This is a genomic window from Paenibacillus sp. FSL R5-0928, from assembly GCF_037970385.1.
In the GTDB taxonomy this organism is placed as follows: domain Bacteria; phylum Bacillota; class Bacilli; order Paenibacillales; family Paenibacillaceae; genus Paenibacillus_AQ; species Paenibacillus_AQ odorifer.
Genome location: NZ_CP150225.1, coordinates 5,937,371 through 5,995,041 on the forward strand (window position 1 = coordinate 5,937,371; position 57,671 = coordinate 5,995,041).

General features: G+C 46.9%; 44 protein-coding genes and 1 riboswitch (2 of these 45 running past the window's edge). Of the genes, 13 read left to right on the top strand and 31 right to left on the bottom strand.

Annotated features, from left to right (window positions below):
- Positions 1-134, top strand: partial view of a GNAT family N-acetyltransferase gene (locus MKZ16_RS26825; protein WP_256715424.1) — the end only. The gene continues 382 nt to the left of window position 1, outside the view; 134 of the gene's 516 nt are visible here — the last part of the coding sequence; the start codon falls outside the window, past its left edge; the stop codon is at positions 132-134.
- 65 nt (positions 135-199) lie between these two features.
- On the opposite strand, the gene MKZ16_RS26830 is transcribed toward MKZ16_RS26825, so the two are convergent.
- The 5 genes from MKZ16_RS26830 to MKZ16_RS26850 all read right to left on the bottom strand — a co-directional run bounded on the left by MKZ16_RS26830 (position 200) and on the right by MKZ16_RS26850 (position 8,792).
- Positions 200-931 carry a sugar phosphate nucleotidyltransferase gene (locus MKZ16_RS26830; protein ID WP_038573158.1) on the bottom strand — a complete coding sequence of 244 codons (732 nt, stop codon included), beginning with the start codon at positions 929-931 and terminating at the stop codon, positions 200-202.
- 47 nt (positions 932-978) lie between these two features.
- Positions 979-1,716: a glycosyltransferase family 2 protein gene (locus tag MKZ16_RS26835; protein ID WP_036679731.1), complete on the bottom strand. Its 738-nt coding sequence runs from the start codon at positions 1,714-1,716 to the stop codon at positions 979-981.
- Positions 1,713-2,633, bottom strand: a complete 921-nt coding sequence (locus tag MKZ16_RS26840; protein WP_094903705.1) for a glycosyltransferase — start codon at positions 2,631-2,633, stop codon at positions 1,713-1,715. The genes MKZ16_RS26835 and MKZ16_RS26840 overlap by 4 nt, the downstream gene beginning before the upstream one ends.
- Positions 2,630-3,472, bottom strand: a complete 843-nt coding sequence (locus MKZ16_RS26845) for a glycosyltransferase (RefSeq protein ID WP_305953534.1) — start codon at positions 3,470-3,472, stop codon at positions 2,630-2,632. Before MKZ16_RS26845 ends, MKZ16_RS26840 begins: the two co-directional genes overlap by 4 nt.
- Positions 3,473-4,103: 631 nt before the next feature.
- The gene (locus MKZ16_RS26850; protein ID WP_076103712.1) at positions 4,104-8,792 is read right to left on the bottom strand and encodes a WIAG-tail domain; all 4,689 of its coding nucleotides are present in this window, start codon (positions 8,790-8,792) and stop codon (positions 4,104-4,106) included.
- 217 nt (positions 8,793-9,009) lie between these two features.
- Here MKZ16_RS26850 and MKZ16_RS26855 point away from each other — a divergent pair, with 217 nt between their 5' ends.
- Both MKZ16_RS26855 and asd read left to right on the top strand, forming a co-directional pair.
- Positions 9,010-10,104: a YheC/YheD family protein gene (locus MKZ16_RS26855; RefSeq protein ID WP_036679737.1), complete on the top strand. Its 1,095-nt coding sequence runs from the start codon at positions 9,010-9,012 to the stop codon at positions 10,102-10,104.
- 86 nt (positions 10,105-10,190) lie between these two features.
- Positions 10,191-10,982, top strand: coding sequence for an archaetidylserine decarboxylase (asd, locus tag MKZ16_RS26860; RefSeq protein ID WP_038573164.1), 792 nt, complete (start codon positions 10,191-10,193; stop codon positions 10,980-10,982).
- A gap of 793 nt (positions 10,983-11,775) precedes the next feature.
- On the opposite strand, the gene gpmA is transcribed toward asd, so the two are convergent.
- The 3 genes from gpmA to MKZ16_RS26875 form a co-directional block, all read right to left on the bottom strand.
- Positions 11,776-12,519, bottom strand: a complete 744-nt coding sequence (gene gpmA / locus MKZ16_RS26865) for a 2,3-diphosphoglycerate-dependent phosphoglycerate mutase (RefSeq protein ID WP_036679780.1) — start codon at positions 12,517-12,519, stop codon at positions 11,776-11,778.
- A 781-nt stretch (positions 12,520-13,300) separates the two neighbouring features.
- The gene (locus MKZ16_RS26870; RefSeq protein WP_076101041.1) at positions 13,301-14,086 is read right to left on the bottom strand and encodes an AraC family transcriptional regulator; all 786 of its coding nucleotides are present in this window, start codon (positions 14,084-14,086) and stop codon (positions 13,301-13,303) included.
- 335 nt (positions 14,087-14,421) lie between these two features.
- Positions 14,422-15,927, bottom strand: a complete 1,506-nt coding sequence (locus tag MKZ16_RS26875; protein ID WP_036679783.1) for a PLP-dependent aminotransferase family protein — start codon at positions 15,925-15,927, stop codon at positions 14,422-14,424.
- 143 nt (positions 15,928-16,070) lie between these two features.
- Between MKZ16_RS26875 and MKZ16_RS26880 the strand changes: the two genes are divergently transcribed.
- The 3 genes from MKZ16_RS26880 (at position 16,071) to MKZ16_RS26890 (ending at position 18,371) form a co-directional block, all read left to right on the top strand.
- Positions 16,071-16,688, top strand: coding sequence for a pyridoxamine 5'-phosphate oxidase family protein (locus MKZ16_RS26880; RefSeq protein ID WP_076103714.1), 618 nt, complete (start codon positions 16,071-16,073; stop codon positions 16,686-16,688).
- Between the two features lie 111 nt (positions 16,689-16,799).
- Positions 16,800-18,101 carry an aminotransferase class I/II-fold pyridoxal phosphate-dependent enzyme gene (locus tag MKZ16_RS26885; protein WP_036679816.1) on the top strand — a complete coding sequence of 434 codons (1,302 nt, stop codon included), beginning with the start codon at positions 16,800-16,802 and terminating at the stop codon, positions 18,099-18,101.
- Positions 18,102-18,251: 150 nt separating this feature from the next.
- A complete protein-coding gene (locus MKZ16_RS26890; RefSeq protein ID WP_212592220.1) occupies positions 18,252-18,371 on the top strand; it encodes a YjcZ family sporulation protein in 120 nt (39 codons plus the stop codon).
- 559 nt (positions 18,372-18,930) lie between these two features.
- On the opposite strand, the gene MKZ16_RS26895 is transcribed toward MKZ16_RS26890, so the two are convergent.
- The 6 genes from MKZ16_RS26895 to MKZ16_RS26920 all read right to left on the bottom strand — a co-directional run bounded on the left by MKZ16_RS26895 (position 18,931) and on the right by MKZ16_RS26920 (position 31,873).
- Positions 18,931-26,778 carry a glycoside hydrolase family 3 N-terminal domain-containing protein gene (locus MKZ16_RS26895; protein WP_256715425.1) on the bottom strand — a complete coding sequence of 2,616 codons (7,848 nt, stop codon included), beginning with the start codon at positions 26,776-26,778 and terminating at the stop codon, positions 18,931-18,933.
- Between the two features lie 263 nt (positions 26,779-27,041).
- Positions 27,042-28,262 (bottom strand): ABC transporter permease, encoded by a 1,221-nt coding sequence (locus tag MKZ16_RS26900; protein WP_076103716.1) that lies wholly within the window; start codon positions 28,260-28,262, stop codon positions 27,042-27,044.
- Position 28,263: 1 nt separating this feature from the next.
- Positions 28,264-29,010, bottom strand: coding sequence for an ABC transporter ATP-binding protein (locus MKZ16_RS26905; protein WP_076103718.1), 747 nt, complete (start codon positions 29,008-29,010; stop codon positions 28,264-28,266).
- A complete protein-coding gene (locus tag MKZ16_RS26910) occupies positions 29,007-30,515 on the bottom strand; it encodes a DEAD/DEAH box helicase (protein WP_076103720.1) in 1,509 nt (502 codons plus the stop codon). The genes MKZ16_RS26905 and MKZ16_RS26910 overlap by 4 nt, the downstream gene beginning before the upstream one ends.
- Before the next feature lie 97 nt (positions 30,516-30,612).
- On the bottom strand, positions 30,613-31,389 hold the full coding sequence (locus MKZ16_RS26915) for an SDR family oxidoreductase (protein ID WP_036679791.1): 777 nt from the start codon (positions 31,387-31,389) through the stop codon (positions 30,613-30,615).
- Positions 31,390-31,417: 28 nt separating this feature from the next.
- Positions 31,418-31,873, bottom strand: a complete 456-nt coding sequence (locus MKZ16_RS26920) for a chemotaxis protein CheX (RefSeq protein ID WP_076103721.1) — start codon at positions 31,871-31,873, stop codon at positions 31,418-31,420.
- A gap of 254 nt (positions 31,874-32,127) precedes the next feature.
- Between MKZ16_RS26920 and MKZ16_RS26925 the strand changes: the two genes are divergently transcribed.
- Both MKZ16_RS26925 and MKZ16_RS26930 read left to right on the top strand, forming a co-directional pair.
- Positions 32,128-33,030 (top strand): LysR family transcriptional regulator, encoded by a 903-nt coding sequence (locus MKZ16_RS26925; protein ID WP_038573173.1) that lies wholly within the window; start codon positions 32,128-32,130, stop codon positions 33,028-33,030.
- A 71-nt stretch (positions 33,031-33,101) separates the two neighbouring features.
- Positions 33,102-33,911 carry a histidinol-phosphatase gene (locus tag MKZ16_RS26930; protein ID WP_076103723.1) on the top strand — a complete coding sequence of 270 codons (810 nt, stop codon included), beginning with the start codon at positions 33,102-33,104 and terminating at the stop codon, positions 33,909-33,911.
- A 142-nt stretch (positions 33,912-34,053) separates the two neighbouring features.
- Here the strand turns inward: MKZ16_RS26930 and MKZ16_RS26935 are convergent, their stop codons facing one another.
- The 7 genes from MKZ16_RS26935 to MKZ16_RS26965 form a co-directional block, all read right to left on the bottom strand.
- Entirely contained in the window at positions 34,054-34,785 is a 732-nt protein-coding gene (locus tag MKZ16_RS26935) for an NADPH-dependent oxidoreductase (protein WP_254924580.1), read from the bottom strand.
- Between the two features lie 210 nt (positions 34,786-34,995).
- Positions 34,996-35,538 (bottom strand): GNAT family N-acetyltransferase, encoded by a 543-nt coding sequence (locus tag MKZ16_RS26940; protein ID WP_051491088.1) that lies wholly within the window; start codon positions 35,536-35,538, stop codon positions 34,996-34,998.
- Between the two features lie 38 nt (positions 35,539-35,576).
- Entirely contained in the window at positions 35,577-36,506 is a 930-nt protein-coding gene (locus MKZ16_RS26945; protein WP_081382462.1) for a metallophosphoesterase, read from the bottom strand.
- A gap of 57 nt (positions 36,507-36,563) precedes the next feature.
- On the bottom strand, positions 36,564-37,355 hold the full coding sequence (locus MKZ16_RS26950; RefSeq protein WP_051491089.1) for a DUF3891 family protein: 792 nt from the start codon (positions 37,353-37,355) through the stop codon (positions 36,564-36,566).
- Positions 37,356-37,565: 210 nt separating this feature from the next.
- Positions 37,566-38,330, bottom strand: a complete 765-nt coding sequence (gene sdhB, locus MKZ16_RS26955) for a succinate dehydrogenase iron-sulfur subunit (RefSeq protein WP_036679800.1) — start codon at positions 38,328-38,330, stop codon at positions 37,566-37,568.
- A gap of 75 nt (positions 38,331-38,405) precedes the next feature.
- The gene (gene sdhA / locus MKZ16_RS26960; protein ID WP_036679802.1) at positions 38,406-40,148 is read right to left on the bottom strand and encodes a succinate dehydrogenase flavoprotein subunit; all 1,743 of its coding nucleotides are present in this window, start codon (positions 40,146-40,148) and stop codon (positions 38,406-38,408) included.
- Positions 40,149-40,193: 45 nt separating this feature from the next.
- Positions 40,194-40,859 (bottom strand): succinate dehydrogenase cytochrome b558 subunit, encoded by a 666-nt coding sequence (locus tag MKZ16_RS26965; RefSeq protein WP_036679804.1) that lies wholly within the window; start codon positions 40,857-40,859, stop codon positions 40,194-40,196.
- 404 nt (positions 40,860-41,263) lie between these two features.
- On the opposite strand from MKZ16_RS26965, the gene MKZ16_RS26970 reads away from it, so the two are divergent.
- Positions 41,264-42,166 (top strand): LysR family transcriptional regulator, encoded by a 903-nt coding sequence (locus MKZ16_RS26970; protein WP_036679806.1) that lies wholly within the window; start codon positions 41,264-41,266, stop codon positions 42,164-42,166.
- 523 nt (positions 42,167-42,689) lie between these two features.
- On the opposite strand, the gene MKZ16_RS26975 is transcribed toward MKZ16_RS26970, so the two are convergent.
- Both MKZ16_RS26975 and MKZ16_RS26980 read right to left on the bottom strand, forming a co-directional pair.
- Positions 42,690-43,361 carry a TrkA family potassium uptake protein gene (locus tag MKZ16_RS26975; RefSeq protein WP_036679808.1) on the bottom strand — a complete coding sequence of 224 codons (672 nt, stop codon included), beginning with the start codon at positions 43,359-43,361 and terminating at the stop codon, positions 42,690-42,692.
- 13 nt (positions 43,362-43,374) lie between these two features.
- On the bottom strand, positions 43,375-44,733 hold the full coding sequence (locus tag MKZ16_RS26980) for a TrkH family potassium uptake protein (protein ID WP_244886391.1): 1,359 nt from the start codon (positions 44,731-44,733) through the stop codon (positions 43,375-43,377).
- Positions 44,734-44,797: 64 nt separating this feature from the next.
- A riboswitch (cyclic di-AMP (ydaO/yuaA leader) is annotated at positions 44,798-44,973 on the bottom strand.
- A 320-nt stretch (positions 44,974-45,293) separates the two neighbouring features.
- Between MKZ16_RS26980 and MKZ16_RS26985 the strand changes: the two genes are divergently transcribed.
- Positions 45,294-46,970: a CPBP family intramembrane glutamic endopeptidase gene (locus MKZ16_RS26985; RefSeq protein WP_038573180.1), complete on the top strand. Its 1,677-nt coding sequence runs from the start codon at positions 45,294-45,296 to the stop codon at positions 46,968-46,970.
- Positions 46,971-47,068: 98 nt separating this feature from the next.
- Here MKZ16_RS26985 and uvrC read toward each other — a convergent pair whose 3' ends face one another.
- Together uvrC and trxA are read right to left on the bottom strand one after the other, a co-directional pair.
- Positions 47,069-49,021 (bottom strand): excinuclease ABC subunit UvrC, encoded by a 1,953-nt coding sequence (gene uvrC, locus MKZ16_RS26990; RefSeq protein ID WP_305953722.1) that lies wholly within the window; start codon positions 49,019-49,021, stop codon positions 47,069-47,071.
- Between the two features lie 121 nt (positions 49,022-49,142).
- Positions 49,143-49,460: a thioredoxin gene (gene trxA / locus MKZ16_RS26995; protein WP_036679814.1), complete on the bottom strand. Its 318-nt coding sequence runs from the start codon at positions 49,458-49,460 to the stop codon at positions 49,143-49,145.
- Positions 49,461-49,813: 353 nt separating this feature from the next.
- Here trxA and MKZ16_RS27000 point away from each other — a divergent pair, with 353 nt between their 5' ends.
- A complete protein-coding gene (locus MKZ16_RS27000) occupies positions 49,814-49,972 on the top strand; it encodes a YqzM family protein (RefSeq protein WP_094902239.1) in 159 nt (52 codons plus the stop codon).
- 474 nt (positions 49,973-50,446) lie between these two features.
- Here MKZ16_RS27000 and dnaI read toward each other — a convergent pair whose 3' ends face one another.
- The 3 genes from dnaI to MKZ16_RS27015 all read right to left on the bottom strand — a co-directional run bounded on the left by dnaI (position 50,447) and on the right by MKZ16_RS27015 (position 53,497).
- Positions 50,447-51,403, bottom strand: coding sequence for a primosomal protein DnaI (gene dnaI / locus MKZ16_RS27005; protein ID WP_036685219.1), 957 nt, complete (start codon positions 51,401-51,403; stop codon positions 50,447-50,449).
- 18 nt (positions 51,404-51,421) lie between these two features.
- Positions 51,422-52,960 carry a DnaD domain protein gene (locus tag MKZ16_RS27010; protein ID WP_036685221.1) on the bottom strand — a complete coding sequence of 513 codons (1,539 nt, stop codon included), beginning with the start codon at positions 52,958-52,960 and terminating at the stop codon, positions 51,422-51,424.
- Positions 52,961-53,200: 240 nt separating this feature from the next.
- The gene (locus MKZ16_RS27015; protein WP_036685224.1) at positions 53,201-53,497 is read right to left on the bottom strand and encodes a YuiB family protein; all 297 of its coding nucleotides are present in this window, start codon (positions 53,495-53,497) and stop codon (positions 53,201-53,203) included.
- Positions 53,498-53,804: 307 nt separating this feature from the next.
- On the opposite strand from MKZ16_RS27015, the gene hemQ reads away from it, so the two are divergent.
- Positions 53,805-54,563: a hydrogen peroxide-dependent heme synthase gene (gene hemQ, locus MKZ16_RS27020; RefSeq protein WP_036685226.1), complete on the top strand. Its 759-nt coding sequence runs from the start codon at positions 53,805-53,807 to the stop codon at positions 54,561-54,563.
- Between the two features lie 65 nt (positions 54,564-54,628).
- On the opposite strand, the gene MKZ16_RS27025 is transcribed toward hemQ, so the two are convergent.
- Together MKZ16_RS27025 and MKZ16_RS27030 are read right to left on the bottom strand one after the other, a co-directional pair.
- Positions 54,629-54,907: a hypothetical protein gene (locus tag MKZ16_RS27025; RefSeq protein WP_076103726.1), complete on the bottom strand. Its 279-nt coding sequence runs from the start codon at positions 54,905-54,907 to the stop codon at positions 54,629-54,631.
- 1 nt (position 54,908) lies between these two features.
- Positions 54,909-56,102 (bottom strand): NAD(P)/FAD-dependent oxidoreductase, encoded by a 1,194-nt coding sequence (locus tag MKZ16_RS27030; protein WP_036685230.1) that lies wholly within the window; start codon positions 56,100-56,102, stop codon positions 54,909-54,911.
- Between the two features lie 331 nt (positions 56,103-56,433).
- Here MKZ16_RS27030 and MKZ16_RS27035 point away from each other — a divergent pair, with 331 nt between their 5' ends.
- Positions 56,434-57,408: an NAD(P)/FAD-dependent oxidoreductase gene (locus MKZ16_RS27035; RefSeq protein WP_036685581.1), complete on the top strand. Its 975-nt coding sequence runs from the start codon at positions 56,434-56,436 to the stop codon at positions 57,406-57,408.
- 132 nt (positions 57,409-57,540) lie between these two features.
- Here MKZ16_RS27035 and sda read toward each other — a convergent pair whose 3' ends face one another.
- A protein-coding gene (gene sda / locus MKZ16_RS27040) for a sporulation histidine kinase inhibitor Sda (protein WP_036685584.1) crosses the window boundary here: on the bottom strand, positions 57,541-57,671 show its 3' portion. It continues 13 nt past the right edge of the window; only the last 131 of its 144 coding nucleotides appear in the window; the start codon falls outside the window, past its right edge; it ends in the stop codon at positions 57,541-57,543.

Genomic DNA, 57,671 nt, shown 5'->3' on the forward strand with positions numbered 1-57,671 from the left:
CTGTCTATGTAATCGCTGACACTGAAAAAGATAATACAGCCTCCCACAAAGTATTGGAGCGTCTAGGCTCTGAGAGATACAAAGAAACTGAGGATTTAATCTGGTGGAGGATTTCCAACCCCCGAGCCCTCTGAGTAACGCGTGATTTCAAAGCCCTTGCGGCTATCTATAGCAAGATTACAACAAAAAAAGCACTGCCTTATGGCAGTGCATCCTTTAACTTTTCCCCCGCCTCGTGCAAAGACTGGAACGTCCCCGCATCACTCCACCAATCTTTAAGCACATCATAACTAAGTCTGCGATCAGCGGCGTATATATTATTTACATCGGTAATCTCCAGCTCCCCCCTTTTGGAAGGTGATACCCGCCGGATGATATCAAATACAGCTTCATCGTACATATAAATACCAGTTACACAATAATTGGTCTTCGGATGCTCCGGCTTTTCTTCGATATAAGCAATCCATGCCGCATCTTGACTATCAAACACAGGTACACCGTATCTGCGCGCGTCCTCCACCGGCTTCAGCAACACCTTTGCTGTGCCCGCTGGCTGACGGAGATAACTCTCCACATAAGGCTTCAGATCATCCATAAAAAGATTATCCCCGAGCAATACAACAAATCGTTCCCCCGGGAAAATGAACCCTTCTGCTAAATCAAGCGCCTCGGCAATGCCTCCGGCAGCTTCCTGAATTTTATAGGTCAGAGATACACCAAATGCAGCACCGCTACCTAAAAAATCCGTGTACAGGCCAGCAGACTGCTTGCTTATGACCAGAAGAATGTCGGTAATTCCTGCCCGGCGAAGCCGGTCTATGCCGTAACAGACCATAGGATATTTGCCGACCGGAAGCAAATGTTTGTTCATAAGCCGGGTCAGCGGTTGAAGTCTAGATCCTGTTCCGCCCGCCAGTATGACTCCTTTCACTTACTTTCCTCCTCTTTATCTACGTCCTTTGCCTTCGGATCTGCACTTCATATGAAATTTATAGGGTCTACATTCCATTTATCTATAAAAATCTTGCGATTTCGTTCCACCAGTTCTTGCAGTCCGGTATTGTAAACTTGCTTGAAACTTGCACTTCCTTCATGGTGCACCAAGCAATCCCCGGCGATAAGCAACCGATATCCCTTTATCCTGGTACGGTAACAATAATCATCATCTTCGTAATGTCCAGGTGAGAATCTCTCATCCAGTAGACCTACGGAAGTAAGCAGCTCTCTTTTGAATAAAAAACATAATCCTACCAGCCGTCTCGTCTCCAACCATTTCTGGGGATTTGGAAGGTTCGCCCTCTCAGCAGCCTGATGAAAATCTATCAGACCTTCATAATCAGTCTTCACCTGTTGACGTCCACTAGCATAGTTTGTGACTGGCCCAACAATACCAACATCAGGAGCACTATATAGAGCTCTCTTCAGATTAGTTAACCATCCTTGAGATACCACTACATCGTTATTCAGCAGCAGTAATTCATCACCTGAAGCTAGCTGTAGCCCCATATTGCATGCAGCTGGAAAGCCGCGATTGTCAGGCAATGAAATAAACGTTATATGATTCGCACGGCAATAAGTGTCTGTTCCGTCCGTTGAAGCATTGTCCACTACGATAATCTCATAAGGCGGCGGAGTGTAGGCAAGAATAGATTCCACACAGGCCCGCAGCAAGGGCAGCGCATTGTAGGTTGGAATAATAATACTCGTCAGCGTCATATGCGATTCCTCCAAGCGGCTACCTGTCTGCGGTACTCGCGCTGAGTCTCACTACTTAGCAGACCGCCAGCTTTTCGCCGCGAAAGAACCTCATGTAGAGCCTCAGCATGATCTCCTATGATCAGTTTTTCCACAGCATTTCCAACCCCTGTATTTGCCTTGCGCAGCCGATTATGTTTAATAACATTTACCGTCCCAGCCTTCTCCACCCGTAACTTTTCTAATACAGAACGAGCTTGGGCTTTAGGTGGAACCATTAATTCACGGTAGCCTATGGTCTCAAGCGCATGCCGCGAAAGCGCATGAGGAACAGCTGTCATAGAGCTAACCCCGAGATCGTACCTATCCAGAGCATAATTCAGAAACAGTTTGCTGCGGGTGACATCATCACATAATCCAAAAGAAGGCATCAGTGAGTCTAAATCATTAAGAGCTACATCAATCCCACGATCTACAGCCGCCGTGAATGAAACGAGCTGAGAGGCCGGAATGACCATATCTCCATCCAGAAAAAGCAATATATCCCCGCGACTCAGCTTCGCACCGATAGCCCGACCCACATCATGTCCGACAGACTCTGGGCAGTGTACTACAATGGCTTGACGATGTTGTCTAGAAATAGGAAAAGAGTTATCACTGCAGCCATTAAGTACGACGATAATTTCTGCAGGTTCAAGCCGTGCAACCTGATGCAGCAGACGTGACAAGGTCTGCTCCTCATTACGCGCGGAGATAATGACTGACAAAGTCCCGCGTAACTTCGGTAACTTCAGAGTCTCCTTGCCTGCCTTCGATTGCCGAGACAGAAGCGGGCGAGTAGCAGCGTTGCCTTTTACAGAGCGATTGGCTGACCTGTGACGGATTGGGCGTTTCTTTGCCGTTCGAGCTGCTGTGCCTCGTAAAGTTGCAACCATCATCTCACCATCTCTCTGCGCCGGGCTCCGTCGCCAAAGCCCGCTCTGATCCCCCGATGTTCCAGCAACAGGGATACAGCCTCCATATGATCCGCTGTAATCAACTGCTGCAATGGATCTTTGCCGTCTTCCTTGCGCCTTACCGCATTCAATTTCCCTACAGGCACTTTGTGAGCGGCTACCACATGCAGTCCACTAAGAATTGCCTGGGCATGCGCCAGTGGAGGACGTGATAATGAATCGCTCCCTAAAATATCAAGTGCTCTGCGGCTGATTGCGTGCGGAACTGCCGTCATCGAACATCCCTTCAGATCTGGACGGCCAAGCAGAATATTCAGTGCATGTTTAGACAGCACCACCGGATGGGGGGACAGCTTCCGGACCGGACCGGAATAATCATTAAGCGCTATGTCCACTCCACCACTAACAGCAGTGACGTAAGGACGCAGCCCCGAAGCAGGTATCACCAAATCTCCATCTGTAAACAATAGGATTTCTCCCTTGGCTGCCTCAGCTCCCACACTACGGCCAGCGTCGTGTCCAAGCGGCAACTCATAGGAAATAACACGCGCACCTAGCGATTGTGCAATCCCTGCCGTTTGATCAGTGGATCCATTCACGACCACAATTACCTCGCAGCGCGGATGGACCCCTCTGGCTCCAGATATCACTCCCGCAATGGTCTGAGCTTCATTCATGGCTGGAATAATAACCGAAACATAGGGATTAGGATGGTTAACTATAGGGACTACAGCGACTTGCCGCACTGGGCGTGAAGTCCGCCGCTTCATCCGAGAGACCCGCCGTCCTGTGCGGCGGGCAGAAGTTCGTTTGGGCTTCATGCTCATCCACCTTCCTTACAGAGCCAATTCTTCAGGCTGAGGGTTACATCACAGTTTATGTACTACAACGCACAGGGTAACGGCAATTGTCTCCTGTCGTTCTGAAAACAGGACAAATGTACTCCCCACCAAACTTCCGCTTAGATACATTGCGCATAGCCAGCTGCCGCGGACACAATCTGTGGCGGTAACGAACGCAGATTGTGTCCGCGGCAGGGCGATTAGGTTAGGACAGTATCGGACAAAACCGAATCTGCAGCGGATGTTTAGACATTAGCGCTATCGGACACAATTGCTCCTATTCGCCGCATTATCACACTTTTAGATTATTAACGGACTCCGTAGCAGCTATTGGCATGAAAAGAACTCAATAATGCTCTATTTCTATACAATTGCTTCACTAGAGTCCTAAACCAGCCTCAAAAAACGACAAACCTGCAAATAACGCCATCTGGGTCCGTAAGTAGCAGCGGATGTTTAGACTACCAGGTTATCGGACAGAGCAGCAGCCACAGCGAATGATTAGAACCCGGCGATGCTGACATGTAACGTCCCCCCCAAAAAAACAGAGCAGCGATCTCCAATATGGAAACCCGCTGCTCTGCTATTTTTAAGAGGAACTGCTTAAGGTTCAATCAAATACGCGATCATCTGCTGCCGGCTTAGCTAAGGGAGCGCCTATAGCAATCCAAGAGATAACCCCATAGAAATGCGGAGTCTCGCGCAACCGTACTACTTGAATCACTGCTTCTCCATTGGCTCTGCTCTTTAAGGAAGCGTAGAAGTAAGGCTGATTGGTCATGGCAACAAGCACATAACCCGTATGCCCAAAGCTCTCATCAAACGATACGGTCACCTCTACACTCTCTGCATCCCCATTGAACATAAATGCTGTCATTCCAAACTGCTGTAGTGCTTCTCGCTTCCCAGCTGTTTGAATCGGACTGAAGGACAGATGATCTGTATTTACAGAGTTCGGTGCCAGATGAGTCCCGTTTACTGCACCTGGGGAAATATGATATTCCTGAACACTCTCTTCTTCCAGATGGCGGGCTTGAATCGCAAACGAAGAGATTTTGGATGCTACTACCGCTTCATCCTGAAGCTCTGTTGTCCCTACTGCACCTTCTGTCAGATGAGCGGACTCGATACTGCCTTCCTTCAGCTTAGCTCCGTTGATACTGCCATCCGGGAGCAGTGCTGAGCTGCGTGTTTCATCCGCAAGATGCTCTAATTTGATGATGCCAGGCTGCAAATGCCGATCTGCCACGCTCTTGTCAGCAAGATGCTCTCCGTAAACACTCCATGGTTGTAAATGTGAAGAACTCACGGAGCCTTCGGCGAGTTTTTCTTCAGTAATACTGCCATCCGGCAACAAATCCGCACTGCGTACCTCTTCTGCCAAATGCTTCAGGGTGATGCTGTCCGATCGAATATGGCGTCCATCCACCGCATCCCCGGCCAAATGACCTCCAGAGACGCTGCCTTGGGCCAAATGGAAAGACTGGATCGTTCCTACTTCAATCTTCTCACCTGTAATACTGCCTTCCGGCAACAAATCAGCGCTGCGCACTTCTTCTGCCAAATGATTCAGAGTAATGCTTCCAGCACGGATATGGCGGCTATCTACCGCATTCCCCCCTAAGTGTCCCCCATAGACACTGCCAGGAGCCAAGTGGTAGGCAGTAATAGATCCACCCTCCAACTTTTTACCGGTAATGCTGCCATCCGGCAGTAACTCGGAGCTGCGTACCTCATCCGCTAGATGTGCTAGCTTGATCTCACCTTTTCCAATATGGAGACCTTCTACTGCAGACGGACTCAGATGAGTTCTATCCACACTGCCAGGCACTAGATGAATTGCTTCTACGGAGGCTTCCGCCAGCTTCTCCCCAGTAATGCTTCCGTCTGGCAGCAGCTCGGAGCTGCGTACCTCATCCGCCAGATGCGCTAACTTGATCTCACCGTAACCAATATGGCGTCCTTCTATTGCAGACGGACTCAGATGAGTTCCCTCCACGCTTTCAGGTACAAGGTGATTTGAATTTATGGATGCTTCCGCCAGTTTCTCCCCAGTAATGCTACCGTCTGGCAGCAAATTGGAGCTGCGTGTTTCTTCGGCCAAATGAGCCAGCGTGATCTCACCGTATCGGATATGACGTCCTTCTATTGTGTCCGGACTCAAATGACTGCCATCTACGCTTCCAGGCACCAGATGATTAGAATTTACGGATTCTTCCGCCAACTTCTCCCGAGTGATGCTACCGTCTGGCAGCAAGTCAGCGCTACGTGTTTCTTCGGCCAGATGAGCTAACGTAATCTCACCTTTTCCAATATGGCGCCCTTCGACAGAACCTGAACTTAGATGAACGCCTTCCACACTGCCAGGTACTAGATGATTTGAATTTACGGAAGCATGTGCCAGCTTTACTCCAGAAATACTACCGTCTGGCAGCAATTTAGAGCTGCGTGTTTCTTTTGCCAAATGAGCCAGCGTGATCTCACCGTATCGGATATGACGGCCTTCTACTGTGTCTGGGCCTAAATGGCTGCCATCCACACTGCCAGGCACTAGGTGAATAGAACTTACGGATTCTTCCGCCAGCTTCTCTCTAGTAATGCTACCGTCTGGCAGCAGATCAGCGCTACGGGTTTCATCGGCGAGATGAGCCAGGGTAATCTCACCATTTCCAATATGACGTCCTTCGACGGAACCTGAACTCAGATGTCCGCCTTCCACACTTCCAAACACTAAATGAATAGAATCCACGGATGCTCCCGCCAGCTTCTTCCCGGTAATACTGCCTTCAGGCAGTAAGTCGGAGGTATATGCATCTGCAGCCAGATGAGCAAGCGTGACCTCACCCGGTAGGATATGTCGACCTTCGACAGAACCCGAATTCAAATGGCTTCCGTTCACACTTCCAGGCAGGAGATGGTTGGAATCTACCGATCCTTCAGCCAGCTTCTCCCCAGTTATGCAGCCGTCTGGCAGCAACTCAGAGCTACGTACCTCTTCCGCCAGATGAGCCAGCGTGATCTCACCAGGTAGGATATGACGACCTTCAATCGTATCGGTACACAAATGGCTGCCGTCTACACTACCAGGTGAAAGATGCTGAGAATCCACGGCACCTTTTACCAGCTTAGAGCTATTAATACTGCCCTCTTGGATTTGAACCGCAGAAATAGAATTCGGAAGGATATGACCATTCCCTATAGACAACGGCCGGATATGCGCCCCACTGACACTGCCGGGATTCAAATGTCTACTTTGAACGGCACTTTCGCTTATGGTTTTCGAACTTACAGCATTTACCGACAAATGCTCAGCATGAACTGCTGACGCTGCCAGTTTACTGGATTCTATGCTGCCGTCTGCAAGCTTAGCCGAAGTGACTGCTAAATCACTGATTTTATCCGTTGAGACACTTTCCGGTGAAAGCTTCAACGAGGTCACTGCATGATCGGCCAGATGATGAGGCTGCACAGCTCCTGCTGCCAGGTGAATTTCTCTCACCGCAGCGGAAGCCAGCTTATCTCCTGAAACTGAGCCCGATTGAATCGCAGCGGAAGTCACACTATTTTCACCAAGATGTCTTCGTTCCACGGCTCCCGTGGCCAAATGATCCTTATTTACCACAGCATCCTGCAATACACGGCCGCTCACACTGGCATCCGCCAGATGCTTTTCCTCCACTGTACAAAAAGCGATATGTTCACCACTGACTACTTCACGCGCAATCGTGCTCCCAATCACTGCACCTGCTGCCAGCTTAGCTGCATTTACACTTCCATCTGCCAACTTGGCAGAAGTAACGCTCTGTGCACGAAGATGCTCCCCGCCCACAGATTCTGAAGCCAGCTGTTCTCCAGTCACAGCACCGGAAGATAAATGTTGAGTCTGAATAGCTTCTTCCTTAAGCTGCTCCGAGCCGACCGCTTCCGCCGCTATATGCGAATGATTCACTGCTTCGCGTTCCAGATGAATAGAAGTTATGGCTTGCATAGCAATTTGCGGTCCGCGAATGGCGGATTTAGCAATATGTCTTGTGGTCACTGCTTCGTCTGCCAGCTTATGTGGGAGAATGCTTTGGTCAGCAATTTTGGACGAGGTTACCGCTTGCTCCACTAACTGTGCAGTTCCTACTGCACCCTCAGCCAGCTTTAAAAAAGAGATGCTGCGGTCAGCCAAATGCCGACTCGATATTTCGCCATCACCGATATGATTACCATTCACACTTTCTGGGCTTAAATGGACGCTTCTCACGACATCTGCACCAAGTTGCTTAGAGCCTATAGCTCCATCAGCTAAATGCCCGCCTTCGATAATACCCGACTGCAGCTGTTCCTTACCGATCAATTTGCTGGCAAGCTGATCAGAACCAATCGCTCCCGGGGCCAGATGTCTGGCGGTTATCAAAGCGTCGCTAAGATGGCGGCCTTCAATAACAGCATCCGCTAGCTTTGAACTGCTGATTTCACCATCAGCAATTTTATCGCCAGATACCGCTGCATCGGCCAGCTTGGAACGGTCAACACTGCCGTTAGCTAGGTGGCGACTTGTGATGCTGCTGCTTCCTATTTTGTCACTAGTAACAGCTCCATCTTCCAGTAAATCCGCAGTAATAATCAAATCGCTTAAATGGCGGCTCTCAATGGCTTTATCTGCAATTTGACCGCCGCCTATAATCCGATCAGCCAGCTTCTCTGGACTAATACTGCCATTTTTCAGCTTCTCTCCACTAATCGAATGATCCAGCAGCTTACCGCCACTAACGCTTCCTTCTGCTAAATGCTCGCCCACAATCGATTCTGGTGCGATTTTTGCAGAAGTGACTGCCTTGTCCGCGATATTGATACTCTGTACAGCGTAATCTTGCAGCCAAGGTGTACCAATAATGCCGAACTTTAGCTTAGAACCGTCAATGGTACGTGGAGCGATTTTGGCTCCGGTCACCGCTGCATCCGAAAGATCATCTGTATAAACGGGCTGAAAACGTTCTTTCTCTGGAGGAGCGAACCATACGGTTTCAGGAAGATTATCCGCCTGTTTCTGAAGCTGCGCTTCCTCTATAAGCTCCGGCTCCAATTGTAGAACTGGAGCAGAAGTTGGCTCCTCTAGAACGACTTCAGCTATTGCTCCCCCACTTACCTGAACTTCCGCGATCTCTGCTTCACTGACTCCGTCACTGTTATTCCCCGAGCTTCTAGAGCTGCTTTTGGTATCCAGCATACTCAGTTCCTCTTTATTGGGATTATCTACAAAATAGAGTCGTTTCTGTGGACTGCGCGGCTGCTTTTTTTTGGAACCCCTCACAAGCAGTCTCCTCCTTCCATCTAATGTTTCTCCTAGGCATCATATGCAGCGGTATGGGCTTATGACACCCTTTTGCGATGAGGCCTTCATAAGATTATGTGTAAAAAAAGGCATCTGCCTTCGCGCATTCGTCCACCCTGACACGCGGGTACAAACATACTATGACAAGAGTAGAAAAAGCAGGGATCATGTAACCGATGAAACAGGAGGAACAAACATGGGGCATAAGCTCGTTGGAATATTACTAAATGCCGATATGCACCGGGGCGTTCCCCGGCTAAAAACAGGACAGGAGTCTCTATCCAACTATGAAGAGGCCGCGGCGGCATACGGTTTAGTCCCTTGCTTCCTGAAGCTCGCGGACATCGATACGGACACAGGCTTTAGTGCCGCCTATATAAAGGGAGCCAACGGATATAAAAGCGTAGTTGTTCCTACGCCTGCTGTTATCCATAACCGGGCAATATACAGCAAAAACAGCCCTGGGATGCAGCGTCTGCTGAAGCACTATCCCCTGATTTTCAATACATGTAATCGATACGGCAAAGATGAGATCCATCAGCTGCTTGAAAAAAATACGGAGCTTCGCGAATATTTACCCGTAACAACGAGAGTCTCAGGCCTAAAAGAAATGATGAATCTTTATCCCGATCTCATTCTTAAACCTTGCCGTGGAAGTATAGGGAATGGGGTCATGCGGCTGGTCCGCAAGGGATCTCAGCGTTGGACCTTGAGCTACCTCTCCCCTTCGATGCAGCGCTGGAGAAATATTCCCGTAAATCAGGCGGCGTTGCCACAAGCGCTCCGCGCACGCCTAACCTCCGTGCCTTATCTTGTTCAAGAACGTATTCCCCTTGCTGAGATTGGAGGACGTCCCTTTGATCTACGCGTCACCGTTCAGCGCGGCTGGGGAGGAGATTGGCAGGTCACTGGGCTCTTCGCCAAACTGGCTGCCCCAGGGGGCTTTGTCTCCAATATAGCCCGCGGAGGAGAAGCGTTAAGCTCCTCCCTAGCGCTCGAAAAAGCCTTTTCAAGATCCACAGCGGCCCACATCCGTATGTCTGTCGAAATACTTAGCCTTGCAATCGCACGGTGTCTGGAGCAAGACCTTCCCGGACTGGCCGATATCGGACTGGATATAGGCATTACTAAGGACGGACGACTCTTCTTCATAGAATGTAACGGTCGCGACCAACGCTACGGATTTCATAAAGCCGGCCTTACGGAAATTTGGAAAGACAGCTATCGCAGACCTATGGGATACGCGCGTTTTTTAATAGAAACGAACAGTACGGTATATAACAGTTATTGATTTGTCTCCTATTCTATGTCAATATAATGCAGAGCAGAGACGACCCGTATACAACCGTACTGCTGCATTATGGAAGGGAGATGGGCATGGTAAAACAATTGCTACGGCTGATGACCGAGCTATCCTCACACCGGTGGCTTTCACGGTTAATGGGATCTTTTTCTCATAGTAGAATCAGCCGTTTTCTTATCCCGGCATTTATTAAGACTTATCAAATCCCCTCCGCTCAAGCGGAGAAAAATCCTGGAGAATATCTCACTCTTAATGAGTTTTTCAGCCGCCGGCTGAAGCCGGGCATGCGGCCTATTGCAACCGATGCTGACGCTTTGGTTAGTCCCGTAGACGCAACGATTACTGCTATGGGTGACATTACCGCCGGTACGATTATGAATGTAAAAGGGCAGGATTATAAGATCGAGGATCTCCTTAATCACTCCCCGCATCTGGAGCTGTACAAGAAGGGTTTTTTCTTCGTTCTTTATTTGAGTCCTACCGATTATCACCGGATTCACTCTCCCCTTACCGGACAAAAGGTGGAGAGCGATTATATTCGCGGACGGGCCTATCCTGTCAACGATTTCGGAATGCGACATATGAAGGGTGTCCTGAACCGCAACGAACGTCTCATTACGTATATTGCCGGGAGTTACGGGGAAACCGCGGTAGTAAAGGTAGGCGCAATGAACGTCAGCAGCATCCGTTATACGGATGCTACGGCTGCCGAGTGGCAAATAGGCGATGATCTGGCTTATTTTGAGTTTGGCTCCACCGTAGTGCTGCTCACGGAAAGCGGTACCTTTACCCCGAGACCCAAGCTTGAGGTCGACTCGAAGGTAAAAATGGGCGAACTACTGGGAACGTTGCATCGACCTTTGTAGGGAGAGTTGGGCGAATGTAAAAAATTAGAGGGTGCCTCAAAAGCCATGAAATGGCTGCTGGGTGCCCTCTTCTTTTTGAGACTTAGTGTGGAGCACAGTTGCGGACGTGAACCCTCTAGCTATCGTATACCTATCGTCTAACCATCGTGTACCTATCGTTAGCTATCGTATACCTATCGTTAGCTATCGGACCCAGCTGACCTTATACGCGGATTTTTGACACATTTGCGATTCTATCGGACTCCACCGCAGCTATTGGCACCAAAAACGCCTTATTAGAGTCGATTCTTAGGCAATAGCGGCGCTGGAGTCCGAAACTCCGCTCAAATGGCGATAAATGGGCAAATAGCGGCTGCTGAGTCCGTAAGCATTTGCTAGAGCGTTGGTCGAGGTTGGTCGAGAGTTAGTTGAGGGATGGTTGAGCATTAGTGGAGGACTAGTCGAGAGTTGGTGGAGGGATGGTCAAGAGTTAGTTGAGGATTTGAGGGCTAGTGGAGCGTTGGTCGAGGATCTACGGAGAGTTGGTCAACGGTTAACATTCAACGCTTTCGCACCCAGCTGACCTTATACGCGCCATTTTCGCACATTTGATTGGTCACAAACACACTAATAGCAAAAAGGACAGCCCCGTGGCTGTCCTTTTATCTTTTCATGTAAACCACCTAATACGCCTGTTACGCTTATTAACCTGCTACGCCCTAATGTGATTATTACGCCGCCTGTTTTGCTTATTCAACCTGCCACACCGTTATCTTAATACACCTGCTACGCCTATACGCTTATTACACGCCAATTACACATGTCCCTGCTTAGCAACATCAAGCGCCTTGGCCGCTACCTGTTCCGGATCTCCTAGATAAAAGCGACTGATAGGATTCATGTCCTCATCCAGTTTGTACACGAGCGGTACTCCGGTAGGAATATTGAGCTCCAGCAATGCCGCTTCATCAATATCCTCCATAAATTTAATCAATGCACGCAGCGTATTGCCGTGGGCTGAGATAAGCACCCGTTCTTTTTTACGCAAAAGAGGGACGATCCGGTTTCCCCAGAAATCGCCTACACGATGTACAGTGTCCTCCAGGCTCTCTCCACGCGGGATATCTTCCGGACGAACACCGCTATAGCGAATATCGTTTCTGGCATACCTAGGATCATCAAGCTCCAGCAACGGGGGTCTCACCGATAAACTCCGCCGCCAGATATGCAGCTGCTCATCTCCATATTTTAGCGCTGTCTCGCTTTTACTTAATCCCTGCAATGCCCCGTAATGGCGTTCATTCAATTTCCAAGACTTTTGCACGGGTATCCACAGCAAATCCATCTCTTCCAGTACATAGTTAAGAGTTTTAATCGAGCGTTTGAGTACCGAAGCAAAAGCCAGATCAAATGTATACCCAGCGTCCTTCAACAGCTTGCCAGCAGTCTTTGCCTCTTGGATACCCTTCTCAGTTAAATCCGGGTCACTCCAGCCTGTGAACAAATTCTGTACATTATACTGGCTCTCACCATGACGTATTAGTACGATTTCGTACATTTTCTCTCTCTCCTTCCAACTATGGACCTTATATATTTTACCGACGAACAACATTATGCGAAACGTATCGCGGAAAGCTCTCACCTTAGTAATAACCCAATCGTAGAAATAAATATCTACCGCTACCTCATAGTTAGACCAATTAAACATCCTCAAAGGTACGTGAATGAGGCGTGCATGGACCGTGAACGGCGTGTGGATAGTGCGGTACATGAGCTTACGCTTCATTGCAGAATGTGCAACAGAAAATCTTAACTTTTACTTGGAAATACATTACATTGTACTTCGTGCAATAGATTATCGTGATGATCTCTAGAAAGGCTGCTTCTCCTGAATTTGAATGTGAGATGTGCAACAGAATTCAAATCCGACTGCTTTTAGACTCAATCCCATTGTACAAAATACAACGTGAGGCACGATGTAATGTCCATCAGTTACTCTAGTCTTCGACTTAAGTTCATTATATATATCAATTTCTAACAACACAAAAAAACCGGATGCCTCATGGCCCCGGCTATTTATATTTTTAGTCATATCATGCGATTGTATGCTTGCTTGTTCCGTTTAGAACCAGCTGTCCACGACAAAAGCGTTCGCCTGCTTTAACCGTTTTAAGCGGTTTCTAAAAATACCTCCGCCTCCACTCTTACAATCCGTGTTGCAGATTCTGCGTCTGATGATCATGCCAAGAGTCTCCTTCCAAGAAGTTATGTAAATTCTCTGTAAACTAAACTGCAAAGTATTTACCCTTGGTTGAACAAACTGAAACAAAAAAAGTGAATCAGCGGATCTCAGATGGACTTTTTCCGGTATATTGCTTGAACTGGCGGCTGAAAAAGAAAATGTCACGATATCCGAGCGCATCTGCGACCTCAGTAACATTCATTCCTGCGTACAGCAGTAAATGCTGCGCACGCTCAATCCGGGCTCGGATGACATAAGACTGCACAGAAGAGCCCGTAAGCTCCTTAAACTTAATTGAAAAGTACCGAGGCGAAAGCCCCGCACGAGCAGCAAGATCCTCTACACGATGTGCAATCCCCGGATGCTGGCTCACATAGTTCGCTATTTCGTGAATGATTTCTGTCAAATGGTTGCTAACATAACGTTCTACTGGCTTCACACGGTCCTCCCTCAGCAGATGAATCATCAGCTGCTTCAGTATAAGCTGCCCTTCTTCCTCAGCGGCGTAAGTATCCACCAGAAATAGTCGAACGTACCTAGCAAGCAGATGTTCAAATTCAACGGTTTCTGTAAGCTCACGATAGGGCAGCGGAATATCCGTCACCTCTTCGGAGACATCAAAATGAATATATGTAAGTACAAGTGGCTTTTGCGGATTATGTGTAGCACTAGTATGGTCACCCGGACGAAAAAGGAAGCAGCTTCCCTTACCTACTTGAAAGGGTTCATCGTTACGCACAACCGTCCCTTCCCCGCTCCATACATAAAATAAATCATAATTTTGCAGCGACTTCTCTCTTTTTTGCCATTTCCAGCCCGGCTCGCACACAATCTTAGCCAGAGCCGGCAAAATAACAAAAGAGGACGGCGATGCATGCAGCATAACGTTCCCTCCTAAAAGTTTTGTTAGCATAAACTACCTTGAACCACTTCGCAAAACTTGCTTCGTAAGCATTTCACTTTGTTTTGTTAGCAAATCTACTTTGAACTTCTTCGCAAAACTCGCTTCGTAAGCATCCGCTTTGTTTTGTTAGCAAACCTACTTTGAACTTCTTCGCAAACTTGCCTCGTAAACATTCGCTTAGTATTGTCAGCTAAATCTGCTCTGACTTCGCAGCGTCCATATAGTTTTGTTTAGCTTAATCTACTCCGAGTTTCTTCGTCAAAATTCGTAAGTATTCGCTTAGTTTTGCATTTCATCTTCTTTATCATACCTTGTCATGTTGCATTTTGTACATCTTCCCACGCCAGATGCAGGCTTGTTATCCCTTCCTCCAGCTCCTCGGCATTCAGATGGGCAAAAGAAAAACAAGCGGCCGGTGCTCCCGGTGATAGCTGATATAACGCGGCATCTCTAAAATCCGTGTCGCGCCTAAGCGCTGCCGCTCGGAAAGCAACAAACTCTTCACTGCTGCGCAGCCAGCGGGCATATACATGCAAGCCCGCATCACCAGGCAGCAGCTCGAAGAGCTCCTTAAGCCGTTCCGACAGCAGCGTCCTGAGGATGCGTCCGCGTTCACCATAGATGCGTGTCATCCGGCGCAGATGACGGCCATAGCCGCCTGTATTCATGAACCGCGCCAAGGCTCGCTGCTCCAGCAGCCCTACCGGCAAGGGCTCATATAGCGCCTTGGCGGCGATAGTCGGCTTTACCAGAGAGGGCGGAAGCACTGCAAAGCCTAGCCGCAGGCCCGAAAACATCGTGTTTGAAAAGGAGCCTACATACACGACCCGCTCTTCGCGATCCAGTGCTTTTAAGGGCTCTATAGGACGCCCAGCCCAACGGAACTCACTGTCATAATCATCTTCAATGATTACTGCATTATGCCGCTGCGCCCATTCCAACAAGGTCCGTCGTCGTTCCAAAGGCAGTACCACACCCGTAGGAAATTGACGGCTCGGCGTAACAAACAACAGCCGGGCATCCCAATCCTCCGGAATAAGGCCGTTGCCATCCAGCTTCCCTGCCAGCAATCGGCCTCCAGTGATCTCTACGGCTCGCCGGATCCCGTGAAAGCCCGGGTCCTCTACGACCGCTGAGCCCCCTGCATCCAGCAGCAGCTGCGTCAAAATAACGATGCCTTGCATCGAACCGCTGAACAATACGATATGCTCTGCGTCCGCGCGAATCCCGCGGGTAATCCGCAGATGTGCAGCGATAGCTTTCCGAAGTCCTTCATCGCCTTGAGGTGGACAAGTGCTTTGCAGCAATCCACCTTCCTTCCCTCCGGCATAAGAGAGCGCACTGCGCCATTCGGAGTAAGGAAAATGTTCCATCCGCATACCACTACTCTGGAAGCTCACTGCTTTCTTATTACTCTTTTCATAAAAGGGTATCGGGCGCGCAAGCAGCCGCTTTCCCCATGCTGAAATAGGAATCGTAGTCTCGATTTCACAATCTCCTCCAGCAGCATCTGTGGCTTCACCCAAAGCCTGATTCTCACCGTCACTGCGACTGGCAGCTGAAGCAAAGCTATCTTCCGATACGAATGTCCCCCGCCCCGTTTCAGTCCTTACATAACCATCAGCGAGCAACATTTCATACACCTGCGAGACCGATCCGCGCGACAGCTCATAGTGCTTAGCAAGACTTCGTGTAGACGGCAGCGGAGTGCCTCCCGGAAGTGTTCCTTCCAATATTCCTGCGCGAAGCGCGTGATATAACGCTAAATATTTGTAGCGGTGTATCGCCAGATATTGATCGTATGCCAGCGTGATATTCATCGTTATCCTCCTTGACCAGCAAGTGGTCCATTAAAAACTATCTTAATTGGTCCTTTTTAATTGTCAACCACTCTACTATTCTTTAAAGAACAATTACATTGGAGCAGACGCTCTAGACTAAAAAGAAAGAGGACGTGATCCCTATGCGCAGAAAAGAATTTAAAGTAGATCAGGAGGAAGAATTGGTCTCTTTTCTAAACGGAATGAGTTTTGGTTTTCTCGGGACAAGCGATGGACAGGGGCAACCGCGGGTGACACCGCTGAATTTTGTATATACAGATGGTTGTTTCTATTTCCATGGCAGTCATGCTGGTGGCAAAATGAAGTCGATCCGCAATCAGCAGAAGGTCTGCTTTACGGTAGCGGATGAGTATGCTCTTATCCCGTCTTATTTTAGCGATCCCGAGCTGGCATGCCCTGCAACCGCCTATTTTAAAAGTGTGACCGCCTACGGCACAGCCGAACCTGTCGAAGACATTAATGAAAAAGCCGGCGTACTCTCCTTATTTATGAAAAAGCTCCAGCCCGAGGGGGGGTATGATTCCATCGATGCAGAGGACCCTAGATACCGTCCCCGTCTAAAAGGAGTTGCCGTTGTGCGCATTACCCCCGAGGAGATCACTGCGAAGTTTAAGTTTGGGCAAAACCTAAAAGAAGAAGAGCGCTCCGGCATCATTTCCGGCCTGTCCGAAAGAAATAATCCACGTGATGAAGAAACGATAGAAATGATGAAAAAATACTGCCCTTTCCACGCCGAATGATATTTTTTAAAAATCGTATCTTTCCAAGTGACGGTTGCAATTGGCGGTGATATAATGTTAGGCAATGTTAACAGTATGTTATCCCCAAAGAACCCTGGAAGGATGAAACTGATGAATCCACTAGCTGGACAATTAAACGAAAGTATCAAAGCAGGAAATGAACATGTGTATGATATGCTCTCTACGCTTGGCAAAGAGATTTACTTCCCAAAAGAGGGCATCCTGAGCCAATCCGCTGAAGCAGGAGCTCACGCCAAGAAATACAACGCAACCATCGGTATTGCTACTGAAGGTGGCGTACCTATGCACCTCGGCGTCATTCAGGATAAACTCTCCGCTTACAGTCCTAAGGATCTTTATAGTTACGCCCCTCCGGCAGGTAAACCAGAGCTGCGTACTGTATGGCGTGAAAAGATGCTGCGCGAAAATCCATCGCTAGAAGGTAAAACCATCAGCAATCCCGTTGTAACCAATGCCCTGACTCACGGGCTTAGCATTGTCGCTGACCTCTTCGCAGAGCCAGGTGACGCGATTATCTACCCGGACAAGAACTGGGAGAACTACGAATTAACCTTCGGAATCCGCCGCCATGGGGAGACCGTTAACTATCCGCTGTTCACAGAAGAAATGACTTTCAACAGTGCAGGTCTGGAAGACGCGCTGCTCGCTCAAAAAGAACGCGGCAAAGCGATTGTGCTGCTGAACTTCCCTAACAATCCTACCGGATATACTCCAGGAATTAAGGAAGGCGATGAGATCGTCGCAGCTATCCTTCGTGCGGCTGAGGAAGGCATCAACGTTGTTGTTGTAAGTGATGATGCATACTTCGGGTTATTCTTTGAGGATTCACTAAAAGAATCGCTGTTCGGCAAACTGGCTCATCTGCATCCTCGTGTGCTTCCAATCAAGATTGACGGTGCGACCAAAGAAGAATTTGTCTGGGGCTTCCGTGTGGGTTTCATCACTTATGCCTCGGAGGACAAAGACCTGCTGGCAGCATTGGAGCAAAAAACACTAGGTATCATCCGTGCCACCATTTCCAGCGGTGCGCATCCTTCGCAGACCTTCGTACTAGACGCCTTGAAATCTCCGGAATTCGAAGCACAGAAGGAAGAGAAGTTCCAGATCATGAAAGGCCGTGCGAATAAAGTAAAAGCACTGCTGGATAGCGGTAAATACGGCGAGGATGTATGGACGTATTATCCTTTTAACTCCGGTTACTTTATGTGTCTGAAGCTGCACACAGTTGCGGCTGAAGATCTCCGGCTTCACCTGATTCATAATTACGGACTAGGCACTATTGCTTTGGGTGAAACTGACCTACGTATTGCTTTCTCATGTATCGAAGAGGAACAGCTCGAAGATCTTTTCGATCTTGTATACGCAGGTGTTCGCGATTTAGAAAAAGCCTAACTGAACTTTATATAGCTTACAATCAGCTCCGTTTTCATGGAGCTGATTTTTTTTGTACACGACTCCGACATTGGCCTATACACGCCCCTCTCTCCGCACATACAATACGATGTACTCAAGTACAACACACACACCGAAAGGGGAATGAACATGAGCGAAGAAGTTAGAGGCGGATATGGATGTTGTGGAGGTGGCCCATTCACTAGCACTGGCGCCATCCTGGTTCTCTTTATCTTGCTGGTTATCATCAGCCGTTCACTTTTTGTCTAACCATTAATGACAGTCTCGGGAGAGAGCTTTAAGCTCTTTCCTATTTTCAATCCCTTTTTTTCACAATAGACGTGGGTGTCCAGTAGGTCATGATAATGGCTGCTGTGACGTCCGCGTCTTTTTTTATTCCACCTTGGTCTAAGCACCAACCGCACCAACCTTCGTTACCGCAGATCACATTTGCCCGCACAAAGCAGCTATCGGACACCCCTGACCCTAAAGGCAGTATAATCCCATATTTTACTTACTTACGGACCCCAAAGCCGTTATTAGCATGCCAAACCCCAAATATGAACCTCTTCATAGGGAATAACGCCACTGGTGTCCGAATTTCCCCGATAAAGGTTATATATTTGCAAATAACGTCTGCGGGGTCCGTAAGCCTCCGGGGATAATTATGATCGGCGGCGAAGTTGCAGGCTTAATGTAGATCTAGCTAATGCGAACTTCTAAACTTAGATACTCACCCAATAACCACACCTAAAAAAGGCTGTCGCAAACGTAGAAAATCTACGGATGCGACAGCCCAAGAGCTAAAAGTATCTTTACAACTGATGTATTACAGATTGTACAGGTTGTAGATCAAAACCGCTGCCTCTGCACGGGTGGTAACACCTTGTGGATGAATCCGCAAGCCGTCTCCCTTGATCAGGCCAGCACGTATTAGTGCTGCCACACTGTCACGTGCAAATGCTGATACTTGCTGGCTATCCGTGAAACTGGACATTGAAGCTCCGTTGCCGGCTGGAAGCTGTCTGCCGGCTGCTGCAATCGCTTTTGCAGCCAGCGTCATCATTTCCTGCCGCGTAACAGAAGCGTTAGGATCAAAGCTTCCATCTGGACGACCAGTGGTGATCCCCAACTGCTTCGCCATAGCCAACGCTTCATATCTGTAATCGCCAGGCTGCACATCTGTGAAGCTTTCTGCACTATCTCCTTCCAAGCCAAACGCTTTTATAAGCAGGAGCACAAAATCTCCCCGCTTCACTTCCGCTTGAGGCACAAATTGATCCTCTGTCATTCCGTTGATGATGCCTTTAGAGCCAAGCACCTCAATCGCATTGCGGGCCCACTCAAATTTGCCGATATCCCGGAATGTCTTCTCCGTAAAGGTGATACTGTACGTACCAGAGAGAATTCCTGTAAAGGAAACCATCCCCGTAGCAGCGTTATATCTGCCACTTGGAACAACCGTTAGAATCCCCAACGAATTCAGACTATGAATCGTTATATGTCCTTCTTTACCACGTTCTTCTGATTGTGGAGTATACGGCAGGGACACCTTAACCCGCATGTCAGAACTGTTCCATACGGCTTCCTTGCCATTGATAGTTACGCTCAGTTTAAATTCTGGGCGAGAATCTGAATCCACCTTGGTTATCGTAATTACCCATGGGGTTCCTGCCTCTTTTGCCGCTTGTTTCAGCAGACTACCTGGCAGCTCCAGCACACCAAATTCAGTATGAACGACCAATGAAGTCTTATCATCTGCAAAGATTATACCGTTTGGCAATTGCAGCTCATAACCCTTAGCTTTAGCTACTGCCGGTATATCAACAGTAACCGCTGAAGTTGCTCCACTTAAGCCTGCTGTAGCAGCCTTTTTCAAGCTTTCCAGGTCTATACTTGCTCTTGCCGCACCGGTATTACTGTTCAGCACTGGTGCTGCTGTAAGGATGGTGCTGCCTGTTACACTGCCTGCATTTCCGCTTGAATCCCCCCCTGTTGTTCCGCTGTTGCCACCACCTGAGGTACCCCCGCTTCCGGAAGTTGGTGCTGTCGTTGGCTGAGTAGTCGGTTCAGAGGTTGGACTTGGGGTTGGTTCAGGCGTTGCTGTTGGTGTAGGTGTTGGTGTTGGTTCAGGTTTATCCGCAGAAACGATATATTCAAAACTGGAAATATCACTTGGCTTCCAGCCCTCTTTTACAGCAATCGCCTTAATCGTCTTGCTCTTGCCTACATAAATCACTCCACTATACAGTTCGCTGGCTGCTGTAGGTACAGTGCCATCCACCGTGTAGTGAATAGACGCTCCAGCTGTAGCTGTAGTTAACTTCACAGCAACCTGCCCTGTATAAGTTCCCCCGGCAGGATCAGCCTGCGGTGCTGACACCGTCTTCATATCAACCGCTCCGCTGATCACATACGTGAATGGAGCTACAAAACTGTTCTCCATGCCCTCTTTTACCGCTATCGTACGAAGAACTGTGACTCCTGCTGCGTCAATAGTTCCGGTATAAAGTGGACTGTCTGCTGTAGGCAACGACCCATCGGTTGTGTAATGAATCTCTGCTCCTGATGTCGCTGTAGTAAGGCTGATCGTTTGTAATCCGCTGTAAGCTCCCGGTTTCAAAGAAGAAACAGGTAAGGAAGTCTTTGAATGAATCGGCTGCTCTCCTTCTTCCGTCCGTTCAAGCGTGAACCAATCTAGATTGGCACCGTCATTATTGAAGTTCATCCGTACTACCTGTTTTCCTTGCGCAAGTTGTACGACACCACTCGCCAGCGTGTAATTCGACCAGCCACCTGTAGTAGGCATAGGCACTGTCGAGAGTTTTGTACCATTTACAGATAGCGTAGTGCTTACTCCGCCTTGTGCTGTAGCATACCGATATACGATTTTATAAAATCCGGCTTCAGTAATATCAAGCATATAATCCATAGAACCACCTGCAACGGTAAACCCGACATTTCTAAAATCCAGCACATCGCCAGTCATGGTACTCTGAATTCCATTGGGTGTAGCATCGTAATAATTCTCGGCTTCCACTTTCAAAGAACCAGTGCCATCCATGATTACTTCAGTATAAGGTTCTATTTTAATACCACTAAGCTCGTATCCTGCTGATCCAGCTTGCAGGCGCAGCTTCTGTTCACCAGCCTTCAATTGAAGAACGGTGCGTATGCCAACGGTTTGCGAGTAAAGATTCGGCACATCAACGGTTCTTAATGTCTTCCCATCCTCCGTTTTATAAATAATGCCCTTAGGAGCACCATTCGCGGAAGTCACGGTAAGCGTAAAAGTATAGTTTCCATCCTGCGGCACATTTACCCAGTAATCAATGCTGTCTCCAGCATCAATGCCGGTCAGCTTCGCTCCACTGCCTTGGCCGCTGACTGTGATACCTTGCAGCTGGTAGAATTGATCCAGTGCGTTCAAACTTGTGACTTCTATAGGTGCTGTAGCACTAGTTGTTCCTAAGAGCTTAACCTCCGCACGCAGCACGCCACCACTTGAATCGGCATAAGCATTTGCAGGCACATTCACGGTAAGCTGCAAATCACTATAATACGGGGTATGATCATTCCATGCTAGCGTCAGCTTCACATGGGTAGGGTCAAGTAAGGCAGCTGCCCCAATACTTACATGCCCCTGATCCTTACCTGGGCCCGAGACAGAAATGCTCTGAATGGCATCAGGATTAAATGTCCCTCCTGTAAGGCTGACTACCAATTCATTCCCGTTCACTTGATATGGAAGAGTACTCGGAGAAAGACTAATGCTCTCTTCGTCGTTGATTGCTGTAACTATAAGTGGCAATTTCAGAACATGGACGCTGCCAAAAGACTGATTTGATTCTGTCTGATACACATCAGCGGTAACCGTAAGCGTACGATCAGTGTCGAAATCAATAGCTCGCGTCCCCGCTAATACGACCTTCGCTGTATAATCATCCACCCGGTATACGCTATCCACAACCGTACCTTCGTAACCTTCAATAGACCAATAAGCGGTATCCAGTTCAGGTGCATATTTGTCATTTACTAGCTTGACGATAACTTCTGCACCCTCCTCATTTCCTTCTACCAAAGCAGTCTCCGATTGAAGCCCGGGTCCGATCGTAAGCGACTGCAGATGAAATCCTGTTCCATTTACCTTCATGGTCAGCGTCTGCTCCCCGGCAGGCAAGGTTACTGTTCCATTAGCTATTTGCCAATTGGACCATCCCCCCGTCTTCGTCAAAGCATAAGTCGCTGCCGTTACCGTTGCTCCATCCTCTCCCGTCAGCAGTTCCAGCTCTGCATCATCCTGATTAGTAGCATAGGAGATCAGGAGTGGGTAGGTACCGCTGGCAGGTACATTAATCTTGTACTTCACCCAATCGCCGGGGTCAGTATAACCCACTGCACCACCCGTTACTAATACACCTGAAGCTGTCGTGTAGTCTTGCCCTTGAAGCACACCAGGAAGCTCATGTGATCCGGAAGGCGCTTGGCGTAAAACTAATGAACGGATATTATAACCGTTCCCGTTCGTCTTCAAGGTGAGCTTGTGAATGCCCTTGTTCAGAGAGATCAAGGATTGATAATCTGCAAAATCGGTCATACTCTCCGTCTGCTGCACAATTGGAAGCGTAGCAATGACCTTACCATCTTCACTAATCTCCACCGATTTTCCGGCGCCATCGCTGAATTGAGCGGCATGCTTAAATTGAAGTGAATATTCACCGCTCTCTTTAACATCAATCACATAGTCGAAGGTGGACGAGGCGTCTGGCGAGAACCCGCCAATATAACCCTGCTCATTCACAGTGTAAACCCCTTGCGCTTCTTCAAAATCAACAGCATTCACTACACCCGGCACCGTCTGTATACCATTCAGACGTTCCCAGCTATAAGTGCCCACTGATTTCGCCGGCAGCACAGCACTAATTTGCGCACCGTCCACTAGCAATTTGAACGGCTGTGGATCCGACGTCTGGTTGATCACTACCGTCACAATCTCTTTTCCATCCGGACTAGCAAAAGCTACGTTCGTTACAGTGCTGCTTGAGCCGTAGTCACTATCAATCCGCACGTACCCCGGTTTAACGAATTTCGTAAATTGGCCCATCAGATAATATTCTGGCAGCAGCCAGTAATGGTTACGGTCTCCCGAATCCTGCACAATCGGGGTTGGGTCTGGCGTTCCGGTCCACTGATGGGAGGCAATATCACTGTCCAGCATCGCTACCCAGGAGTTATAGCTGCGGGCCCAATTACGGAAATATTGAGCAATGCGGTCTGCGCCTGAGGTACCCCAGACTGCGCGTTCGGTCAAATATACATTTTTGTCAGGATAGAGATTATGGAGCTGGGTCATCAGACCAAGGTCACCGCCATAATCATGAAAAGCAGTTCCGTCCACCGCATCGTAGGCACCTAATTCAGGATTGCCTAGGATTTGTGCTGGATAGGCCATCGTGTCACCAGGATTATGATCAAATGTCCACAGCTTCACGTCTTTGAAACCATGTTCATCTAATTCCTTCCGCAGCAGTTTAGCCAGCTGGGCTTCTTGCTCCCACGGCATTTTGGTGCTTGGATATTCAATTTCCAGCAAAGGTTCATTCTGCAAGGTCAGACCTTCAAAGGTAATTCCCAGCTTCTCGTACTCCTGTACGAATTTAAGATAATATTTGGCCAGTACAGGCAGATATTCATCCTTCACTTGGCCTTTGATCATACTGTCTGTAGTCTTCATCCAACCCGGCGGGCTCCAAGGTGAGGCAAAAAACTTAATGTCCGGATTGATGTTTTGAATTTTTTTAACCGTGCTGATGATATGGTAGTCAATGTCCTTTTGGATGGAGAAATGCTCCAAATTAATGTCGGTTTGTCCTGGAGGCATATCATCGTAGGTATAAAATTGTTTATCTGTAAAGTCAGCCGTCCCAATCGTCAACCGGAGCATACTCATTCCGATCCCTGATACAGGATCAATCATTTTCCGCAGCAATTCCTCCTGCTTCGCCGCAGACATCTTCGCCAGATTATTAACCGTCGATTCCTCCATGGAGGTACCGATCCCTAGAATAGATTGATATTTCCGGTCAGGATCAATATGGATCTCTGTACCTGCCTTCACGTCAGGAACCACAATATCCAGCTTCGCCTGCTCTTCCAGCTTCAAATCACCCTCTTGATAACGGTCAGCATAATACCATTTCCGATCGGAAGGATCTCGCTCACTCGATACCCAGGAGCTAACTACATCTGACTTAATAACATGTTTAGTGCTTTCCCCGCCATCTCCGGGATTTGATGGATCTACAGGCACATCACCTGTTCGAGTGAAGCTCACCCAGTTCAGGTTGATATCCCCACCGGTAAATTCCAGACGGATCTTTTGCAATCCTGCCTTCTTAAACACAACATTTTCTACAGCTTTCGTCTGCCAATTCTGCCAGCCACCTGTTGAGGTCACGCTTAATGTTCCTAGCTTGGTTCCCTCTGCTGATTTGATGTTGATGCCTGTAGTGCCACTATTAACGGAATAGCGGAAATCGGCTTGATACGTACCTGCTTGCGCCACATTCACGTTATATTCGAGCCACTGTCCAGCCGAGGTATAGCCGACATCGAGACCGCCACCTATATCCTGCGTGTTTTCAGTTTGCAGTCCTGCGCTTTTGTTCAAAAAGTCCTCTGCTTCAATTTTGCCGGGAATCGGCAGGGAAGGAATCTCTGGAGCTTCCGGATCGACAGGAGCGGTTGGAAGCTTTGGTGTTTTCTCATTTTTGGTCAAGCCATATCCCGTTTTGAACAACACATTGGTACTGTTATTGTCTGCCGGATAATTATTCAAAGTGAATGGCCAACGAATTGGATTTTTGCCTACAAAATCCTTAGTACCAAATAACACATCAGCTACTCCAGCACCCTCTGTACCTGGTAGCCAAGCTGCCACAAGCCCATCCCAATCTTCCACTTGGCTGGCTATCGTCATTGGACGTCCAGACACCAATACGACGATAAGCGGAATATTAGGATCAGCAGCACGTATATTCGCAAGTGTCGCCAGATCCTGCTCATCCAGATTCAAGCTGGTCCGGTCGCCATCGGTCTCGGCGTAAGGTGTCTCACCGATAACTGCGATCGCTGCATCATAACCAGCAGCCCCACGCCCATTAATGTTATATGTGACCGTTGTAGAAGCAGGAACAGCCTCCTTTATCCCTTCGAGAATCGTCGTGCCTTCAGTTATATTGCCCGACTTCCCTTGCCAAGTGATCGACCAACCACCGGCTTGGTTACCGATATTATTAGCGTTTTTACCTGCTACGAATATTTTATCCATCCCGCCTAATTGCGATAGAATTGGACTTCCATTTACCTCATCGTTCTTCAAAAGAACAAGCGACTCCGCCACAGCTTGGCGGGCTAATTTGCGGCTTTCTGCTGAGCCAAATGCACTCAACAGATCCGGTTCGCTTTTGGGATGCTCGAACAATCCTGAAGCGATTTTGACATGCAGGATACGTTCTGCCGCATCATCTATGCGCTCAGTAGTAATTTTACCTTCGCCTACAAGTTCTGTGATGTACTTAATCGTATCCTTCCAAACGGTCGGCATCATGAACATATCGACTCCGGCGTTTACGGACACATACAGCTGGTTCTTCAATCCGCTAACTGCTTTGCCCTCGCTATCCACTGTGATTTGCTGCACAGCGTTATAATCCGAAATCACGAAACCGGTAAAGCCAAGCCCGCCATTTTTCTTGTCACCCTTCAAAACATCGGTCAGTAAATGTTTATGGGCATGCATTTTAAGACCTTGGATGCTGTGATAGGAGGCCATAACCGTCTGCACCCCTGCGTCTACAGCTGCTTTATAAATTTTCAAATCCTTATCCATGATCTCTTGCTCGGTATATTTAGTGATGTTGCCTTGATTTACACCATTATCCGTATAACCTTCACCTAGATAATGTTTTGCAGTTGCCGTGATTGTATCTGTCCCTGCCAATGCAGCAGCAGTCCGTCCTTGCAGTCCAAACACATAAGCCGCACCTAGTTCTGCTGAAATATCCTGATTATCACTAAAACCTTCATAGGTTCTACCCCATCTTGCATTATGAGGGGAGGCTATCGTTGGGGCAAATGTCCAGTTCGCTCCTGTTGCGGCTACTTCCTTAGCAGCAGCTGCACCAATAAGCTCAGTCAATGCGGGATCATTAGCAGCCCCTAGGCCAATATTATGCGGAAAAAGCGTCGCGCCTTTGACATTGTTATGTCCATGCACCGCATCCACCCCATAGAGCAGCGGAATGCCTAATCTGGTAGACAATGCACCATCCTGATAGCTATCTATCAAGTCTCTCCAGTTATCGCGGGTACTGTCACTTTCTTTTCCGTTAGGGAATGAGCCTCCCCCGCTGAGTACAGAGCCAAGAGCATATTTCTGTACCTCCTCAGGAGTGACGGCAGCTCTTTCTGCTTGAACCATCTGCCCAATCTTCTCTTCCAGCGTCATTCGGGATAATAGATCCGCAGTGCGCTCCTCCACACTTTTTGTGGGATCATAGTACACTGGAACTCCTGCGGCATCCGCTGCGGCCCGTGGTATACCCGCCTCAAGCACATTCAAGAATAAGGATGATAGTAAAAGCGCCACCATGAATATTGATAATCTTCTTTTCACGCCTGAATCCTCCCCCAATACTGTTTTGTTGGTACGGATGACTACGCCTATGAATTGAAGCGTATACATGATGTAAGATACAGGCTTATTATGCTGGAGCCATCTGGTAAAAGACATACAGCATTTTTTAAATACTCTGTTCCGTTTTTGCAAATTTAAGGACTTGCCCGGCTCAAATTATGCTTCCAGCAAAAAAAAGGCTCTCTCATTCGTAGAATTTCTCTACTGTGAGACAGCCTTTTTATTGTGACTATGAAATTGCTTTACAAATCGTCATCATCCGATCGTGCCGATTTACGGGACAAGTATCCTTTAAACAGAAAGACTACCACAACACCTGCCGCTAAGGTAAAGAGCACTGGCATCAGACGGTCACCTATGGAAGCTAAGAAAGGTAATCCAAGAATCAATGCCACAACCAGATGCGCACGGAATACAAATTGTGTCGTGTTGTCCGCCTTACTGCCTTCAGGAAAAGGATACACTGTCAGCCAAAAAGACTCGCTATGCAATTTGCGGAGTGCCGACAATTGAACACCAATGATGAACAGGAAGAACAAATAAATTCCGGTGCCAAAGTAACTATCACGGTTCCACCAATTCAGCAGCAGAGCCAGCACCGATATCCGCATAATGATTCCAAAGATATCGCCCCGGGCAAAGCTTTTGGTTAGCAGATACCGATAAGCAGTATCCTTACGCCAAGGCAGCTTAGCGCCCCATTTGGAAAGATAACGGCGGGAATACACCCGTTGCTCACGGCCCGGTACATCCACGAACCAGCCCAGAACCATCAGCGCACGTGCACCTTGATTGTTTTCCATGGCGATCAGTCTTTCCCATGGCACAGCGTGACGTCCGGGCACAGACAGTGCAGCAAGATAGGCTGCTGCCAATAACACCATAAATATCAGGCTCGGGCCGGCAGGCTGCCACAGCCAAGCGGCAATAATCAAACCTCCAACTGCCCAGCGCAAGAAAGCAAACACACCTGCCATCGGACGTGACAGCATAGCTATCTCTTTCCATAATCCATAGCTCGCGATCAGCTTCACAGCAATCAGGATCAACACTGTAAATAAAAGTCGCTTGGGAGAATCATCTGTACGTATGTACAACGGCCAAAGGGTGATCAGTACAAATAACAAACGAATGATCTTCCACACGTTTCCACTGACCCAGGAGGGTGCAAAATATTCCTTCATGCGGTGACCCTGAGGCAGCAGAAAGATCGTATCCGGGGTCTGCAAATAGGTTCGGAAGCCGCTATGCACTGTCGCAGGCAACAGTAATGCTAACATAATCCAGCGAATGGGAATGCCTTCAGGTACATTTTGTAGCAGCGATGTATACCAAGCAGAGAAGACAATCAACACGAACAGGAAAACCATGGCTACGCCGCTTTGAATGATATATCCCACATAAGGAAGCATACTTCCCATGAATCGACCGCGCCGCGTGCGCCGCAGCTCTTTCAAATCCATATTATTTCCCTCCCTGAACCAGCTCGTAGAACAGCTGCTCCAAAGTCAGCCCCTGATGCCCGGCAGTTGCCGCTATTTCCGCCAACGTACCCTGTGCAATCACCTTACCTTTATGCAATACAATAAAACGGTCGCAATAATTCTCTATTGTGGAAAGAATATGAGAGCTTAACAGAATCGACGATCCAGAGTTCTTTAGATCCATCATGAAATCAAGCAAGGAGCGGATACCTAGCGGATCCAATCCTAAAAAGGGCTCGTCGATGACATATAATGCAGGTCGTGCAACGAAAGCGCACATGATCATAACCTTCTGTTTCATCCCTTTGGATAGATGGGTCGATAGGGTTTCCATCTTATCCTCCATATGGAACAGCTTGGCAAGATGCGAGGTGCGGGATTCATAATCCTTTTGATCTACCCCATAAGCTCTGGCAGTAAATTCAACATGCTCACGAACCGTCATTTCGTCATACAGTAGCGGCGATTCCGGTACAAAAGACAACGCATTATTGTATCCAACGGGATCTTCAGCACGCGTCTTGCCCTGTACGGTGATATCGCCCTTATGGGGCGACATCAATCCTAGAATATGCTTCATCGTCGTACTTTTTCCTGCTCCGTTTAAACCAATCAAACCAACCATTTCGCCAGGCTGCACCTGAAGTGCAATATCATGCAGCACTGGCTTATTCAGGCTGTACCCACCACTGAGACCCGTAATTTGCAATACGGGAGCATTATTCATTGACCGTCACCTCTCGGAGTTTTGTCTTTCAACCACTTTGGAGCTCCTTTATTTTTACGGTTCTTCTCACGTTCCGCATTGCTGCTGCGTTTGCTCCGTGCAGGAGTCGCATCTCCGCGTGCTCCCGCAGAAGGATTCACACTGCGCTGTGGATCGCGCTGTTGTTCTCCGCTTGTTGTTTCATTTGTGTTAATCGTAGCCATTCTTTTGGCAGGCTGCGTACCTGCTCCAACGGATGGCGACTGAACATTGGAGGCTCCAGATGTGCTTACAGGCAGCTTGCCGCTGCCTGGAGCGGATCCATCACGGCGTTGCCCACTGCCTTCACTACTCCGTCCTCGTCCATTGCGCAAAGCGCTGCGCGCTTCATCTGCTGCAAGCACCTTACCACCGACCATCTCCCGCTCCTCAAGCGCAATATCCAATTCGCGGGCGAATTTCCGCATGATAAAGGTTTGTTGCTCTGTAACAATCGTTACAGATAAGCCGCGGCGTCCCATCCGTCCGGTACGGCCTGCACGGTGTACATAATGTTCAGAATCAAAAGCCGGATCGTAGCTAACTACCAAAGAAAGATTCTCAATATCCAGTCCTCTGGCAGCTACGTCACTGGCAACAAGCACACGAAATTTACCTTCCCGGAAACCTTTTAATACATTGCTGCGCGTTACCTTATCGGCATCTCCGTAGAGTGCTGCCGCAGTAAGCCCAAGATGATTCAGCTTAGCCTCAACCTCGGCAATATCATCTGTAGCATTCACGAACACAATCGCTTTATCGGGATTGTAATGGCGAATCACCCGGCGCAGCATGTCCATTTTGTTACGCTCTTCAGCAACAACATAATGATGCTCCAAACTTTCAGCAGTCATTACACCTGGAGCAATCCCAACCTCTGCTGGGTTCTTCATTTCACGATTAGCCAGCGCTTTCGTCTCTGGTCCGATCGTTGCCGACAGCATAACAAGCTGGCGTGAACGCAGCGCACTGCTGACAATTTTTGTGACTTCGCCAGCTCCGCTAAGCTGGAACATTTGGTCCGCCTCATCCAGAACAATAGTACTGACTTCATGCATCTTCAATTTACGAAGTCCAATCAGCTCGCGGATCCGCCCAGGCGTTCCCACAACTAGCTGTGGATGCTCACGCAGCTTGTCAATCTGGCGTTTGATTGCGGCCCCGCCAATAAGACCCATAACTCGGATTCCGCGCTGTTCACCATAACGTTCCGCCTCGCGTAAGATTTGCATCGCCAGCTCCTGTGTAGGGGCGAGCACCAGCTTTTGGACCACCTTCTGCTCCGGATTAATCGTTTGAAGCAGCGGCAATAGATAGGCCAGCGTCTTACCCGTTCCAGTCTGGGAAGCTGCAATAACATCTCTTCCCTCTAGTAGAAGCGGTATTGTCTGCTCTTGTACCGGGGATGGAGCGTTAATGCCGAATTCCGACAACCGGGCAATGAGGTCTTCCTGAATGCCGATAGCCGCAAAAGAAGCTTTATTCATAAGTGTAATTCATCCTTTTCGCTTGAGATAATATCTTCATTATATGCCAAAAAGGCCTCTCCACCAAATGGAAGGCCAATAAAGCTGACAACAGGGTCTATTTTCTGTTCATCGCATTATAAGTAAGCTTGTCCGCCAGGCGAGGAAACAGCCCGTAAAGCCGTATGCCAAACCCTGCCAGACCCGGAAGATCGAGCTCTTCTTTGCCGGTCTCCATAACCTTAACGATCTTAGAAGATACATGCTCTGGGGTCATCATCATCCGGGCTACACTCTTCTCATAATTGCCAGACGGGTCTGCCGTTTTGAAAAAATCGGTGGCGATAGGCCCCGGGTTCACAGCCGAGACGATAATTCCACTCTTCCGCAGCTCCTGACGGAGCGCATTTGTGAATCCGAGAACAGCATGTTTGGTAGCTGTGTAGGCTACAGATTTGGCTGTGCCTATCTTCCCTGCCATGGAAGCCACATTTACAATCTGGCCGCTTCCCCGCTCCAGCATATGTGGAACAACAGCCTTCGTGCACCGGACAATCCCCATGTAATTAACATCCATCATATCGTCAAATTCATGAGGCTCCATCTCCGTAAAAGCAGCAAATTTGCCGTACCCTGCGTTATTTAGCAAAATATCAATTCTGCCATATGCGGCTAAAATTTGTGCGAAGGTCTTTTGAACACCTTCAGCATCTGTTACGTCACAGGTGTACAGTCCAAAAACGCCCGGGATACCGGCTGCTGTTTCTTTCAGCTTCGCTTCAGAACGTGCTACCAGGACGGGGATTGCCCCCTTTTTACTAAGCATCTGTGCTGTTAATGCACCAATGCCGCTTGACGCTCCTGTAATCACAACAACCTTATCTTTGAGTACCATGAAAAGTATTTCAGCTCCTAACTCTTGCCTAAGAGATCATCACCTGAATATCCATCTCTCCAACCCCATCCATCAACAACGGAATACTAAGCGCTTTACGAGGCATAAAAGACATGCTTTCCATCTTCATAATCTGAGGAGGACTTATATCCACCGAAACACCTTGATTATATAGAATGGTACTGGCATTCCCACTGATCATATTGCTCAGCTCTGAAATCGCACTTTGACCCATCTCATCCATCTCGGTGATCACAAAGCCACCCATCATAATCGATACCATTCGCAAGGCTACCTGCTCCGCGATACCAAATATAATATTTCCGCTCAGTTGGCCTGTCATCCCTACTTGAATCCATATATGATTATCGATCAGTTCAATTTCTTTAATGCCTAAACTCCCCGTAGAAGGCGAGACCTGAATTACTTGTTCTATAACAGTCCGTGCAGACTCTAGAAACGGATTAATTACTTCTACTTTCATGAATGTCTAGTCTCCCCCTTTATCGTGCTTTGGTCATATACCAAAAGTCCCAAGCAATATGGATATATTATACTTTATATATCGGCACAATTCAGCAAAAATTAATGCATATGTCGAATTCAAACCCAAGATAGTTTACGCAGCAACATTGCTCTGCCGGGTATTATCTCCTATAATTTAAACAAATGCCAACGTGGAACGTAAGATATTAACGCAATTACACATCCAATTCGATGGTCCAAAGGAGGTATTCCATGAACATCAGCCAGCTGGAGACACTAATAACAATTTCCAAAACGATGAGCTTTCGCAAGGCCGGAGAACTGCTTAATCTGACCCAACCAGCGGTTTCAGCACAGATTAAGAGCCTTGAAGAAGAGTTCAAGACTCAGCTGGTTGACCGAAACCAGCCTGTTACATTAACGGATAGAGGGACTGTCTTTCTGGAGCATGCGGAACAAATAGTGAGGATTGTCGAGGAACTTAAGGAACGGCTTGCAGATCTTGATGAAAATCCCCAAGGTCATATAGTTCTAGGCACAACTACCTCAATCGCCATTCAAATTTTACCGCGTATTCTATCTTATTTTAAAGACCAGTTCCCCCATATCAAAACATCAATTTCCTCTATGTCCTCATCACAAATTTATCAGCATGTCGAAAACGGCATTGTTGATGTCGGCATCGGTTATTTAATTGGACGTAGCCCGGGCATGTCTACTTCCATTTTGTATTATGATACCTTCGAACTGGTGGTCTCTCCCAGACACCCTCTCGCTCAAGTGAAGACCGCTGGGATAGAAGCCTTAAGCAAGACCCCGCTAATTCTGCTCTCACCAGATACAGTGGGCCGTAAATTTGCGGATGAGGTTCTGAACAAACATGGCATTCAACCTCAGGTCATTATGGAGCTGACCAGCAGCGAGGAAGTGAAACGGATGGTCGAGCTCGATTTGGGCGCCGCCATTATTTCCAAGCAGTCAGTAACCGCTGAGGTTCGAGCCGGCACCCTCAAAATTGTGCCAATTATTGAGCTGGAAGTCACCCATCCTGTTGGCGTGATCACAAAATCAGGAAAATACGTAAACTCTGCTATGAGGCAGTTCCTAAGCGATCTTAAAGGCATGCCGGAAACCCAATTTATCGGGTCTGAATAAATCCCACCCACAAAGTGGAACCGATTACTTCTGAGCTGATTGCATAACCTTGTTTAAAGGAGATGTTCTTGATGAAATTTGATTTACACACCCATCATTTCCGCTGTGGCCATGCTGACGGAACGATTAGAGATTATATCGAAGCTGGGATTGCCGCTGGATTGGGAGTTATAGGTATTTCCGATCATACTCCCTATTTCGGAGATCCATCCGATCAGGCTTTTCCCAAAATCGCAATGGCTAAATCCGAATTTGCTAATTATGTAGATGATGTTCTCTCCCTCAAAAAAGAGTACGAAGGCGTTATCGACGTACTGTTAGGCATCGAATCAGATTACTTCCCCGAACATGCTGAGATATACCGTAAGACATTATCCGCCTACCCTTTTGATTATGTGATTGGATCGGTACATAGTGTTAGTGGAGTCAGCATTTTTAACAAAGGGCGCTGGAAAAACCTTAGCAAAAATGAGAAGATCCGCGTGAAGTCTGAATATTACCGGTTAATTGCTGATTCCGCACGCAGTGGTATGTTCCAAATACTCGGACATATTGATGCGATGAAGGGGAATTATCCTGCTTTTTCCGAAATCCCTGCACCTCAGCCGATTGACGATTGTCTGCGTGTAATCAGTGAATGTGACGTGGCCATCGAAATCAATACCTCAGGCGGGACTAAGCTGGTCGGCGGCTGGTATCCCTCTGAAGATATTCTGGAGCGGGCACTACATTTTGGCGTAGAGGTTAGTTTTGGTTCGGATGCACATAAGCCGTCCCGGGTCGCCGAGGATCGGGATGCGGTAGCTGCACAGCTTAAAGAAATAGGCTTTACACACTGGGTTTATTACAAGCAGCGCCAAAAAGTCAAAGTTTCTCTGTAAACAAGCTTAAACGCCTTCACCGTCCCTATAAGGACGGTAAGCGTTTAAGCGAGAAATTAAATAATGCACCAAGCGTTTTGGTTTAGGGGCAGGGTTCACCCTCCGTTAAACCAATCTCAGCTTGGTGCATCTTTTTGTTTATTTACAGATTATCACAGCTAAAACCTTGTTGTTTCAGCGTACGTTTCGCATCTCCATATTCCGGGTTGATATCATAAAAATGAGCAATCGTACTGGTCCAATCTCTCTCCGTCATCCCCTGCTGCTGCAAGAATTCACGGTGGGTTTGATTATACGCCTCCAGGAGGCCTTGTACGTCCGGATTGTATTGCTCCTCATGAAATATAGCTTCCAGTGGCAGCCGCGGCTTCTGAGAAACCTCCTCCGCTGGGTATCCCACGCATAGGCCGACGACAGGGAATACGTACTCCGGCAGCTTCAGCAGTTCAATCACACCCGCTGTGTTGCGGCGCACACCCCCAATAGGAATGATGCCCAGTCCCATGGATTCCGCCGCTGCAATCGCGTTAGACAATGAGATTCCCACATCTGTAGCTCCAACCAAAAGTGCATCCACATCTTTCACGGCTTCAAAAGACTTGCCTTCCAGCTCACTAGCTACTTTAGCTCTATAAAAATCCATGCAAAATACCAAAAAAACCGGTGCTGCCGCTACATGCTTCTGATTTCCGCACAAAACTGAAAGCTGCTGCTTACGCGCAGGATCTTTGATGGCGATTATCGATACCTGCTGTCCATGAACCCATGACGGTGCGGCTTGAGCCGATTCAATCATAATTTGTAGCTTCTCTGGCTCCACAGGCTGGTCTGAATATTGCCGGAAAGAACGATGGTTTTTTAATGTTTGTACCACTTCATTCAAAATGTTACGCCTCCTTGGTCATTCCACTCCATAGTATGTTAATCATAAACGATCGGATTCGGTACTGCCAATCACTTACGCTACTCTTTTCAATCAAAAAAAATGGACCCGAATCATCGGGTCCCAAAGCAGTATATTTTTAAAAGGGGGTCATGTACTTAGTTTAACCGCACACTGTTAGAGTTTGATAACGGCATTATTTCATTTGTGTAACAATGTGAATACTTTCATTACATCGTCCAAGGAGCCGACTTTGGGCATCACCCGCTCCAGCTTCATACCGTTCTTGAGCATCACACGTTCCGATCTAATATTATCTCCTGTGCAGCGTCCTTCGATCCTTGTTATCCCAAGGGTATGAACACTATAGTTCAAAAACAAACCCACGGCCTCCGTCGCCAGCCCGCATCCCCACCATGCCGGGTCCAGCATATATCCTAAGGTAGCTGTGCCCTCACGGCGGTTCCAATTCTGCAAAGCCACTATACCGATCAACCGCTGCTGCCCCTTTAAATAGATCCCGGCATGCAGCGCACAAGGATCGAAGGCAAATAACATCCGGTTTACCAGCTTCTCCACCTGGGCAGATGCTGATCCAGGGCCAGAGCGTACTAGAATATGGCGCTGCACATCTGGATGGGAGAGCAGCTGCCGCAAAGCTAAAACATCCTCAGGCATGATCAGCCTCAGATCAACTGCTAAACCATGTTGTGTCTCTAACAACACTGCTCCATAGGTGCTCATCTTCTCTCCCCTTCCGTGCAGCTAAAATTCCAGCCTAATCAGCTCATGGACCGATGCAGCGTCAGAACCGTTAATTCTGGCCTACACAATAACCGAAAAGGCATGTATGTCTCTCCAAACCCTCTATTCACATACACAGGCATGGCTTTGTCTTCTGTATAATACAATCCATTTATGTATTTAAGAGATCCATAAGGTGTAAATGGCGCACCTATAAAGGGCAGGCGAATTTGTCCGCCATGACTGTGCCCGGAAAGCTGTAGATCAAATGAATAGGCCTGTGCGGTATCCGCATAATCCGGCTCATGCATCAAAAGGACGTTAAAGGTTCCTTCAGGAACACCAGTAATGGCTTTCGCTGGGTCGGGTTTACCGTGTAACAGATCATCCAGACCCGTAACCGCCATGACTGCCCCGCCTCTTTTTAGAAGGTAGGATTTATTCCTCAGCACCCGGAAGCCCGCAGACTCCAGCAGCTCGGTAACCAGCTGGGTATTCTTGTAATCATGATTGCCTAATATCGCAAATTTACCCAATGGCGCACTTAACGCTGCCAGCACCGGTACGGCTTCAACAAGATCCTCAGGATCGCTGTCCACAATGTCACCCGTGAAGCAAATAAGATCCGGTTCAGCTTTGCTTATATGTTTAGCGAGTCGGGCCAGATCCCTGGCATCCTTATTAAATCCGAGATGCGTATCACTGAAATGAACAAGCTTCATCCCTGAAAAAGCGGAAGGAAGCTCCTTAAAACGCAAGTCCAGCTTAGTGACCTCAATCCAGTTCGGCTCCCCCTGCCATGCATATCCGCTTGTAAGCAATCCTGCGCCGATTACAGCAGCCGCACTCCGAGTCAGGAACTGCCGGCGGGTAATTGTAGACTCGCTACCAGAACGCCCCTTAGAGGGGTCCTTGTGGATCTTATCGCCATTCTTATTGGGAGAAGCCCCAGACGATTGTATCTTCATAGGGAGATTCTCCTTTCTTTACCTTTTCCCCGAAAAACAGACGGTCCAAATAATAACTTATATATTATTTCGGGCAGTTAGAACAATCCGGCATTCTTCTTCCGGAGTTTCGCTGTAAGCGCGTGCAATCCCTTTTTTTGCGATTTCTGATTTTTGAACTCGTCTCAGCATAAATGCTACTTCCAGGTTTTTTACAAAAGGAAACGGTTCAAGCATTAACGTTGACTTATCCTGCCACTCCGCTGTGATAACACGACCTGACGTAAAACTGAAATCTTCAGTGCCTGAGAACCCTTCACGCCACCATGGATGCTCCTCTGATTTCGGACACCCCGGCTCATTTAAGGCCAAATACAAGGACAGATCATCGCAGAATTCTAAAAGACGGGCATCATAATACAGCTCATCTTCTCCGATAGGCTTAGAAGCTTCAAGCTCCCGATGGATACGTGCTCTGCGTTCCTCTTCATGTTCTTGATATAACGTTAGTTCTGGATAATCGAGTCCCGAAATCTTAATAAGCCGCTCAAAATGCAAGCTGCACAGCAACGCTCCGTACGGTGTGTGTTCCTCGATCTCATCTAATCCACGCTTATAAAAGGTCAACTTAGGCACTACAGGAAAATCAATAAAGGTGTAGGGTGCTTGCTCCGCATCATTCCAGAAAGGGGTCTCATCCAGATCAATCCAGCCCCTATCATGCTGGGCTACTGCCCACAGTACCTCTTCCCGGCGTCCTTCAGTTGGCACATGCTGCTCTTTGAACCCAATGGCCAGCTCTCCGGCAAGTTTCCCGTGATCATGCTGCTTAACCATTACAATTGCTCCATCTTGCTCCCGACAAATCACGATTATTCCTCCTTGTTCCACAGCTAACATTACGTTAACAATGGATATTATAGCATAAATTGGTCAATATTCTGAACTTGCTCCAGCCCTGCAAGACTTTCCCGCCTCAAGCAGATAAGAGAGTCTTAACAACATAAAAAAAGCTACCCCCAGCGAATGGAATCCACTTTGAGGATAGCTCAATAGATAAACATTTGGCGGTACTATTAATTACACACCTAACCAACGTTTGAACATATGCTTCGTTGTTTGCTTGTTTATTTCTGCAATAGATGTCGTAAGAGGAATCCCCTTTGGACAAGCGCGTACACAGTTCTGTGAGTTACCACAGCCATCGATCCCGCCATCCTCCATAAGAGCGTCCAATCTTTCGTCAGCGTTCATTTCACCTGTAGGGTGAGCATTGAACAGACGTACTTGAGAAATGGCTGCCGGTCCGATGAAATCCGTCTTTTCGTTGACATTCGGACAAGCCTCCAAACATACGCCACAGGTCATACATTTGGATAATTCATAGGCCCACTGCCGTTTTTTCTCCGGCATCCGCGGTCCCGGTCCAAGATCGTACGTACCGTCAATCGGAATCCATGCTTTCACCCTTTTTAGCGCATTGAACATCCGGGTACGGTCAATGACTAAGTCACGCACCACCGGAAATGTCTTCATAGGCTCAATGCGTACAGGCTGCTCCAGATTGTCTATAAGTGCAGCGCAAGCTTGGCGGGGTTTGCCATTAATCACCATGGAGCAAGCTCCGCACACTTCTTCTAAACAGTTGGAATCCCAGCATACGGGAACTGTGCTGTCACCTTTGGCATTCACAGGGTTACGCTGAATTTCCATCAAAGCACTGATCACATTCATACCTGGACGATAAGGAAGTTCAAATTCCTCGACATACGATGAACTTTGTGGATCGTCCTGGCGGGTGATGATAAACTTTACGTTTTTGGGAGCTGCAGCTGTTTCCGCCATAATGGTTCCCTCCTCAAATTGCCTGATTTTATTTCATGAAGCTTGCCTCGCAAGCTATTCTGTTACTGGAAAGCATTAATCCTTCGAATAATCGCGTACCCGTGGAGGAATCAGCGAGACATCCACTTCATCGTAGGAGATTTGTGGACCCTCTGCAGTCCAGGCTGCTTTTGTGGTCTTCAAGAACTCCTCATCATTACGATTTGGGAATTCCGGTTTGTAATGTGCACCACGGCTCTCATTGCGCATAAGCGCTCCAAGTGTCATCGCTTCGGACAGCTCCAGCATATTCCAGAGCTGGCGAGTGAAGGCCACACCTTGGTTATTCCAGCGCGATGCATCATTCATATTGATCTTGCGATAACGCTCCTTAAGCTCTTTGATTTTGCCAATGGTCGCTTCCAGCTTCGGATTGTGCCGCACCACGGTCATATTGGCGGTCATCCATTCGCCCAGTTCCTTGTGAATCACATAAGCATTCTCTGTACCTGACATCGCTAACAGAGATTCATATTTGTCCGTTTGCTTTTTGTGGAAGCTATCGAATACGGAAGAAGAGATATCCTGCGATGATTTCTTCAGGCCTTTAATGTATTCAACAGCCTTTGGTCCTGCGACCATACCGCCGTAAATAGCAGATACCAGTGAGTTGGCGCCTAGACGGTTCGCTCCATGATATTGATATTCACATTCTCCGGCTGCAAAAAGACCAGGAACGTTCGTCATTTGATTGTAATCAACCCACATGCCGCCCATAGAATAGTGTACAGCCGGGAAGATCTTCATTGGTATTTTACGGGGATCATCCCCCATGAATTTTTCGTAAATTTCAATAATCCCGCCAAGCTTCACGTCCAGCTCTTTCGGATCCTTGTGAGAGAGGTCCAAATACACCATGTTCTCGCCATTAATGCCCAGCCCTTGATCCACACACACATTAAAAATTTCACGTGTAGCAATATCGCGCGGCACCAAGTTACCGTAGGACGGATATTTTTCTTCGAGGAAATACCACGGTTTCCCGTCTTTATAAGTCCAGATACGGCCGCCCTCGCCACGTGCCGATTCCGACATCAGGCGGAGCTTGTCATCTCCCGGAATAGCGGTTGGGTGAATCTGGATAAATTCTCCGTTGGCATAATGTACACCCTGTTGGTACACCGCACTTGCAGCTGTCCCTGTATTAATAACGGAGTTCGTTGTTTTGCCAAAAATAATACCCGGCCCGCCGCTTGCCAAAATAACAGCATCCGCAGGAAAAGTCTCAATCTCCATCGTCTTAAGATTCTGGGCACTGATGCCGCGGCATACACCTTCGTCGTCGATGATAGCCGAAAGGAACTCCCAGTTCTCGCGTTTAGTTACGAGACCTTCAGATTCCCAGCGGCGCACCTGCTCATCCAACGCGTACAGCAGCTGTTGGCCTGTTGTCGCGCCGGCAAAAGCTGTACGGTGCCGCTTCGTTCCGCCGAAACGACGGAAATCGAGCAGACCTTCCGGTGTGCGGTTGAACATAACGCCCATCCGGTCCATAAGGTGAATGATACCTGGCGCAGCTTCACACATCGCCTTAACCGGCGGCTGATTCGCCAAAAAGTCACCGCCATAGACAGTGTCGTCAAAATGCTCCCAAGGGGAGTCGCCCTCACCTTTTGTATTTACCGCGCCATTGATGCCGCCTTGCGCGCATACGGAGTGTGATCTTTTTACAGGAACTAATGAGAATAAATGGACATGCGCACCAGCTTCCGCTGCCTTGATGGTAGCCATCAAGCCGGCCAGACCGCCGCCCACGATAATGATATCGGATGTTGCCATGATAGTTCACTCCTTTTATCGAAAATATCAGAAAGGATTCTTAAATTAAATGAAGGTCTTTATGGACTGGGCAATAGTTGCTGCAGTTTGAAATTCACTGTCACGGAAAGTAACCAGCGAAATCAGGAACATGAACGTTACTAAGACAAATATGCCAAGACAGAGGTAAGAAGATACCCGCTGTGCACGAGGACCGACGGTAATTCCCCAGCTGATTAAGAAAGACCAGAGACCGTTCGAGAAGTGGAAGCATGCAGCAACGATACCGATAATATACAGTGTCAGCAGAAGTGGCTGAGTCACGATATCGTGCATGAGACCGCCTAATTCTTCGTGCTCCACATTACCCACTGCCACCTGAACCCGTGTTTGGAACAAGTGCCAGACGATAAAGATAAAGGTAACAATACCTGTAATCCGTTGCAGGGTATAACGCCAGTTTCTTTCAATGTTGAAACGGTTCAAGTTCGGCTTGGATTGATACGCAATATAAAGTCCGTATACCCCATGGTACAGCAGAGGAAGCCATATACCGAACAATTCCAGGAAGAAGACGAGCGGTAAGCTGTTCAGCCATAACACGCTGTCAGTGAAACCGGAAGCGCCACCCTCTACAGCCGCAAAATTCGTCATCATGTGCTCAATGAAGAAGGCTCCAAGTGGGATAACGCCTAGCAAGGAATGAATCTTTCTGGAATAAAATCCTTTCATACAAAGTAACCCCTTTCCGATTAAAACAGCGTTTTCATTAATGGGTATTCACCGCCGGAACTACATTTGACACAGGATAACGTTGACAATCCAATGACATAATTCCTTAATTTACCGTTATCCTAGAGTTTACCGGACTTAGTTTTATTTTTCACAAAATGTGAATATCTTGTGTCACTTTTCATGTTACTCTTTTTTCGCTTATAAGGGAATTGCAATCTAATTATTAAACGTTATACAATAAACGCATAAGAATAGATTTTATATGATAATAATTCTCATTTAGCGAAACAACATTTTCCGACATAACCTGATTTTCCTTATGTAATAAGAACAGTTACCCTTAAGGCTATGAATTTCATCACTACTGATCATACATCGCACTAGGAGAGGAACCTCAATATATGTTTGACGATTTAGATGTTTTTGCAGCAGTTGTGGAACATTCCAGCTTAAACCGGGCCTCACGCCAGCTCAATCTGTCCCAGCCCGCCTTGTCTCGCAAAATTTCTAAACTCGAGGAACGTCTGGGGGTCGCACTGTTTAATCGTTATGGCAAACGACTGGAGTTAACCGAGGTTGGGCGTCTCACTTATTCCTATGCGCTTGAACAACGGCAGCAGCGTTCCAAGTTTCTGGAAGCCCTTTCTAAATTCAAAGAGGGGGAGCCAAGGCTTGTCACCTTGGGGGCTAGTCTTACCTCACTGCAGACCACGCTTCCGCCGCTGGTTAACGCTTATATGGACAAATATCCGACCGCAGAGCTGAAGCTGATTACAGGCCGAACGCATGAGATCGTATCCTCAGTTAGTGAGGGGAAATCAGATGTAGGTCTGATCGCTTCCTCTATTCAAGAACCTGGGTTACGCTGCATTTCTCTGTTTGAGGATCAATTGCGACTGGTCGTCTCAGAGCAGCATCCTTTAAATTTATCTTCCAAGCTAACCATGGATAATCTATCCCGGCTGCCTATGATTCTCTTCTCAAAGGGGACCTGGTACCGGCGCCTGACGGACGATCTATTCCAGCGCTGCGGGATTGATCCCGATGTGCGCATGGAGATTGACTCCTTCGAAGCCATCGTGCGGCTGCTTCCGACTGTCAAAGCGGCTGCGTTGCTGCCAAAGTCTTATCTGCGTCCAGAGCTGCTGAACGGCGGCGGACTGGTGTCCTTACATATCAAGGAGCTGGAGCAGACTCAACGGACCACCTGCCTGATTTACCGTGACGATGGAAGCATGAGCACGGCGGCTCGCAGTCTGGTGCAAGTAACCGAAGAGATGTTTCTGACAGAACGTGAGCAGTAAAGCCGGACCAAATGAATCAAGGGGCGCACCTATTGATCTCCAAATGAGGCAATAAGTGAAGCACTTATCGAAAGATTAGGGGATTTATCCCTAAAATTCAGAGATTTTTGTTCAGAAGACTTATAATTAGGGAAAACTTCCCTAATTTTTGGCCGATTCAGTAGCTAATAAGGAATCCCTCTAATTATTAGGGAGAAATTCCCTAATTTCGTTTATTTAGAGCGAATAGCGGCTGTTTTCAGGGAAGTTTTCTCTAATTAGTTCACACCCACTCTGTACATCGTACAAACAAAGAACGCATCTCGCCCATAGTCCACTGTCACAGATACCACAAATCATCTACTACAGCCGTACGAATATCACACCTAGTAACTCGCCCACCACACACCCCAATAGCACAGATCACTACGCGTGATCTATAGTCATATGGCATAGTAAAATCCATTACTTTTCCTACTCTTTACTCCATAAAAAAGAAGCTGCCCCCAAGTAGAATTCACTACTTTTGAGTCAGCTTCTTTTACTATGATTCTTGGTTCACAACTTCACTCTCAAAACGGTCAATACTTTCATTAGGACCAATGAGTACCATAACATCGCCTTCACTTAAATAATCATGGGCAGTTGGAGCGACGATTATTCCGCTTTCCCTATTTAGGGCAACAATGCTGCAGCCATATTTAGCTCTTGTATTTAAATCGGACAAGCTTCTGCCGTTCATGCAGGATGGCACGGTCAGCTCGACAATTTTATAATCCTTGGACAGTTCAATATAATCCAGCAAATTGGGCGTCACCAGCTGGTGTGCCACACGAATCCCCATATCCCGCTCCGGAAAAATAACCCGATCAACCCCCAGCCGCGACAGAGCGCGGCCATGAAGGATGGAGATTGCCTTAGCCACCACTTGCTTAACTCCAATCTCCTTCAACAAAATGGCCGCCAGAATGCTTCTCTCCATATTGTCACCAATCGCAACAATCCCACAATCAAAGTTCCGTACACCAAGCGAGCGCATAATTCCCTCATCTGTAGCATCTGCTACTACCGTATGCGTCAGTTGATCGCTCATTTCCTCCACGCGTTCTTCATGGTGGTCAATGCCGAGCACCTCGTAGCCCATTTCCATCAGCTCAAGCGCCAGGCTTGAACCGAAGCGACCTAAGCCGATTACTACAAATTGCTGTGCTTTCATTTCTAATTAACTCCTATCCAATAATTATTTTACCTTCAGGATACTTATACAGTGGTTTACCCTGTTTGGGACCGAGTGCATACGCCAAGGTTAGTGGACCTAGCCGACCTGCAAACATCGTCAGACAGAGTAGAATCTTACCGATCGCTGACAGTTCCGGAGTTAGCCCCATAGTCAGTCCTACCGTAGCAAAGGCGGAGGTCGTCTCAAACAAGATTGCCAAGAAATTACTGTCTTCAGTTGTGGAGAGTATCATCGACACAGAGGCAATTAACAACAAAGCCAGCAGTGTGATCGTTAATGCCTTGTAGATGCGCTCTTGAGCCAGCCGATAACGGAACAACACAACATCTTCCCGTCCACGCAGCATAGCAATAACAGCACCAATCATCATCGTAAAGGTTGTTGTCTTGATCCCGCCGCCCGTTGAGCCTGGAGAAGCACCAATAAACATAAGAATCACTATAAAAAATTGTGTAGCCTGCCGAAGTCCAGCAATATCTACTGTGTTCGCGCCAGCCGTACGGGGAGATACGGATTGAAAGAAGGCCGATAATATTTTACCGCCAAAATTCAGTGAACCCAGGGTACGAGTGTTAGTAAACTCGAATATAAAAATAACCAAAGCTCCGATCAGAATCAGCCCTGTACTGGTGGACAGGACAACTTTACTATGTAGAGACAGCCTGCGGGTTACCCGAAACTCCACCAGATCTGACATTACAATAAAACCAATCCCGCCGGAGACAATCAGAAACATCACAATAATATTCACAAGCGGATCATAAACATAATCAGTTAAACTGCGAAAATCCCCAAAAATATCGAACCCCGCATTATTAAACATAGACACCGCATGAAATATGCCATAATAAATCGCTTTTCCCAACGGCATATCAAAAGCCCAGCGAATAGACAGCAGCAAAGCGGCACAGCCTTCTATGACAAGAGAATATATAAGGACTCTCCGGATCAGTCGCACAATTCCTTCCATAGAGCCTTGATTCATGGCTTCCTGTAGGATTAGCCTGTCCCGCAAAGATATTTTACGCTTTAACACCAGTGAAAATAGAGTGGCCATGGTCATAAACCCTAAGCCGCCGATCTGGATTAGGATCATAATTACGGTTTTCCCAAAAATCGTGAACGAAGTTCCGGTATCCAGCACAACAAGCCCTGTTACACAGGTTGCCGAAGTTGAAGTAAATAATGCATCAATAAATTCCACGGAATTCCCGCTTGTGCTTGAAATGGGCAACATAAGCAGCAAGGCCCCTATCAGAATAATCGATGCAAAACCAAGCACCAGTATCTGCGGCGGCGAGAGCTTCAGAAACTTAAATTCAGAAATCCTGCGAAACTGTGAAGCCACTATGCTCACCTTCTTATCAAAAATTCCAACAAAAAAAGCACTGGAAAACCAATGCTAACTTGGTTCCTGCAGTAAATTAGCCTACGAGGTTAGCTGACGGATTCGGACTGTGCAGGCTGCCCTATTCGTTCCCAGAACGAAATTCACCCCTGATGAAAGTGCCATTTATCTTGTATACTCCACTTTTCATCACTTCTTATGGTTCCCCCGTTTTCACCAGAAATTCGGCTACTATACAATTGCATACAAATTATATACGTTATTTAGTGAATTCACAAAGACACAATTAATGCTCATTCACATGAAAAAATGCGGTTTAAAGAGACTGCATCAAAAGGAGTACCTTTTCTCATCACTTTTCCGTGTTTTCCCTGCAATTACACCGATTCTCACCATTCGTACACAAATGAACACGATAAAATTCATGGTATAAATTCACATGACTATTCTATACTATCTCTATTACCCATAAAAAGAACATATAATGTTTTTTGTAACCAGCCAGGCACTAATACTATAATGGAACATAATATTGTCAGTACATAACAAGGAGGCGTTACATGAATCCCGTCGGCCAGCCCATACAGCAACGTGCCCTCTCCAAGAGGCTCATCATCTCGGGCATTATCGGTCTTATTCTATTTATTATGTTTCAGATTTCCCCTTCACTGCTTAGTAGCCCTACAGGTGAAGATACCACCGTCATTAGCAAGGCAGAAGCCCGTGACCAAGCCATATTATTTGCAGAACATAAGCTCAACTACACCGAAGCACCAAACGATCAATGGAATGTACTTTACGAGACGGACTCTTCCTTTTATGGTTATATGTCTCGCGAGAAGCTTGTGGAGGACTACACCAAGAAAAAATTGGATCAAAAATATCCTTTTGATGTCTTTCGTGCAACGCTTACTCCTTCAGCGGAGCAAGAGCCGCAAATCATCGTTGACCTCAATATGTATAACGGTAAGATTGTCGCTTTCTCAAAGGCTGCAAAAGTTGCCTCCGAAGAGGGGTCAGGCATCGCTTCCGTTGGTGCAAAAGAGGACAAGGGAGCTGACCTCACTCTAGCGCAGAAGGAGAATCTTGCTCGTCCTTGGCTTCAGGAATGGGAAGTAAATCCTGCCAAGCTACAAATTGAATCGAATACAGGAAGCCATGGGCTAGTGTATACGGATAGTACTGTTCAGGTCGGCGAATCCTTATTGCACTATTATTTTGATTTCAGTGGAGAGCAGGTATCCAGCTTTAATGCCGGATTCACTGCACCAGCTTGGCATACCTCCTACGTACAAGGACAGACCTCTTTAGCGGAAAAGCTAACATTATTCGGTTACGGTATACCCACACTGATTTTAGGAATTCTGGCACTCGTCTACAGTATTCTTAGAAGAGAGCATACTTCCTTTAAACGTGGAGTATTCCTAAGCTCAGCCTATTTTGTAATCATGATGATCAGCACCTATAATATGCTGCCTGAATCAACAGGCGAAGGGCTAGAAGCACAGATTACCTCTGTCATTATGTTTATCATTTATGCTTTATACAGCCTGCTGATGTCCTCCTTGCTCTACTTCTCTTTAGTGGGCGGCAATGGCCTATGGCGAAAAGAGGGAGGCATGAACCCTTGGCCCCGCGCCAAAGAGCCCGGCTATGGACAATATGTGTTGGATAGTATCCGGGCTGGTTACATCTGGGCTTTCGTTCTGCTAGGGGTGCAGACGGTTATGTTCATCATATTATCGTTTACCTTGCACAATTGGTCTACTACAGACGCCACCCAATCTCCTTATAACATGAGATATGCTTGGCTTCTGCCTATCGTCGCATGGCTCGCTGGTTTATCTGAGGAAGCCATTTATCGCTTTTTCGGAATCCCTATGCTGAAAAAGGTGTTCCGGAACACTTTCGTCGCTTGCTTGATCACCACGCTGGTTTGGGCGTTTGGCCATACGTTATATCCGATCTATCCCATCAGCTCCCGTCCGATTGAGCTGACCGTAATCGGGCTGCTGTTCAGTTATATTTTCCTTCGTTACGGATTTATTGCTGTCATGTTCAGCCACGTCGTGTTTGACAGCATCCTGATGGGCGCTACGCTGATCTTTATGAAGGAGAGCGTAAATGTAGGCGCGGGTATCTTCGCGATTATTATGCCGTTCATAGTCGCTTACATCGTCTATCGATTTAATCCACCACAGAAGACTAAGCCGGTGGAGCCTTCTTCTTTGATTTAAGAAAATAAAATAGTGTACATCCTATAACCAAATTTAAAAAAGGGTATCATAGCAGCTTTAGTCGCTGCTGTGATACCCTTTTTCTTTTGTCACCATTGCTATGAGGTTGGCTCTTCGTCCTTGAGTGCATCAAGAATTTGTCTTGCCAGCTTTTCTCCAATAGAAAGTGTACGGAAATCATCCACGGAGGCTTCTTTAATTTTCTTAAGCGATCCGAAATGCTTAAGCAGCGCTTTACGGCGCTTCTCACCTATACCAGGTATTGAGTCCAGCTTGGAGGTAACCATGGACTTCCCGCGCTGTTCACGGTGGAAGGTGATCGCGAACCTATGGACCTCATCCTGAATCCGTTGCAAAAGGTAAAATTCCTGACTGTCCCGGGCTAGCGCGACAGGTTCTGGCGGATCTCCAACCAAAAGCTGAGCCGTCTTATGCTTATCATCCTTAACAAGGCCGCAGACCGGAATGAATAATCCCAGCTCATTCTCCAGAATATCAATAGCAGAGGAGATTTGCCCTTTCCCGCCATCGACCACGATAAGATCCGGTATCGGAAGATTCTCCTTCAATACCCGTTCATATCGCCGCCGAATGACCTCGCGCATCGTTCCATAATCATCCGCACCCACTACCGTACGAACCTTATATTTACGATACTCTTTTCGTGCAGGCTTGCCATCAATGAAGACAACCATCGCTGAGACCGGGTTAGTTCCCTGAATGTTCGAGTTATCAAACGCCTCAATACGGCTCAAGCGTTCAAGCCCCAAGCTCTCGCCTAAGCTGATCGCTGCTCCAGAGGTACGCTCTTCATCCCGTTCAATCAGCCGGAATTTCTCGTCGATAGCCACTCTTGCATTTTGACAAGCCATGCCAACCATCTGCTTCTTAAGACCGCGTTGTGGCACAAGCACCTTAATGCCCAGCCACTCCTGCAGAATGGAAGCACCGCCAGCGGCATCCACGATCCCTGCTGCCGCAGCTTCCTCCGCCGCCGTCGCACGTGCCTCAGCCTCTTCAGCCGATTCAGGAGTATCTTCACCCTGTTGTAAATCCGCTTCTGCTGGAGCAGCTATGGCGATCTCGGGTTTATTCTCTTTATTAGCCAGAGACTCCTCATCGAGCACATCCGGCAGCAGGATCTCCTGCGGCAAAGCGGGATTATCACTATAATACTGCGTCACATAAGACATAAAGTCACTGTAGGCTTCACCATAGAACGGGAACACGGAGGAATGGCGCTGAATCATCTTCCCTTGTCTCATGTACAGAATCTGTACACACATCCATCCCTTGTCTACAGCATAACCAAATACATCCCGGTCCTTAGTATCTGTAGTGTTGATCTTCTGCTTCTCCATCAATGCATCGATATGGATAATCTGATCCCGCAGTTCCTTCGCCCGCTCAAAATATAACTCCTCAGCAGCTTCCTGCATTTTTTGCTGTAAATCCTTTTTAACCGCCTCATGACCTCCGCCTAGAAAAGCAGCGATATCCTGCGTAATCTGTTCATACTCGGATTTCTGAACCTCCTTCTCACACGGTGCCAGACACTGGCCCATGTGATAGTAAAGACAGACCTCCTTTGGCATCACACCGCATTTACGAAGCGGGTACATACGATCTAGGAGCTTTTTTGTCTGCTGAGCAGCATAAGCATTAGGATAAGGGCCAAAATATTTTGCTTTATCTTTAATCACCCGGCGTGTAACCTCAAGGCGCGGGTGAGTTTCATTCGTTATTTTTATATAAGGAAATGTCTTGTCGTCTTTCAAAAGCACATTATAACGCGGCATATGTTTCTTAATCAGATTACACTCTAGAATGAGCGCTTCCATGTTACTGGACGTAACGATGTATTCGAAATCAGCAATATTAGCGACAAGCCGCTGCGTTTTACCATTATGACTGCCTGTAAAATAAGACCGCACCCGATTCTTGAGTACCTTCGCTTTGCCCACATAAATAATAGTGCCTTCCTGATTCTTCATCAGATAGCAGCCAGGCAGATCGGGTAGTAGTGCCAGTTTATTGCGGATATTGTCCAAAATGATCCCCTCCAGCTAAATTGGACCCATGATTAGTTGGCATTCAGCACACAAAACGCCTCCGGAATGAACCGAAGGCGCTGAGTGGCAGGGCCGAGGCCCGAACAGTAGCATCTATCAATTATTGATGTTTTGCTACGATATTTTTCAGGGATTCTTTGGAGTTCAGTCCCACAACTTTATCTACCGGTTGACCATCTTTGAAGAAGATCAGAGTTGGGATACTCATAACACCAAAACGGGAAGCCGTTTCCGGATTCTCATCCACATTCAATTTTGCAATTTTCACGTCGTCTCCCAGCTCTGTGGACAATTCATCCAAGATTGGAGCGAGCATTTTACAAGGACCACACCAAGGAGCCCAGAAGTCTACTACTACAGTACCTTGACCTTCCACTTCGTTACTGAAGGATTGGTCAGACACGTTCACGATAGCCATGATATTGTTCCTCCTTTAAGTTTTGCGAAGCATTACGCACATCTTAAGCCAAAGCTTAGTTCATGGAAGCTGCTCCGAAATATGAGTTAATAAATTGTTTCATGTAATATGATAACCAAATTACCACTTACCGACACATTACAAGTATAACATATCTTTATGGAATATGTGAAATATCACTCGCAATTATATTGCCTTCAATGTATTTTTTTGCGTACTCTTTTCTTTACAACCTCCCCAGCATTTCGGTATACTTAAAGAAAGCGCATTAATTGTCAATGACTTATTTCATAAAACTAATGTCAATTTGCATCTAACAATACAGGGCTTGTCCCTGTAAGGAGGCAGAAACTATGGATGTTAACGCGCAAGTACGGGACCCACGAGAACATATCAACGAAGAACCCCGCAATGATCTTGGGGATTTAATGACCGGATTTTTCGGAATGACCACGTTTATGACGGTTGTCTTTTTCGGAATGGTCATCCTTAAATTCATTCTCTCGGAGTAAAGGAATCATCGCACAATAAAAAGAAGCTGTCTCAAAAGTAGTGAATGCTACTTATGGGACGGCTTCTTTTTTTGAGAATAATGAGGGAAAACCTCCCTGATTATAGCCGATAATTGCTATAAATGAACAGAATCAGGGAATTCCTCCCTAATAATCGGGAGAATATCTATTTTCGCTGACGAATCAGTTCATTTTTAGGGAGATATTCCCTAATTAGTAGTCTAATGAGCAGAAACCTCTGAATTTTAGGGAGGTATTCCCTAATTATCGATCAGAGTGAGTATGCCCGCCAGATGTTGCAACCGGAAAGTGTGTTTGGACAATTAAAGTACACTCAAGACTTCCGGCGATCCTGCTTCGCAGCATGGAAAAAGCGGCGTTTGAGTTCGAATAACTAAAAAAACGAAGAGCAGCGATCCTCCAATAAAAGGGGAATCACTGCTCTTTTAAATTTTACATTATGAATATTCCAGCTTATCTATTGGCCCCTCGCTGATTCTCCCCATGCAGTGGAAGCACATCCACAAAAGGAGCAATGCGATCCATTAGTCGTTGGCCTTTATAGACCTCTTCACCATCTTTGCTCGTAAAGCTAAGATGTTTCTCCAAGCCATCCAATGGATAATTCGAGGTATAGAAGGTTGGTTTGCGGTTCATCCGATAATTCAAGATCGCCCCAAGTACATGATCACGAGCCCAAGGATTCAAATTTTCCGCACCAATGTCATCAAAAATAAGCAAATCACAGTTTTTCATCGTATCGACAGTTTCCTTCATTTTCTGGCCATCCATCATGATCGATTTCAAGTCCTCTATAAAGTCTGGCATGTATACGATCACTCCGGTATATCCAGCAACAGCAAGCTCATGCAGCAAATAACACATCAAAAAAGTTTTGCCTGTTCCGAAAGAGCCATGTAAATAAATGCCGCGTGAAGTCAGGCCTTCCTCTTTAACACTGGTGATATAATCAAATATTTTATTCACAGCCGAGACCCGGCGCGGGTCCTTGCCCATAATATCTATCTCATCATAACCGCCGTTAAGTACACGCTCGTCCACATAAAAGCTACGAATACGTTTGCGGATATTATCCTGATTATCTTGTGCCACTTTAAGTCGGCATGCCGTCTTGCGTTCATATAGATCCACTGAACCATTCACAGTTTCTACCGTTAGTTTACTATAATGGCCTGGAAAATCATTTGGACACTTCTCTAGTCCTGGGCAGTTCGCACAGTTTCGGCTTTCCTCTACATATTGATACAGGCGACTCATATGAAGCCGCAGTCGTGATTCGTCCAGCTCAGGATGTTCGGACTGTAATGCCTTCACAAGTGGATGATTGAATAACCCCTGTTCAAGATCGCGTTGACGCTGCCGTAGAGTTGGATTGTTGATCGAACGAAGTACATCGCCCATAGACTCCATTGTTCCACCTCTCTTTCATTAAGGCGTTTGCGATACGCCTTTTTTCTTACTAGCCTTAATTTCTGCTGCTTTCTTCATCATCGCCGCGAATTCCTCTTCCGATACTGTTCCGGCACTTCCATCATCCAGCACAATCGGAATTTCCGGTTTATTGGATCGGCCTGTATTTTTGGCATAAGAACGTGATCGTGTTCCTCCAGCAGTATTAGGCGTTGTCCCCTTGCCCTTCACTTTTGACTGATCTCTAATATATCTTACAGCCTTCTCATAGGTGTTCACTTGTTTAACCAGCATATTGGAGGCGATAGCCTCTACAAAATTGCGGTTCATCCGCTGTTCTCCACCCGAAGCTACCATAGTCATTAAATAATGAATGAGTACATTAATTACTTCACCGCTCAGCTTATAGTTCAGATCTATTTTCTCGAACATATCCATCAGATGGCTGGGCACTGCACCCGGGAAAAAGGTTTGTAGCAGTCTTGTATAAGGTTCGTTACGCAGCATCATATTATATTGGTGAATGTCGCATTTGGACAAAAATTGTGGCGGTACTTCTACATAATACTCCATCTCAACTGATTGCTCTGGTGGTGCTATAGAATCATCATTCTCTTCGGTCGCACTGGTCCGGATGGAAACAACTTTTGCAGCTGCAATTTCACGTTTTTCCTGTCGTTTCATATCTTGCCTGAAATGTTGGCTCGCTTTATATTGCAACGCATCCAGCATTACCTCGCCCTCCGGTGAGAACACACCATCCTCATCCAGCAAACGACATAAATCCTGCGGACTCAGTTCGTATTTATGAGCAACATAGTTAATTACACCCATTTGAGTATGGTCGAAGCGCAGTTTTTCTACATGAGCCCGATTCACAGACTCCCGTGGAAAACGCAAAATAATGTCACTATATCCGATTGCCTGCTCTCCGGATTCAAGCGTGCCGGGCTGTCGAACAGAGGCTACCTCTGCCAAAGCTTGCTCCAGCTCATAATCAATGACATGTGTATTAAGTTGAAAAATATCATAAAAAGGCACGGAAATATTCTCTTTGCCTATAGATCTGCGACTCCACTCTTCCGGCTCGCGATTCCAGAACTGTTCCCGTAAGGACAGCACAGCAAATTTGCCAATCTTATCACGTAACAGCAAGGTTAAATGCTGAGTGGCAAAAAAGTCGGCTGGCGATAGCGGCGGCATTAGCTCATATTCATATAAATAATCATCTGTTTCCGGCACATAGATTCGACAGGTCTGCAACAGACCCACTGCTTCTAACCGGGAAGCCTGATCAATTAAATATTTGCGGCCTTTCTCATTGGGTTCAACACCCAAAGTCATAAATAGCCTGCGCTGTTGCTCCACTCCAGAATAGCCAATGCTATCTGCTGGCACATGTTCAACCAGCAAGCGATAGAAACTGATTGCAAAGGCTCCCACCATAGGTTGATATACAGAGCTAAGCATACGTCCATCTATAACACTAAGACCAAATTCGCGGGAAACGCAGTACCGATGATGTTCGGTGAAATGATGTAAGTTACTCATCCGCATCTACGGATACCCCCTTGTTTACACGAATTCATACAGGATTCTATTCTATCACAAATTAACATAGCGAAAATGTAAATAAAATCCCAATTTCGACTCTTTTCGCAATATAATCAACTTCTTCTTACGAATATCTACCTCTATTAAACAAGAAGAAACGGCTTCGCCGTCCTCTAAAGAGGAAGGTATCCCGTTTCTCGCAGAAATATAAGACTGATTCATAACATAGGCTCTTTCGAATCTTTAAAACATCTTGTAACCGCCAAAGCGCAGCTTTTGAATGGTCCATCCACTAAGTATAGCACCTGCAAGACCAGCGACACCTGTAAGATAATCAACAAAGTGGAAACTGGAGAGATGCTCCCAGAGCGACATCGCGTTTCTATCCCAAATAGAATAGATTACGACGGGTAGAATAATAAGTACGAATAGATAAGCGGGGAACCAGGTTGTCTTCATTAACATGTTAAGAATAAAGCCGATACCAAACATCATCACAAAGAATAAAACGGCTAGGATAAACACTGGAATAAATCCCATCTTACCGTCTCCACCCCTTTCTATAAAGAAGCGCACATCTTTTACAAGCTAGTAGTAAGTTTACTAGAAAAAATGTCACGAAGCAATGAACTTTATTCAAATTCACGCACTAATTCGCACACTTACAGGATGCCTCCGTTTGCTCTTGGCGGCTTGATTGCGATACAATGCAAGTAGATTAATCAGATCATACATAGCCTATGAAGCAGATGCTTCGTAAGACTAAGTTTATGCTTCAATTGCGAGTTTTACGCGATGTTATTTTGGGCGAGGCTTATGCTTCGTAAAACTTTTAAGGAGTGAGATCATGATCGAAGCCGCTTTGACACTGGAAGGCTGGTATGCACTGCATGACTTCCGCTCTCTGAACTGGACCGCTTGGACGGCAGCAGATGATGAAGAACGTGCCGTTGCCCTGGAAGAACTACATGCTTTTATGCAGGAATGGAGCCCTGTTGAGGAAGCTAAAGAAGGCAGCACCGCAGTATACTCCATAGTGGGCCAAAAGGCCGATTTTGTAATGATGTTTTTGCGCGAAAGCCTAGAAGCTTTGAACCAACTTGAGACCGCCTTTAACAAAATCGCTTTTGCTCAATATACAACCAAAGCTTATTCATATGTAAGTATTGTTGAATTAAGCAACTACGCTGCTGGTGGCAGTGGTAGCGACGGCAGCGATCCAATGCAGAATCCGCATGTTGCCGCACGGCTAAAGCCTATTTTACCGCAAGCGAAACACATCTGTTTCTATCCTATGAACAAAAAACGCGAGCTTGCCGATAACTGGTACATGCTTGATATGGACAAACGCCGGGAACTCATGGCTTCACACGGGTTAATTGGACGTTCATATGCAGGCAAAGTGAAGCAAATTATCACCGGCTCCGTCGGTTTTGATGACTGGGAATGGGGCGTGACTCTGTTCGCTGAAGATGCACTGCAATTCAAAAAGCTGGTATACGAAATGCGTTTTGACGAAGTAAGTGCTCGTTACGGCGAATTCGGACCTTTTTATGTCGGCAATCTGCTGACTGAAGAATCTTTTGAAGAAATGCTCAAGCTGTAATAACAAAAAAGGGTGTGTCTCCAGTTCGTATGGAGACACACCCTTTTTATTACCATATTATTAGATTAAGACACCGAAGTTCCTGAATCCTCATCTTCGTTATCCTCTTCATCTTCACGTAAACTTTCCAGATATTCAGCCGTGGCCCGATCCCGAGCGCGCCCTTTATCCTTCAGGCGTTCGATACCAGGGAGAATGAGCAGATCAATTTCCTTCTGAACGATATAAGCCAGATCATACTGGTTCTGATCCTCCAGATAAGATCCAACCTCTATCAGTCCGTTATAACGGTCCAATTCTTCCCGAGTCAGCAGTCCGCGTACCTGTACGCTGCAATGGCGCATCTTATAAGAATCTTCCTTTTTTCAGAACCAGCGGAATTCCGCCGATAATGAACAAGTAGCGCATATCTACAACTTTTTTCAACTGAGCTGCAGTCCAGCCCTTGTAAGTTTTGCTGCCTACTACAGCGATTCCTTGGCCTTTGCCTAGGGAAGCCACGGTTCCTTTATTGCTGAATGCGAATTTCTTCGGCTGTTGATTGCGGATTGCCGCTACCAAATTATGCGCACAGCATTCACCCTGCTGCATAGCAATTTGAGCGGTTGGCGGGTAAGGGCGTCCTTCCGGATTAATCATAAGGGAGCCATCACCAATAATGAAGATATTCTCTTGGCCCGGTGCACGTAGATATTCATCTACCTTCACGCGCCCACGCATAGCTTCAAATCCGGCAGCCTCAATAAGACGATTGCCACGGATTCCGCCTGTCCAAATAATTGTGGAGGCTTTGATTTCTTCGCCTGATGCCAGAATCACCCCGTTTGGCAGACACTCCTTGATCGCAACCCCCATCTTGAAGGTAACTCCCTTTTTGGTGAGCAAGTCCATCGCATACTCAACAAGCTCAGGAGCAAAACCAGGCAGTGCTGTCGGAGCAGCCTCTACGTTATATATATTAACCATACTTGGATCAACGTCATATTCTTTACACAGTCCAGGGATACGGTCAGCTAATTCAGCTACAAATTCGATACCGCTAAAGCCAGCACCACCGACAACAAAATTAATATGCTCCTGAGCATTGTTCTCGTTCTTGTACTTAGCGAATTGATATTCAATATGCTCGCGAATTAAACGAACGGAATTGATGCTCCGGATTGTCAGTGCGTATTTATCAAGTCCAGGAATACCAAATGTTTCAGGCTCTCCACCTAAAGCAATGACAAGATAATCGTACGATAGGGTACCATCCTCCAAAATAATCTTTTTCTGCTGAGTACGAATTTCCTGAACAGATGACTTCACGAGGTCGATCTTGAATTCATCGATTAGTTTCGAAATGGACACCCGAGTGTGTTCAATACTGTCCGTACCCGCGGCAGGCATATGTAGATGGGTAGTAAAATAGTGGTACTCGTGACGGTTTACAAGCGTGACATCCGCTTCATTATAATTCAAAGCCTTCTGCAAGCGCTGTGCGGTCAAAATACCCCCATAGCCCGCGCCTAAGATAACGATTTTGGGAATACTACTCATGTTCCGGCTCCTTCCAAGAGGTAAATCTGTCTTTGTATTTTTTATTGAAACAATGTACGGTCCTTTTTGTGAATTTATACACTTATATTTAGAAGAAATTCCAATCAAACTTGAAGCATTTCTAAATTGACCATATCCATTGTAAACCTTAGTGTAGCATTAATCAAACATTAAAATACTAAAAAACGTCACACTTTTATTGACTTCTAAAGTCTTTCTTTGCAGGTATGTGTCACAATGATTATAATAAGTAGGTACACAAGTATGGCAAAATGAATATATCAACTCGGAGGTGTAATATCCCGTGACCCAAGAGCAATCCAGCGTTCCTATGAGCGACCTTTTAATCATAGGTGGCGGGCCAGCTGGCATGTTTGCCGCATTTTACGGCGGAATGCGTCAGGCATCAGTAACCCTTATTGAAAGTATGCCCCAATTGGGGGGACAACTTGCTGCCCTTTATCCAGAAAAATACATTTATGATGTGGCAGGTTTTCCAAAAGTAACAGCACAAGAATTGGTCGACAACCTGTCTCGGCAAATGGATATGTTCCAATCCAATATCCGGCTGGAGGAGAAAGTGATTTCTGTTCAAAAACGGGACGAACGTCATTTTGTGGTTACAACCGATGTAGCCGAATACCACAGTAAGGCGATCATCATTACAGCTGGTGTAGGTGCATTTGAACCTCGTCGTTTGGAATTACCCAACGCTGGACGTTTTGAAAAAGCAAACCTCCATTATTTTGTAAATGATCTAAATGCCTTTAAAGATAAAAAAGTTCTGATCAGCGGTGGCGGTGACTCTGCAGTTGACTGGGCACTCATGCTGGAACCCATCGCTGAACAGGTAACCCTGATTCACCGCCGGGATAAATTCCGTGCGCATGAACATAGCGTTGAGAACCTGATGGCTTCCAAGGTTAACGTAGTTACCCCTACTGAAATTACAGAGCTGCATGGTGAAGAGTTCATTACTAAGGTTACATTGTCAAATATCAAGACCAAAGAAACTCAAGAAATTGAAGTGGACAGCGTTATTGTTAACTTCGGATTCATCTCTTCCCTAGGTCCTATTGCCGAATGGGGTATTGAGATTGAGGGGAACTCCATTGTTGTTGACTCGCGTATGGAAACAAGTATTCCAGGCATATTTGCTGCCGGCGATATCACAACTTATCCTGGTAAGCTGAAGCTGATTGCTGTAGGATTTGGCGAAGCTCCAACGGCTGTGAATAATGCTAAGGTGTACATTGATCCAGAAGCCAAGCTTTCACCGGGTCACAGCAGTAATATGAAACTCTAAATCTATTAACACAATAAAAAAGGGTATTCTTACAGGCCTGTTGATAACAGCCTGTGAGGATACCCTTTTATGTTTGTTTGTGCCTCGCGGTTTTATATATGTAGCCTGCTACAAAGTTATCCTTTGCGCTTTTTAATGAAGAACCGCATGTACTGGAGAGTGTAAGTTTCGTTTGCGAATTTCAACGAGTAGAAGAGCGATGAAATCATGCTCTAGTTGCAGCTCTATTGCTCTATGGTAAGAGTCAAGCAGCATCTCATCCG

What these genes read in the sequence shown, in the direction of transcription:
- MKZ16_RS26965 (WP_036679804.1), bottom strand. Translation starts at nt 40,859, where the DNA reads ATGAAAGGATTTTATTCCAGAAAGATTCATTCCTTGCTAGGCGTTATC.
- MKZ16_RS26840 (WP_094903705.1), bottom strand. Translation starts at nt 2,633, where the DNA reads ATGATGGTTGCAACTTTACGAGGCACAGCAGCTCGAACGGCAAAGAAA.
- hemQ (WP_036685226.1), top strand. Translation starts at nt 53,805, where the DNA reads ATGATCGAAGCCGCTTTGACACTGGAAGGCTGGTATGCACTGCATGAC.
- asd (WP_038573164.1), top strand. Translation starts at nt 10,191, where the DNA reads ATGGTAAAACAATTGCTACGGCTGATGACCGAGCTATCCTCACACCGG.
- sdhA (WP_036679802.1), bottom strand. Translation starts at nt 40,148, where the DNA reads ATGGCAACATCCGATATCATTATCGTGGGCGGCGGTCTGGCCGGCTTG.
- MKZ16_RS26930 (WP_076103723.1), top strand. Translation starts at nt 33,102, where the DNA reads ATGAAATTTGATTTACACACCCATCATTTCCGCTGTGGCCATGCTGAC.
- MKZ16_RS26985 (WP_038573180.1), top strand. Translation starts at nt 45,294, where the DNA reads ATGAATCCCGTCGGCCAGCCCATACAGCAACGTGCCCTCTCCAAGAGG.
- dnaI (WP_036685219.1), bottom strand. Translation starts at nt 51,403, where the DNA reads ATGGAGTCTATGGGCGATGTACTTCGTTCGATCAACAATCCAACTCTA.
- MKZ16_RS26880 (WP_076103714.1), top strand. Translation starts at nt 16,071, where the DNA reads ATGCGCAGAAAAGAATTTAAAGTAGATCAGGAGGAAGAATTGGTCTCT.
- MKZ16_RS26875 (WP_036679783.1), bottom strand. Translation starts at nt 15,927, where the DNA reads ATGAATATCACGCTGGCATACGATCAATATCTGGCGATACACCGCTAC.
- MKZ16_RS27030 (WP_036685230.1), bottom strand. Translation starts at nt 56,102, where the DNA reads ATGAGTAGTATTCCCAAAATCGTTATCTTAGGCGCGGGCTATGGGGGT.
- MKZ16_RS26890 (WP_212592220.1), top strand. Translation starts at nt 18,252, where the DNA reads ATGAGCGAAGAAGTTAGAGGCGGATATGGATGTTGTGGAGGTGGCCCA.
- MKZ16_RS26835 (WP_036679731.1), bottom strand. Translation starts at nt 1,716, where the DNA reads ATGACGCTGACGAGTATTATTATTCCAACCTACAATGCGCTGCCCTTG.
- MKZ16_RS26915 (WP_036679791.1), bottom strand. Translation starts at nt 31,389, where the DNA reads ATGGTACTCAAAGATAAGGTTGTTGTGATTACAGGAGCGTCAAGCGGC.
- MKZ16_RS26975 (WP_036679808.1), bottom strand. Translation starts at nt 43,361, where the DNA reads ATGAAAGCACAGCAATTTGTAGTAATCGGCTTAGGTCGCTTCGGTTCA.
- sdhB (WP_036679800.1), bottom strand. Translation starts at nt 38,330, where the DNA reads ATGGCGGAAACAGCTGCAGCTCCCAAAAACGTAAAGTTTATCATCACC.
- MKZ16_RS26910 (WP_076103720.1), bottom strand. Translation starts at nt 30,515, where the DNA reads ATGAATAAAGCTTCTTTTGCGGCTATCGGCATTCAGGAAGACCTCATT.
- MKZ16_RS27000 (WP_094902239.1), top strand. Translation starts at nt 49,814, where the DNA reads ATGGATGTTAACGCGCAAGTACGGGACCCACGAGAACATATCAACGAA.
- MKZ16_RS26945 (WP_081382462.1), bottom strand. Translation starts at nt 36,506, where the DNA reads ATGAAGATACAATCGTCTGGGGCTTCTCCCAATAAGAATGGCGATAAG.
- MKZ16_RS27035 (WP_036685581.1), top strand. Translation starts at nt 56,434, where the DNA reads ATGAGCGACCTTTTAATCATAGGTGGCGGGCCAGCTGGCATGTTTGCC.
- trxA (WP_036679814.1), bottom strand. Translation starts at nt 49,460, where the DNA reads ATGGCTATCGTGAACGTGTCTGACCAATCCTTCAGTAACGAAGTGGAA.
- MKZ16_RS26940 (WP_051491088.1), bottom strand. Translation starts at nt 35,538, where the DNA reads ATGAGCACCTATGGAGCAGTGTTGTTAGAGACACAACATGGTTTAGCA.
- MKZ16_RS26855 (WP_036679737.1), top strand. Translation starts at nt 9,010, where the DNA reads ATGGGGCATAAGCTCGTTGGAATATTACTAAATGCCGATATGCACCGG.
- MKZ16_RS26885 (WP_036679816.1), top strand. Translation starts at nt 16,800, where the DNA reads ATGAATCCACTAGCTGGACAATTAAACGAAAGTATCAAAGCAGGAAAT.
- MKZ16_RS27015 (WP_036685224.1), bottom strand. Translation starts at nt 53,497, where the DNA reads ATGGGATTTATTCCAGTGTTTATCCTAGCCGTTTTATTCTTTGTGATG.
- MKZ16_RS26900 (WP_076103716.1), bottom strand. Translation starts at nt 28,262, where the DNA reads ATGGATTTGAAAGAGCTGCGGCGCACGCGGCGCGGTCGATTCATGGGA.
- MKZ16_RS26925 (WP_038573173.1), top strand. Translation starts at nt 32,128, where the DNA reads ATGAACATCAGCCAGCTGGAGACACTAATAACAATTTCCAAAACGATG.
- MKZ16_RS27010 (WP_036685221.1), bottom strand. Translation starts at nt 52,960, where the DNA reads ATGCGGATGAGTAACTTACATCATTTCACCGAACATCATCGGTACTGC.
- MKZ16_RS27025 (WP_076103726.1), bottom strand. Translation starts at nt 54,907, where the DNA reads ATGCGCCATTGCAGCGTACAGGTACGCGGACTGCTGACTCGGGAAGAA.
- gpmA (WP_036679780.1), bottom strand. Translation starts at nt 12,519, where the DNA reads ATGTACGAAATCGTACTAATACGTCATGGTGAGAGCCAGTATAATGTA.
- MKZ16_RS26845 (WP_305953534.1), bottom strand. Translation starts at nt 3,472, where the DNA reads ATGAAGCCCAAACGAACTTCTGCCCGCCGCACAGGACGGCGGGTCTCT.
- MKZ16_RS26920 (WP_076103721.1), bottom strand. Translation starts at nt 31,873, where the DNA reads ATGAAAGTAGAAGTAATTAATCCGTTTCTAGAGTCTGCACGGACTGTT.
- MKZ16_RS26970 (WP_036679806.1), top strand. Translation starts at nt 41,264, where the DNA reads ATGTTTGACGATTTAGATGTTTTTGCAGCAGTTGTGGAACATTCCAGC.
- MKZ16_RS26905 (WP_076103718.1), bottom strand. Translation starts at nt 29,010, where the DNA reads ATGAATAATGCTCCCGTATTGCAAATTACGGGTCTCAGTGGTGGGTAC.
- MKZ16_RS26870 (WP_076101041.1), bottom strand. Translation starts at nt 14,086, where the DNA reads ATGCTGCATGCATCGCCGTCCTCTTTTGTTATTTTGCCGGCTCTGGCT.